The 44,376-nt window shown below is 37.5% G+C and carries 43 protein-coding genes (1 of these 43 cut by a window edge); 25 read left to right on the forward strand and 18 right to left on the reverse strand.

Translation table 11 applies throughout. The annotated features are described in order from the left end of the window. On the forward strand, positions 1-515 hold the 3' end of the coding sequence (locus tag B176_RS0106535) for an MBL fold metallo-hydrolase RNA specificity domain-containing protein (RefSeq protein ID WP_017257988.1). The gene continues 886 nt to the left of window position 1, outside the view; only the last 515 of its 1,401 coding nucleotides appear in the window; its start codon lies beyond the left edge, outside the window; it ends in the stop codon at positions 513-515. Between the two features lie 71 nt (positions 516-586). On the opposite strand, the gene B176_RS0106540 is transcribed toward B176_RS0106535, so the two are convergent. Then, positions 587-1,171: a 2,3-bisphosphoglycerate-dependent phosphoglycerate mutase gene (locus tag B176_RS0106540; RefSeq protein ID WP_026063196.1), complete on the reverse strand. Its 585-nt coding sequence runs from the start codon at positions 1,169-1,171 to the stop codon at positions 587-589. Positions 1,172-1,278: 107 nt separating this feature from the next. Between B176_RS0106540 and B176_RS0106545 the strand changes: the two genes are divergently transcribed. Together B176_RS0106545 and B176_RS0106550 are read left to right on the forward strand one after the other, a co-directional pair. Beyond that, positions 1,279-2,556 (forward strand): glycosyltransferase family 4 protein, encoded by a 1,278-nt coding sequence (locus B176_RS0106545; RefSeq protein WP_017257990.1) that lies wholly within the window; start codon positions 1,279-1,281, stop codon positions 2,554-2,556. After that, positions 2,543-3,301: a glycosyltransferase family 2 protein gene (locus tag B176_RS0106550; RefSeq protein WP_017257991.1), complete on the forward strand. Its 759-nt coding sequence runs from the start codon at positions 2,543-2,545 to the stop codon at positions 3,299-3,301. Before B176_RS0106545 ends, B176_RS0106550 begins: the two co-directional genes overlap by 14 nt. Before the next feature lie 78 nt (positions 3,302-3,379). Here B176_RS0106550 and B176_RS0106555 read toward each other — a convergent pair whose 3' ends face one another. Further along, a complete protein-coding gene (locus B176_RS0106555) occupies positions 3,380-5,842 on the reverse strand; it encodes a glycosyltransferase family protein (RefSeq protein WP_017257992.1) in 2,463 nt (820 codons plus the stop codon). A gap of 433 nt (positions 5,843-6,275) precedes the next feature. Here B176_RS0106555 and B176_RS0106560 point away from each other — a divergent pair, with 433 nt between their 5' ends. Both B176_RS0106560 and feoB read left to right on the forward strand, forming a co-directional pair. Then, positions 6,276-6,491 carry a FeoA family protein gene (locus tag B176_RS0106560; protein ID WP_017257993.1) on the forward strand — a complete coding sequence of 72 codons (216 nt, stop codon included), beginning with the start codon at positions 6,276-6,278 and terminating at the stop codon, positions 6,489-6,491. An 11-nt stretch (positions 6,492-6,502) separates the two neighbouring features. Beyond that, the gene (gene feoB, locus B176_RS0106565) at positions 6,503-8,617 is read left to right on the forward strand and encodes a ferrous iron transport protein B (RefSeq protein ID WP_017257994.1); all 2,115 of its coding nucleotides are present in this window, start codon (positions 6,503-6,505) and stop codon (positions 8,615-8,617) included. Between the two features lies 1 nt (position 8,618). Here feoB and B176_RS0106570 read toward each other — a convergent pair whose 3' ends face one another. The 6 genes from B176_RS0106570 to B176_RS0106595 form a co-directional block, all read right to left on the reverse strand. Then, a complete protein-coding gene (locus B176_RS0106570) occupies positions 8,619-9,932 on the reverse strand; it encodes an ammonium transporter (protein WP_017257995.1) in 1,314 nt (437 codons plus the stop codon). A gap of 232 nt (positions 9,933-10,164) precedes the next feature. Continuing rightward, positions 10,165-11,472: a sensor histidine kinase gene (locus B176_RS20185; protein WP_017257996.1), complete on the reverse strand. Its 1,308-nt coding sequence runs from the start codon at positions 11,470-11,472 to the stop codon at positions 10,165-10,167. Positions 11,473-11,483: 11 nt separating this feature from the next. Beyond that, positions 11,484-11,945 carry a MaoC family dehydratase gene (locus B176_RS0106580; RefSeq protein ID WP_017257997.1) on the reverse strand — a complete coding sequence of 154 codons (462 nt, stop codon included), beginning with the start codon at positions 11,943-11,945 and terminating at the stop codon, positions 11,484-11,486. A 4-nt stretch (positions 11,946-11,949) separates the two neighbouring features. Continuing rightward, positions 11,950-12,999, reverse strand: coding sequence for a thiamine-phosphate kinase (thiL, locus tag B176_RS0106585; protein ID WP_017257998.1), 1,050 nt, complete (start codon positions 12,997-12,999; stop codon positions 11,950-11,952). A gap of 189 nt (positions 13,000-13,188) precedes the next feature. Beyond that, positions 13,189-14,619: a pyruvate kinase gene (pyk, locus tag B176_RS0106590; protein WP_017257999.1), complete on the reverse strand. Its 1,431-nt coding sequence runs from the start codon at positions 14,617-14,619 to the stop codon at positions 13,189-13,191. A gap of 93 nt (positions 14,620-14,712) precedes the next feature. After that, positions 14,713-15,129: an IPExxxVDY family protein gene (locus tag B176_RS0106595; protein WP_017258000.1), complete on the reverse strand. Its 417-nt coding sequence runs from the start codon at positions 15,127-15,129 to the stop codon at positions 14,713-14,715. 143 nt (positions 15,130-15,272) lie between these two features. Here B176_RS0106595 and B176_RS0106600 point away from each other — a divergent pair, with 143 nt between their 5' ends. The 6 genes from B176_RS0106600 to B176_RS0106625 all read left to right on the forward strand — a co-directional run bounded on the left by B176_RS0106600 (position 15,273) and on the right by B176_RS0106625 (position 21,857). After that, on the forward strand, positions 15,273-15,509 hold the full coding sequence (locus B176_RS0106600) for an acyl carrier protein (protein WP_017258001.1): 237 nt from the start codon (positions 15,273-15,275) through the stop codon (positions 15,507-15,509). Positions 15,510-15,528: 19 nt separating this feature from the next. Continuing rightward, the gene (fabF, locus tag B176_RS0106605) at positions 15,529-16,782 is read left to right on the forward strand and encodes a beta-ketoacyl-ACP synthase II (protein WP_017258002.1); all 1,254 of its coding nucleotides are present in this window, start codon (positions 15,529-15,531) and stop codon (positions 16,780-16,782) included. 71 nt (positions 16,783-16,853) lie between these two features. Next, positions 16,854-17,582 carry a ribonuclease III gene (rnc, locus tag B176_RS0106610; RefSeq protein WP_017258003.1) on the forward strand — a complete coding sequence of 243 codons (729 nt, stop codon included), beginning with the start codon at positions 16,854-16,856 and terminating at the stop codon, positions 17,580-17,582. A gap of 138 nt (positions 17,583-17,720) precedes the next feature. After that, positions 17,721-18,830, forward strand: coding sequence for a DUF4407 domain-containing protein (locus tag B176_RS0106615; protein ID WP_017258004.1), 1,110 nt, complete (start codon positions 17,721-17,723; stop codon positions 18,828-18,830). Between the two features lie 248 nt (positions 18,831-19,078). Then, positions 19,079-19,363, forward strand: coding sequence for an ATP-dependent Clp protease adaptor ClpS (locus tag B176_RS0106620; protein WP_017258005.1), 285 nt, complete (start codon positions 19,079-19,081; stop codon positions 19,361-19,363). A 169-nt stretch (positions 19,364-19,532) separates the two neighbouring features. Beyond that, positions 19,533-21,857, forward strand: coding sequence for a TonB-dependent receptor domain-containing protein (locus B176_RS0106625; RefSeq protein WP_161603014.1), 2,325 nt, complete (start codon positions 19,533-19,535; stop codon positions 21,855-21,857). A 2-nt stretch (positions 21,858-21,859) separates the two neighbouring features. On the opposite strand, the gene B176_RS0106630 is transcribed toward B176_RS0106625, so the two are convergent. The 4 genes from B176_RS0106630 to B176_RS0106645 form a co-directional block, all read right to left on the reverse strand. Continuing rightward, positions 21,860-22,777 carry a PorP/SprF family type IX secretion system membrane protein gene (locus B176_RS0106630; RefSeq protein WP_026063197.1) on the reverse strand — a complete coding sequence of 306 codons (918 nt, stop codon included), beginning with the start codon at positions 22,775-22,777 and terminating at the stop codon, positions 21,860-21,862. 331 nt (positions 22,778-23,108) lie between these two features. Then, the gene (locus B176_RS0106635) at positions 23,109-24,971 is read right to left on the reverse strand and encodes a M1 family metallopeptidase (RefSeq protein WP_017258008.1); all 1,863 of its coding nucleotides are present in this window, start codon (positions 24,969-24,971) and stop codon (positions 23,109-23,111) included. Between the two features lie 9 nt (positions 24,972-24,980). Beyond that, on the reverse strand, positions 24,981-26,219 hold the full coding sequence (locus tag B176_RS0106640; RefSeq protein ID WP_017258009.1) for a carboxypeptidase-like regulatory domain-containing protein: 1,239 nt from the start codon (positions 26,217-26,219) through the stop codon (positions 24,981-24,983). After that, positions 26,212-26,778 carry an RNA polymerase sigma factor gene (locus tag B176_RS0106645; RefSeq protein WP_017258010.1) on the reverse strand — a complete coding sequence of 189 codons (567 nt, stop codon included), beginning with the start codon at positions 26,776-26,778 and terminating at the stop codon, positions 26,212-26,214. The genes B176_RS0106640 and B176_RS0106645 overlap by 8 nt, the downstream gene beginning before the upstream one ends. A 93-nt stretch (positions 26,779-26,871) precedes the next feature. Here B176_RS0106645 and B176_RS0106650 point away from each other — a divergent pair, with 93 nt between their 5' ends. Both B176_RS0106650 and B176_RS0106655 read left to right on the forward strand, forming a co-directional pair. Next, complete coding sequence (locus B176_RS0106650) at positions 26,872-28,749, forward strand: vWA domain-containing protein (protein ID WP_017258011.1); 1,878 nt, start codon at positions 26,872-26,874, stop codon at positions 28,747-28,749. Next, complete coding sequence (locus tag B176_RS0106655; protein ID WP_017258012.1) at positions 28,742-29,488, forward strand: DUF4197 domain-containing protein; 747 nt, start codon at positions 28,742-28,744, stop codon at positions 29,486-29,488. The genes B176_RS0106650 and B176_RS0106655 overlap by 8 nt, the downstream gene beginning before the upstream one ends. 49 nt (positions 29,489-29,537) lie before the next feature. On the opposite strand, the gene B176_RS0106660 is transcribed toward B176_RS0106655, so the two are convergent. Both B176_RS0106660 and B176_RS0106665 read right to left on the reverse strand, forming a co-directional pair. Continuing rightward, positions 29,538-30,038, reverse strand: a complete 501-nt coding sequence (locus B176_RS0106660; protein ID WP_017258013.1) for a DinB family protein — start codon at positions 30,036-30,038, stop codon at positions 29,538-29,540. A 78-nt stretch (positions 30,039-30,116) separates the two neighbouring features. Then, positions 30,117-30,806: a helix-turn-helix transcriptional regulator gene (locus B176_RS0106665; protein WP_017258014.1), complete on the reverse strand. Its 690-nt coding sequence runs from the start codon at positions 30,804-30,806 to the stop codon at positions 30,117-30,119. Positions 30,807-30,950: 144 nt separating this feature from the next. On the opposite strand from B176_RS0106665, the gene B176_RS0106670 reads away from it, so the two are divergent. The 4 genes from B176_RS0106670 to ypfJ all read left to right on the forward strand — a co-directional run bounded on the left by B176_RS0106670 (position 30,951) and on the right by ypfJ (position 34,906). Then, positions 30,951-31,691 carry a DUF4197 domain-containing protein gene (locus B176_RS0106670; protein WP_017258015.1) on the forward strand — a complete coding sequence of 247 codons (741 nt, stop codon included), beginning with the start codon at positions 30,951-30,953 and terminating at the stop codon, positions 31,689-31,691. Positions 31,692-32,005: 314 nt separating this feature from the next. Beyond that, a complete protein-coding gene (locus tag B176_RS19120; protein ID WP_017258016.1) occupies positions 32,006-32,188 on the forward strand; it encodes a hypothetical protein in 183 nt (60 codons plus the stop codon). A 108-nt stretch (positions 32,189-32,296) separates the two neighbouring features. Next, on the forward strand, positions 32,297-33,988 hold the full coding sequence (locus tag B176_RS0106680) for a sodium:solute symporter (protein WP_017258017.1): 1,692 nt from the start codon (positions 32,297-32,299) through the stop codon (positions 33,986-33,988). 72 nt (positions 33,989-34,060) lie between these two features. Continuing rightward, positions 34,061-34,906 carry a KPN_02809 family neutral zinc metallopeptidase gene (gene ypfJ, locus B176_RS0106685; RefSeq protein ID WP_017258018.1) on the forward strand — a complete coding sequence of 282 codons (846 nt, stop codon included), beginning with the start codon at positions 34,061-34,063 and terminating at the stop codon, positions 34,904-34,906. A gap of 351 nt (positions 34,907-35,257) precedes the next feature. Here the strand turns inward: ypfJ and B176_RS0106690 are convergent, their stop codons facing one another. From B176_RS0106690 to B176_RS0106705, 4 genes are read right to left on the reverse strand one after another with little or no spacing between them, the layout of a single operon-like run. Further along, positions 35,258-35,926 carry a phosphatidylserine decarboxylase family protein gene (locus B176_RS0106690; RefSeq protein WP_017258019.1) on the reverse strand — a complete coding sequence of 223 codons (669 nt, stop codon included), beginning with the start codon at positions 35,924-35,926 and terminating at the stop codon, positions 35,258-35,260. Positions 35,927-35,950: 24 nt separating this feature from the next. Next, a complete protein-coding gene (locus B176_RS0106695; protein WP_017258020.1) occupies positions 35,951-36,754 on the reverse strand; it encodes a phosphatidate cytidylyltransferase in 804 nt (267 codons plus the stop codon). After that, entirely contained in the window at positions 36,754-36,957 is a 204-nt protein-coding gene (locus B176_RS0106700; protein WP_017258021.1) for a putative signal transducing protein, read from the reverse strand. The genes B176_RS0106695 and B176_RS0106700 overlap by 1 nt, the downstream gene beginning before the upstream one ends. Further along, positions 36,950-37,873, reverse strand: coding sequence for a CPBP family intramembrane glutamic endopeptidase (locus B176_RS0106705; RefSeq protein WP_026063199.1), 924 nt, complete (start codon positions 37,871-37,873; stop codon positions 36,950-36,952). The genes B176_RS0106700 and B176_RS0106705 overlap by 8 nt, the downstream gene beginning before the upstream one ends. Before the next feature lie 52 nt (positions 37,874-37,925). On the opposite strand from B176_RS0106705, the gene dusB reads away from it, so the two are divergent. From dusB to B176_RS20905, 8 genes are all read left to right on the forward strand, one after another. Further along, on the forward strand, positions 37,926-38,918 hold the full coding sequence (dusB, locus tag B176_RS0106710; RefSeq protein WP_017258023.1) for a tRNA dihydrouridine synthase DusB: 993 nt from the start codon (positions 37,926-37,928) through the stop codon (positions 38,916-38,918). Positions 38,919-38,968: 50 nt separating this feature from the next. Continuing rightward, positions 38,969-39,355: a Co2+/Mg2+ efflux protein ApaG gene (gene apaG, locus B176_RS0106715; protein ID WP_017258024.1), complete on the forward strand. Its 387-nt coding sequence runs from the start codon at positions 38,969-38,971 to the stop codon at positions 39,353-39,355. A 123-nt stretch (positions 39,356-39,478) separates the two neighbouring features. Then, positions 39,479-40,600 carry a DegT/DnrJ/EryC1/StrS family aminotransferase gene (locus B176_RS0106720; protein WP_017258025.1) on the forward strand — a complete coding sequence of 374 codons (1,122 nt, stop codon included), beginning with the start codon at positions 39,479-39,481 and terminating at the stop codon, positions 40,598-40,600. Further along, positions 40,587-41,096, forward strand: a complete 510-nt coding sequence (locus tag B176_RS0106725) for an N-acetyltransferase (protein ID WP_017258026.1) — start codon at positions 40,587-40,589, stop codon at positions 41,094-41,096. The genes B176_RS0106720 and B176_RS0106725 overlap by 14 nt, the downstream gene beginning before the upstream one ends. Positions 41,097-41,135: 39 nt before the next feature. Beyond that, complete coding sequence (locus B176_RS0106730; RefSeq protein WP_017258027.1) at positions 41,136-41,723, forward strand: DUF3109 family protein; 588 nt, start codon at positions 41,136-41,138, stop codon at positions 41,721-41,723. Positions 41,724-41,777: 54 nt separating this feature from the next. Further along, complete coding sequence (gene rfbA, locus B176_RS0106735) at positions 41,778-42,650, forward strand: glucose-1-phosphate thymidylyltransferase RfbA (RefSeq protein ID WP_017258028.1); 873 nt, start codon at positions 41,778-41,780, stop codon at positions 42,648-42,650. Between the two features lie 373 nt (positions 42,651-43,023). Next, entirely contained in the window at positions 43,024-43,428 is a 405-nt protein-coding gene (locus B176_RS19125) for a four helix bundle protein (protein WP_083852687.1), read from the forward strand. Continuing rightward, positions 43,407-43,604, forward strand: coding sequence for a hypothetical protein (locus tag B176_RS20905; RefSeq protein ID WP_154647900.1), 198 nt, complete (start codon positions 43,407-43,409; stop codon positions 43,602-43,604). The genes B176_RS19125 and B176_RS20905 overlap by 22 nt, the downstream gene beginning before the upstream one ends. The last annotated feature ends 772 nt before the right edge of the window (positions 43,605-44,376 follow it).

Below are 44,376 nucleotides of genomic sequence, written 5' to 3' on the forward strand. Positions count from 1 at the left end.
ATTTTAACGAAAACGTACAGGAAGTTTTAAAAGTTGATGATGACCCATTTGACTTTAAAGGGCTACATTATGTGGAGGATGCTGAGGAGTCGAAGGCATTAAATACCGACGATACACCCATGGTTATTATTTCTTCTAGCGGTATGGCCGAAGCAGGGCGTGTAAAACACCATATCAGAAATAACATTGAAAATCCTAATTGTACAATTTTAATGGTAGGTTATTCAGAACCTTCTTCTTTGGCAGGAAGACTAAAAAATGGCGTGAATCCAGTTGCTATTTTTGGCGAGTATTATCAGGTAAATGCTACAATTGCTTCTTTACAATCGATGAGTGCGCATGGAGATCAGTCAGATTTGATACATTTTTTAAACGGTCAAGATAAAACGATACTCAAAAAGATATTTTTAGTACACGGCGAGTTCGATACCCAAAATAACTTTAAGTCAGAACTTAATAAGAGAGGCTATGAGAATGTTGAGATACCAAAAAGACATCAAAGTTTTCAGCTCTAAAGTATAAGAAGAGAGAAGCATGCTTCTCTCTCGAAGGACTATTATTCGTTCGTTTAATTGATTAAAACGACTTATAGATTTAACGGCCAGCGATAAGTTATTGGAGTTCCGGTGGCAATTTCCCGGTTTACTATCTCTTTCGGTGAAAGCTTTTCTAGATACATAATTAAAGCCCTCAAACTGTTGCCATGCGCAACAATAAGAACGGCTAGTCCTTTGTCTAAGTCTTTTTTTATGTATTTTTCAAAATAAGGAATTACCCTGTCATAAGTGTTTTTTAAGCTCTCTCCGCCAGGAGGAGGAGTGTCGAAAGACCTCCGCCAGATGTCTACCTGTGTTTCTCCAAATTTCTGAACGGTGTCACTTTTATTTAAACCTTCTAAATCTCCATAACGGCGTTCATTTAAAGCATCGCTCTCCACAACAGATATGTCTTTGAAACCAGCGCTATCACTTATAATTTGATAGGTATGCTTTGCCCTCAACAAAACCGACGTATAAACCCTATCAATCGTTACATATTTTAGTCTCTCTCCAACCTTTTTAGCCTCTTCTACACCACGAGCACTTAAGTCCACATCTCTACAACCTGTGAACCTGTTTTCGAGATTATAGACCGACTGCCCATGCCGAACAAGTATCAATTCGTTTCTCATTTTTTGTTGCTTAATAGTTGTATTGGTTTCACAGGCATTAAACATGCCATTATTTCCTTCCAAATTTCAGTTCGGCTAATCAATCAAAGAATCGTATTTTTACAGCAATGAGAGTAATTCATCTAAACACATACGATGGAAATGGGGGAGCCGGCCGAGCAAGCTATAGACTAAACAATGCTTTAAAAAAAGCAGGCGTAGATAGTGATTTGTACACCTATATCAAATTGGGGAAGCGGGATGATATTAAAGCACTGTATCCAGGGGTTGTAGATCGTTTTTTTGCCACACTTAGAATTCTAGCAGAGCGATACCTTCCTCGATTTTATGAAAAAGATTTAAAATTGCCGTTTTCTCTTTCTTTTTTTGGGAAGGATATTCATCAACATCCAGCCTTGCTACAAGCAGATATTATCCATTTACACTGGATTAATCACGGGTTTTTAAATCCAACGGATTTGGCAAAACTAGCTTTACTAAAAAAGCCCATTGTTTGGACCATGCATGATAGTAATACCTTTACAGGCGGTTGTCACGTACGTTTTGATTGCCAGAACTACATCACCGATTGTGGATTTTGTCCGCTGTTAAAAGACCCCGAGGCAGATGATATTTCTCATAAAACTTGGAAGCGTAAAATGCTTGCCTATCAAAAAATGAATGCGCAGTTCATCAGCCCCAGTAAATGGTTAACAGAATCCGCCAAGGAGAGCGGCCTGTTAAAAGATAAGCCAGTACATCATATTCCAAATACCTTAGAAACCGATATTTTTAAGCCTTTAGATAAGCAAGTAGCCCGAGCAAATTTGGGCTTAAAGCCTGATGATTTCATTCTGTTAAGCGGTTTTATGCCCTCTAAAAAAGATGCGCATAAAGGCACTCCTTACTTAATTGATGCTATTAATCTGTGGTTGGCTAAAAATCCAGAATTGGCAAAAAAGGTAACCTTGGTTGTCTTCGGAAATAGAAATACGCAATTGCCACCCCCGTTTGAGATTCCTGTAAAATTTTTAGGTACCATCAATAATGATGAAACTTTAGTAGAAGCATATGCCGCTGCGGATGCTTTTTTAACGACTTCTTTAGAAGATAATTTACCGAATACGGTAATGGAAAGCTTAGCCTGTGGAACTCCTGTGATCGCTTTTGAAACCGGTGGAATACCCGACATGGTGGATCATCAGGAAAACGGTTATTTGGCAAAGTATAAAAATGCGGAGGATTTTATGGAAGGTTTGAACTGGATTTATAATCACCAAAATAGAACTGTTTTAAACGCGAATGCTCGAGCCAAAGTAATGACTCGGTTTAGCGAGGCAAAGATTGCCGAGAAACACATCAACCTATACAAATCTTTATTGAACAATCTCGATGGAGAATTTTAAGCCTATTTTATCTGTTATAACGGTTGTTTATAACAACGTAATTGATATTGAAAGAACCATCAAATCTGTAGTTAATCAAAGTTATAGCAATATCGAGTACATTATTATTGATGGTGCAAGTAACGACGGTACTTTGGCAATAGTTGAAAGTTACCAGTCCAAAATTTCCAGAGTGGTAAGTGAAAAAGATAATGGAATTTACGATGCGATGAACAAAGGTTTGGCTTTAGCTACTGGCGATTATGTGTTGTTTATGAATTCTGGCGACGAAATTTATGAAAGTGATACCGTCGAGAAGATTTTCGCCAGCAAGGCACATGCTGATATTTATTATGGCGAAACAGAAATGTTGAATGCCAACTTACAGAGCGAAGGAACCAGACGCCACAAAACCCCAAAAGAGTTAACGCTGGCTAGTTTTAAATATGGTATGTGCGTAAGTCACCAGGCTATTTATATCAAAAAATCAATTACTGAACTTTATAATCCAAACTATCAGCTTAGTGCCGATATAGACTGGATTTTAAATGCGCTTACCAAAGCCAAAATGGTGGTAAACGTTGATTTTTATGTTGCCAAGTATTTGATGGGCGGCATGTCAAAACAAAAGCACTTGCAAAGTTTAAAAGAGCGCTTTAAAATATTCAGCCGTTATTTTGGTATTCTACCAAATATTTTCAATCATGGCGTAATTTCGTTACGTCTCCTTTTTTACTATTTGAGATACAATAAAACGAACGACTAAAACGTTTGATTACAAAAGCCTATAAAGGCAGAAAATCCCGATCTTTTTGAATCGGGATTTTCTCTTATACTGGTTAGTTTAAGCTGGTTGCTTACGGGCGATCTCGCGGTAGATCGCTATTGCTAGAATTAAAGATAGGAGAATAGATCCAAATAATGAAATGTTTTCTCCTAAAAAATATGAGGCTGGCTCAAATTTCCATTCAATTTTATGATTTCCAGCTGGCAAAACTGCAGCTCTTAAAAGGTAGTTAGCTCTAAAATATGGCTTTTCTTCGCCGTCAATGTACATTTTCCATCCTTTAGGATACCAAATTTCAGAAAAAACAGCTACTACATTTTTATCTACAGAATATTCATATTTTAATAGATCTGGGTGATAACTAGTTAGCTTTATTTGTCCGTTTTCCGGAATTCCAATTTTTTGGGCTTCAACTTGGCTTTTGAATTCTTTATTTACAATCGCCTCTTTTTGAGGGTCAAAAGAACTGATTGCCTGCATTTCCTGATCATTGTTTTCCGCATATTGCACACTTTGTACAAACCAAGCATGGCCACATGCTGTACTGTTTGCTTGCATACTTGCAGTTTTACCATCCTTACCCGTGGTGATAAAATATTTGGTGTTTAGCATATCCAATACATCCTGATTCAGGCCACCAGTAAACTGTTTATCAATCACCTCCTGAAAACGCTTTAATTTAGCAGCATGGTAGCCACCAATTGTTTTGTGGAATGCGGTAGCGTCTGCACTCTGAAAAGTTGGAATCGTTAAATCCAAAACCCTAAAATCAGGATCACGATCTCTCAATATAAACTCATCAACCTCACGTGGTTGTGCTTGCTGGTTCATGACCGCTTTCGCCACAAATTTATCATCATTCAGATAGCGTTTATCTAATGACCATAAATCGGTTAATACAATTAAACCGATAATAATAAGCCCTAAGGGTTGTGCGATCTTTTTATTGATTAAAGCCCAAAGAACGCCGATTCCTACCACAATAAACAGTAAAGACCGAATCGCATCTGCTCTAAAAAGTGAGATTCTATCATCCACTAAAGCACCAGCTATACTTGCTCCAAAACTGTTATCGCCACCTGCCATTTGGTTAAGTTGCGAAAGGAAATCTTGGTGATTATCAGCTTTAAAGCTAAATAGTAAAGTAGGCACAGCTAACAAAACCACCAAAATACCTAATACAATATATGCACTGGTTTTTAGTTTTTTGATGATTTCCTTTACATCGGCGGTTGGCTTGGTTGCTTCGAAAATGGCCAAACAAGCTAATATTGGTACGCATAAACTTGCAATAACCAGGTTAAACTCTACCGATCGGAACTTGTTATAAAGCGGGAAGTAGTGGAAAAACAGGTCGGAAATTAAGCTGAAGTTTTTACCGAATGCGAGCAGAATACTTAATAAGGTAGCGCTTAGTAACCACCATTTAAATCTTCCTTTAACTACAAATAATCCGAAGATAAATAGAAACAATACAAACGCACCAAAATACCACGGACCAGACGTAAATGGCTTTGGCCCCCAGTACACTGGCATTTGTTGTGCAAAACCAGCTGCTTGGTTAATATCGGCACCTTTACCCAATAAGGCCTTCGCAACGTTTGACTTATCATCAAGCATGGGCATTGAAGCACCACCGTATGCATTAGGAACTAATAAGGTAATGGTTTCGCCAACGCCTTGGCTCCATTGGTAAGCGTAATCTTTATCTAAACCATTGTTTGGTTGCGAACTGTCTGTGGTAATATTTGATTTGCCACGGGTAGAAAACTTGCTGTACTCGTAGGTTGTCCATAACGTTCCAGCGTTCACTAAAACTCCTAAAATCACCGTTAAAGTTAGTACACCAACTGATTTGCCAAAAGGTTTGAGTGTTTTGTTTTTATAAGCATGAAAGAATTCGATCCCCATTAATACTAATAGGGCAATAAACAAATAGTAAGTCATTTGAATATGGTTTGCCCTAATTTCTAAAGAGATAAATAGCGCCGAAACTGCTGCGCCCAACAGATACCTGCCTCTTAAAGTTAGCATTACACCCGCCAAAATTGCCGGAAAAAAGGCAATTGCCATAGCCTGGTTGCTGTGGCCAGCCTCTATAAAAATAAAATTATACGAAGAAAAGCCAAAGGCTATGGCACCCACGGCTGCCAGCCAAGGACTTAAGCCCAGCACAATTAATAGAAAATAAGTTCCGATAAGGTATAACAAAACGATATCAACGGGATTTGGCGAAGAAGCCTTGATAAAGTCAATGATGTGCGTAGTTATGTTTTTAGGATATTTTAACCAGATTTGGTAACTAGGCATCCCACCGAACATGCTATTTGTCCAAAGTGGAGCTTTGCCATCAAGTTTATTGTATTTCATGATCTCGCTTTGTGTAGCACCCGCTTTTTGAACATCGCTTTGCATCAATACCTTACCCTGAAAAGCGGGGGTGAAATAAACAAAACATAAGATTACAAAAAACAGGATGATACCGATATGGATACCATTTCTTTTAAACCAATTCGCCATTTTAAATTAAATTATTGAGCATCAAAAATAGGAATATACTCGGGCAAATGAAATCTATTATTTTTTGTGGGATTTGCGTTCAAAAAAACAGTTTTTGAGGCGGATGGACTGGAGTTTATGGAATATTGAACCTTAACTACATTGTAACGATAGCTTTAAGTTCTAAGAATGATAGTCAATAATTATAATAACGTTGTTGTGGTACAATTGTAAATGTTCACAGGCAAAAAACCTTGTTCTTTTACCAAAAGTAAAACCAATACGTACACACCATCAGCTCATGTATCAGTCCTGTAAAAGCGATTCTGTGTTAAACTTCATTCAGTTTAAGGACCGTTTTTATCAAAAAGCAAATTAAATTATTCTTTATGAATCCCTTATTTGGATTTAATATAAATAAGCCTTATTTTCGTGGCAACTCATTTATACTAGCATGAAGTTATCGCAACTAAAAATAGGACAGGTAGGAATTATTAAAGAATTTACAGATTTAGAAATGTCTGTTAAGTTAATGGAGATGGGATGTTTGCCTGGCGAATGTGTTAAATTAGAACGTATAGCCCCAATGGGCGATCCCATAGCAGTTTCTGTAGCTGGCTATCAATTATCGTTAAGAAAACTAGAAGCTTCTACGATAGAATTGATTTAATCTGATAAGGATTGAAAAATATTAAAAAAGTAGCTCTTGTTGGTAATCCAAATACAGGGAAATCGACCATTTTTAACATATTAACAGGTTTAAATCAGCGAATAGGTAATTTTCCAGGCGTTACGGTTGATAAAAAGTCGGGCTTTACCAAGCTGGCCGATGGAACCAGTGTAGAGGTTATAGATTTACCGGGTACTTACAGCCTGTACCCTAAAAGCGCAGATGAAACCATTGTTTTTGAAGTACTGTCTGATAAGCAGAATTCAGCCCATCCAGATATTGTTTTAGTAGTTGCAGATGCAACTAGTTTAAAGCGAAACTTATTACTTTATACCCAGATTGCGGATTTAGGTTTGCCTGTTATTTTGGTTTTAAACATGATGGATTTGGCTAAAAAAGGCAATATCGAGATAGATATTGATGCTTTAGCCAAAAGATTGAATATCCAAGTTGTAACGCTGGCCGCTCGCAAATCGCAAGGTATTGAGGAGCTAAAAAAAGCAATACAGTTTCAGGATAAGGTTGGCTTGCAACTGGAGACCATTTCGGTCGAAGCGATTGCTCCGGAGTTGATACAGGATATTTCTGTAGCATTAAAAACTGAGAACCCCTACGTTGCGCTTCAGATTGCGCATCAGCATAAAAATTTAAGATACTTAAGCAAAGCAGAAAGACAACAGGTTGAAGAATTTGTAAGTTCAAGAGATTTTCATTCCCAAAAATCGCAGGCAGCAGAAACGATTGCCCGTTACAATTATATTAATGATGTTCTTTTAGATTCTGTTAAGTACACAACTGTTGCAGTAGAAGAAACCATCAGCAATAAAATAGATCATTATTTAACCCATAAGGTTTGGGGTTTTGTGATTTTTATTGGGATACTGTTCGCTATTTTCCAATCTATTTTTGCTTGGTCGGAGTACCCGATGACGCTAATAGAAACGTTATTTGTTTGGTTAGAGCAAGCGGGGCATCAGTTTTTACCGAGCGGAGTTTTAACAGATTTATTGGTTGACGGGGTACTAGCAGGCTTAAGCGGTGTAATGGTTTTTATCCCTCAAATAGCCCTGTTGTTTGCTTTTATCTCCATTTTAGAAGATACGGGTTACATGGCTCGTGTTACGTTTATGATGGACCGATTAATGCGAAAAGTGGGCTTGAACGGAAAATCTGTTGTACCGATGATTGGAGGATTGGCTTGCGCCGTTCCTGCTATTATGAGTGCCAGAACAATTGAAAACTGGAAAGAACGGATGATTACCATTATGGTAACACCCTTGGTAAGCTGTTCTGCAAGGTTGCCTATTTATACCTTATTGATATCTTTAGTTGTGCCTAACAAAATGGTATTCGGCTTTATACAGTTACAAGGTTTGGCGCTAATGTCATTGTATTTAATGAGTATTGTGTCGGCTATTTTAGTGGCTTGGGCAATGAAGTTTATTTTAAAAAGTAAGGCAAAAGGCTATTTTATTATGGAGTTGCCGGTTTACAGAATGCCACGCTGGAGCAATGTTGGTTTAACCATGTACGAGAGTGTTAAAACCTTTGTTACCGAAGCTGGTAAGGTTATTATAGCGGTGTCTATTCTGCTTTGGGTGCTGGCGAGCTATGGTCCTGGAGATAAGTTTGAGAAAATAGATGCTAAATACAAGGCTGAAACCTATACCTCAAAATATAGTGAGCATGAGATTGAAAGGCTAAAATCTTCAGAAAAGCTGGAAAATTCTTACGCTGGCGTGTTAGGGAAAAGTATTGAACCTTCCATTAAGCCTTTAGGTTTCGATTGGAAGATAGGGATTGCTTTAATTACATCATTTGCTGCCAGAGAAGTTTTTGTAGGCACAATGGCTACATTGTATTCTGTTGATGGCGATGCGGATCAAATGGATTCTGTACGGGATAAAATGGCAAATGCTAAAAACACGGAAACTGGTCTGCCGGTTTTTACAGTGGCTACCGCATTTTCTTTAATGATGTTTTATGCTTTTGCCATGCAGTGCATGAGTACCATGGCGGTGGTTTACCGCGAAACCAAACACATTAAATGGCCAGTTATCCAATTTGTTTATATGTTGGTACTGGCTTATGTGGCCAGTTATGTTACCTATGTAATTTTAAAATAAATTAAAGTCTTTCGCCATGTTGCGAAATATCTAAACCCACTTCTTCTTCTTCTTTAGAAACTCTTAAGGGCGTAATCATATCTGTTACTTTCAATAATAGTAAGGATCCAAAAAAAGAAAAAGCAGAAACACAGATCATCGCTACCAAATGCACCAGAAACAAATGTGTTTCTCCAAAAATCAGGCCGTTGCCTGTGGTGTTTGCTGGGTTAATTGACTGGTGGGCAAACACGCCAGTTAACAACATGCCAACCATACCTCCAACTCCGTGGCAGGGAAAAACATCTAAAGTATCATCTATCGAAGTCCGTGTTCTCCAGTCTACTACCAGGTTGCTTATCACCGCTGCAACAACACCGATAATTAGTGAATGTGAAATACTTACAAACCCAGCGGCGGGCGTAATTGCCACAAGTCCTACAACAGCGCCAATACATGTTCCCATTGCAGACGGTTTTTTCCCTTTGTAAGAATCAAAGAAGATCCAAGCCAATGCCGCGGCTGCAGAAGCAGTCATTGTGTTTGCCAGTGCAATTGCGGCTAAAGTGCCCGCACTGTAGGCAGAGCCACCATTAAATCCAATCCAACCGAACCATAAAAGTCCTGTTCCTAAAAGCACATAGGTTACTCGGGCTGGATTATGGTTGGGCTCACTTCTCTTTTTTAGGTAAAGTGCAGACGCCAGTGCAGCCCATCCAGCAGACATGTGTACAACGGTGCCACCTGCAAAATCTAAAACCCCAAACTTAAACAGCAAGCCATCTGGATGCCATGCAGAATGCGCTAGCGGGGCATAAATAACAATAAAAAATAAACAGATAAACAAACAGTATGAAATAAAGCGAATGCGTTCAGCAAATGCTCCGGTAATTAAAGCTGGCGTAATAATGGCGAATTTCAATTGATAGATAGCAAACAGAATAAAAGGTATGGTAGGAGCTAAAGGCCATGGTTTTCCTTCTATTACATGGTTCATCATAAAGTAAGTGGTTGGGTTGCCAATAATACCACCTATGGAGTCTCCAAATGCTAAACTAAACCCAAAAACTACCCAAAGCACTGTAATAATAGCCATACATATAAAGGTTTGTAGCATGGTTGATATCACATTTTTCTTGTTTACCATTCCTCCATAAAAGAAAGCTAAACCTGGAGTCATGATCAAAACCAAAGCAACAGCGCTAAGCATCCAAGCAACATCGGCATTGTTATAAGTGTTTTTGTATAATCCGCTAGGTAAACTAGGATGAATAATTGTTAGTAAAGCAATAATTACCAGAAATACGAATGGAAACTTGGAAAGTTTTTTAGACATCTTCTTTTTTGCACATTTTTATGAGACAAAAGTATGTAAAAACTATAGTTTATTTGCAAATCTGATATTTTGTATCGATTTTTATTATGTTTATATTGTAAAAAGCTTTATAGCATAAATATTTTCAATATAAGTAGGCTATTTTGTTGTTAAATTTTAATTTTCGTAAAATAGAAATGAAATTGATAGCTGTAAAAGGTGCCAAATATAAAATATCGTAATTTTTATAGAGCTAAATTGTTTTTTTTGAGATAAAAGGGAGCGAAACATAGAAAGTGCTTCCATGTCCAACTTCGGTTTCGAACCAGATTTCTCCGTTTTGTAAATGAGTATATTCTTTACAAAGTACCAAGCCTAGTCCTGTGCCTTTCTCTTTCTTTGTTCCTATGGTTGTTTGTACGTTAAGCGAAAATATGTTTTTCTGGTTTTCTTCAGAGATACCCACGCCATTATCTTCCACCTTAAAAATCACTTGATCTTGCTCTTTAAACACACTGAAGATGACTTTTTCGTTGGTATCAGAAAACTTTACAGCGTTAAATAACAAATTACGAATAACAAGTTTTAACATGTTTTCATCGGCTTTTACTACTATATCTTTTTCAATATCTTCAATAATTAAAACACCTTTGTGTTCTGCGTAATTTTTAGCTTGGTTAAGCTCATGATATAAAGTCTGTTTTACGTCTAATTGTTTTTCGAAGGGTTTGGCGCCTCCCATTTGGCTTTTTGCCCAAATCAATAAATTATCTAGTAAATCATAGGCTTCATTTATCGATTTCATCAACCCATTTTCGATAATGTCTTTTTCTTCCTCGTTTAAGTCGTTTTCTTTTAAAAAATCTAAATATTGTTTTACGGTACCTATTGGGGCTTTTAAGTCATGTGAAATGATGGAAAATAGCTTGTTCTTTTCGGAGTTGAGCTGTTCTAATGCTATCGCCTTTGCTTGTAATGTTCTTTTCTGTTTCTCATAAGCTCGTCTAGTGTAAAAAATGCCTGCCGTCATCAAAAAAACCACGAATAGGTAAGTAATATATACATCATTGACCAATAAAAGTTTATTGCTATAACCCACTAAAATAGCCTGAGGATAAAAATACTCAACACTAATAAGTACAGCAAGTAAACAGAGATTTAGAACGAGCCAAAACCAGGTAGCTTTCTGGCTTGCAACGGTTGCGATGATATAGATAGTTGCTAAAAACAGAATAGGGGTAGGACCGATGATCCCGCCATTTATGAAATAGTTAATGCCCAATAATATGTGCATTTCAAAACCTGTGAGTGTTACCGCCAGGTTGAATTTTTTCTCGACTCGACTGATGTATAGAATAATCGCTTGTACCAAACAGATCGCCATAGATACAACCGACGATTCATATAAGCCTAACCCGAGGTTGAGAAATAAGCTTACGAACGCACCAATACATGTAAAAAACGAAAGTAGATTAAATACGCGATGCTCTAAAGAAAATCTATCAATGTCGCCAATAAAAATGAAGCGTATTTTTCGGTAAATTTTCGACAGTAAACTCATCGCTATCCGGTTTATCCGTTAAAATGATACAAAAACACAGCTTCGCCGGTAAAAGCGGGTTTCTTTTCGTCTTTAATCTCTAGCTCTATAGCAATGTTTGCTTTTGTAACGCCTCTTAAATTTACAATTCCGGCTAGACTAACCTTTAAACGTACTTCACTGTTGACTTTAACAGCTTGTGCAAAACGCAGTTTCTCTATGCCGTAGTTGATCTCCATTTTTAGATTTTGGATGCTCACTACTTGTTTCCATAAATTCGGGATTAAAGAAAGTGTTAAATAGCCATGGGCGATGGTAGTTCCAAAAGGACTATCTATAGCCGCTTTCTTTTCGTCGATATGTATCCACTGGTGGTCTAAAGTTGCATCGGCAAAAAGGTTGATCTGTGGTTGGTCTATTTTGTGCCATTCAGAAACACCCATTTCTTTTCCTAAATAACTTTCAAAAGTCTCGTAATTATTAATTGTAATCATATTCTTAGCTTTTTGTAGATGTAAATGCGTTCCAGCCTTGGGCTTTAATTTCGTGAATATTTCCGGATTTTGTAATCAAATAATTTCCGGCACTTTCTTCTGTAATGTAACCAATTATTGAAATGTCAACATCATGTTTCATTTTATCATAATCTGCTTGTTTGATCGTGAAAAGCAATTCATAATCTTCACCACCATTTAATGCGCAAACCGTTGGGTCTAGGCCAAATTCACGGGCAGTATCTGCAGTCATGGGGTCAAGCGGGATTTTTTCTTCGTAAATTTTACAGCCTTTTTTTGATTGGCGGGTAATGTGTAAAATTTCGGAGGCTAAACCATCAGATACATCAATCATAGCTGTTGGTTTAATTTTCATTTTAGCCAATAGATCAACAATATCAATCCTAGCTTCGGGCTTCAGCTGTCTTTCAACAATGTAATCTTTACCTTCTAAATCAGGTTGGATTTTTGGGTTCGTTAAAAACACCTGCTTCTCTCTTTCTAAAAGCTGCAAACCAACATAAGCGCCACCTAAATCACCCGATACACAAATTAAATCACCTTCTTCTGCCCCGTTTCTGTAGCAAATGTCTTTTTCATCGGCGTAGCCAATACTTGTGATAGAAATTACCAATCCTTGGCGGGATGATGTGGTATCACCTCCAATTAAGTCAACATTGAATTTCTCACAGGCCAACAACATCCCTGCGTATAACTCCTCAATAGCTTCTAAAGGAAACTTGCTAGAGAAACCTAACGAAACAGTTACTTGGCTGGCAATGCCGTTCATTGCATAGATATCACTTAAGTTAACCTGAATTGCTTTGTAGCCGAGGTGTTTAAGTGGCGTAAAAGCGAGGTCAAAATGTATGCCTTCTAAAAGCATATCGGTAGATATCAGAGTCTTTTTATTTTTAAAATCCAGAACAGCAGCGTCATCGCCAACACCTTTTAAAGTACTTTTGTTTTTGATGTTGATATGCTGTGTTAAATGATGGATCAATCCAAACTCACCTAGGTTTGCTATTTCTGTTTTTTCTGTTTGCTCAAACATGTTTAATACGCTATACTATTTGCAAAATCTAATTGATCAGCAAAGGTAAAAATTTTAATTAGGTCTTTTTTTTGTTGTTTCTTTGATTGTTATTTAAATCAAGTAGCCAATTTTAAAAGATCAGTTTAGTTAAAAAAAAAGCGTTCTCAAAAAATTGAGAACGCTCTATACATTTTTAACGATTGATAATTAATCAATCACACTAACCTTAATCATATTGGTTTTCCCTTTTTTCTCGATTGGAATCGCTGCTGTATTAATTACAATATCGCCAGCTTCGATAATTTTCTCCGCTTTTAATATCTTATTAACCTCACTTATGGTTTGGTCGGTACTGTCAAACTTATCGTAATAAAAACCTCTAACACCCCATAGTAAACTTAAAGTGTTTAATAAATTGTGGTTAGATGTAAAAATGAATGTACCTGCTTTTGGCCTGTGAGAACAGATTTGGAATGCGGTATAACCTGAAGATGTCATCGCTACTATACCAACTGCTTTGGTTTTATCAGCTAAAATAACTGCTGAACTACAAACAGCATCTGCGGTGTAAGTGGTAGATGTTTCGTCCAATTCTTTTTCTCTATAATAAGGATAAGAAGTGTCTTCAACGTGACGAACAATTTTACTCATTGTTTCAATAACAATCAGTGGAAACTCACCTACAGAAGTTTCTCCGCTTAGCATTACAGCATCAGCACCGTCTAAAACAGAATTAGCTACGTCGTTAACCTCAGCTCTGGTTGGGCGTGGCGTAGTAATCATGCTTTCCAACATTTGCGTAGCAACAATACATGGCTTAGATGCCTTGTTACATTTTTTCGCAATCATTTTCTGTAAAACCGGAACTTCTTCCAATGGCATCTCCACACCTAAATCTCCACGGGCAACCATAACACCATCTGTAACTTCAATAATGGCATCAATATTATCAATAGCTTCTGGTTTTTCAATTTTGGCAATTACCCTAGATGTTTTTCCGCTACGGCTAATGATGCGCTTTAAATCAATAATATCTTCTGCAGTACGTACAAAAGATAAACCGATCCATTCAACATCATTTGCTAAGGCAAAATCTAAATTAACTAAATCTTCTTCTGTTAATGATGGGATAGAAACTTTGGTATTTGGTAAATTAACACCTTTACGACTAGTTAAAACGCCACCGTGTATTACCTCGCAAATTACAGTGTCTTTTCTGTTAGTCTCCACTACTTTTAATTGTAGTTTACCATCATCTAACAATATAATTTCACCAGCCTTAACATCCTGAGGGAATGCTTCATAAGTAATGTAGATTTGGTTATCATCACCAATACATTCCTGCGTGGTAATTTTTACCTGCGTACCATTAATAAGGTTAATTCCGCCATCTTTTACCATGCCAATTCTAATTTTTGGCCCTTGTAAATCAGCTAAAATACCAATATTAGTTTTGTACTTTCTGTTGATTTCTCTGATGGTATTGATTGCTTCTTGGTGATCTTCTGCTTTTCCATGCGAGAAGTTCAAACGGCAAACGTCAACTCCAGCTTTAATCATGGATAATAAAACATCTTTATTTGATGATGCAGGACCAAGCGTGGCAACAATCTTGGTTTTCTTTTGTATAATTTTCATATTATTTTTGAAATTCTTTGTCTTAATTCTGTTAAAATCATCCGATTTTAACACTCAAAAGTAGTGTATTTTTCACACTAACTCAAATTGTCACTAAAAAATCAGATTCTCTTTCGATTTTATTTTCTCAGGATCTAGCTCAACAACAGCCTGTATTTCGTTCAGCTGTTTTAGTTGTGATAAAAACAGTTCTAAATCCTCTTCGTCAATAAATTCTTTGATCAAAATGAAGTAATCTACCGCTTTCATCTCCGGAATGAGGAAGCCTTCATTGCCTTTATTGGCTAAAAAAATAAATTCGCATTCAATGTTTTCTGGATAATAAACATACCTCGAAAAAAACTTTTTAGGAGCATTTTTGAGTGATATTTCCAAATCTTCCGTTTTTCTGAAATCGGATTCTGTAAATTTATTGATGGCAAAACATAGGCGGTAGTCCTTCGAGGGCGACGTCAACGCAATAAGTTTGAAGTCAAAATCAAGTTCGACGTGTAATAATTTTTTATTCAAAATATAAAGATTAATTTCGGTGATTATTTAGCCGTTTTATCAATGATTATTTGTCCAAAAATAGGTCAAAAATAAAAAGGTTTGATATTTGATAGAATTTATTTTTCTTTGCACAGAATTTTTAACCCTTAATTTTAAGTATTATGTCTGATATCGCTTCAAGAGTAAAAGCAATTATCGTTGAGAAACTAGGTGTAGACGAAGGTGAAGTAACACCAGAAGCGTCTTTCACAAACGATTTAGGTGCTGACTCATTAGACACCGTTGAATTGATCATGGAATTCGAAAAAGAGTTTAACGTAGCTATTCCAGATGATCAAGCTGAAACCATCAGTACTGTTGGCCAAGCTATCACTTACTTGGAAAAAAACGTAAAGTAATTATTGCTTAATTGATTAAATGGAGCTTAAAAGAGTTGTTGTTACAGGATTAGGGGCGCTTACTCCAATTGGGAAAACTGTTCCTGAATATTGGGAAGGTTTAGTGAATGGGGTAAGCGGTGCCGCTCCAATGACACGTTTTGATACTGAAAAATTCAAAACGAAGTTTGCCTGCGAGGTGAAGAACTTCGTCGCTGAAGATTATTTAGAGAAAAAGGAAGCTCGGAAATTAGATCCATTTGTTCAATATGCATTAGTTTCTACAGAAGAAGCCGTTAAAGATGCAGGTTTAGACTTTACCAAATTAAACACCAATAGAATTGGTGTAATTTGGGGAGCTGGAATCGGCGGCTTAAAAACATTTTTGGATGAGATTATGACTTTTGCCAAAGGCGATGGAACGCCAAGGCTTAATCCATTTTTTATTCCGAAAATGATTATTGACATTGCTCCAGGTCATATTTCTATGAAATATGGATTGCGTGGACCAAACTTTTCTTGCGTTTCTGCATGTGCTTCATCAACCAATGCTTTGATAGATGCTTACACCTATATTAAGTTGGGTAGGGCAGATATGATCGTGTCTGGTGGTTCAGAAGCCATTTTGAATGAAGCAGGAATTGGTGGTTTTAACGCAATGCATGCGCTGTCTACCAGAAATGATGATCCTAAAACAGCTTCTCGTCCGTTTGATAAAGACCGTGATGGTTTTGTTGCCGGCGAAGGTGCAGGAACCATTATTTTGGAAGAGTTGGAACATGCAAAAGCTCGTGGCGCAAAAATTTATGCAGAAATTGTAGGCGGAGGCATGAGTGCCGATGCAAATCACATTACGGCTCCTCACCCAGAAGGTTTAGGCGCTAAGTTGGTGATGCAATCTGCTTTAGATGATGCAGGTATGAAAACTACCGACATTGACTATATTAATGTTCATGGTACTTCTACGCCATTGGGAGACATTAGCGAAACTACAGCAATTGTTAATTTGTTTGGAGAACATGCTTACAAATTAAACATTAGCTCAACAAAATCTATGACGGGTCACTTATTGGGGGCTGCGGGTGCAATTGAGTCTATTGCTTGTATTTTAGCTATACAGAACGGAATTATACCGCCAACCATCAACCATTTTACAGATGACCCAGCTATTGATCAGAAATTGAACCTGACTTTTAATAAGGCTCAAAAAAGAGATATCAAAGTTGCATTATCAAATACATTTGGTTTTGGTGGACATAACGCTTCTGTTATTTTTAAAAAGTACGAGGACTAATTGATGCCTTTAAGTCGTCATTTTCTTTACAATTCTTTTTAATGGCAATGCCGACTTATCTCAATTATTGAATGCCGTTAGCTAAAATTTATAAGCTGCACCTTTCTCCAGACCGTAAATACGTAAAGAGGATGAAAAATTTACTGGGCTTTGTTCCGGGAAATTTAGCGCTTTATAAAATGGCTTTTCGACATCGGTCTATGGCCTTAGTTTTAAAAAACGGATCTAGAAGCAGTAACGAACGTTTGGAGTTTTTGGGCGATGCAGTTTTAGGATCTGTTATCGCAGAAGTGCTTTTTAAGCTGTATCCCTATAAGGATGAAGGCTTTCTGACAGAGTTACGATCAAAAATTGTGAGGAGAGATAATCTTAACCAGCTCGGTAGAAAACTCGGTTTTCAGGAGCTTATCGATTTCGATTCGAAAACAATTAATGTAACCACTAAACAAAGCTCTTTATTGGGCGATGCTTTTGAGGCTTTAATTGGAGCTGTTTACTTAGATAAAGGATACGATTTTACTAAAAGCTTTATATCCGATCGAATTATAAAGCCCCATGTTGATATTCACACTTTAGAACTTACCGAAACCAATTTTAAAAGCAAGCTGATTGAATGGTGTCAAAGCCAGTCAAAAGAGATTTCTTTTGAACCAACTGCAAACGCGGAGGGTGATAGTAATAAGCTTTTTTCAGTGCAAGTGCTGATCAATGGTGAAGCAATGGCAAGCGCAACTGACTACAGTAAAAAAAACGCAGAAAAGCTTGCCGCAGAAAAAACTTGCGAAATGTTGAGTATTTAACGTCCGTTAAGTCAAAAAACCTTATTTATCTCCATTTTTCTTTGTAACAACTGAACTACTTCTGAGTTTAATTCATAGAGAAGTATGAAAGCTTGGTTTCGAGCGTTTTTATGGAATAAGATTTGACTGTTACTATAAATGAAAAATATAACCGATTTTTTTTGGTTTTGCTCTGGTGCGCATATCCAGACATTAAAAAAGTACCCAACAGAACATAATAAATATGTAGGCATAGGCGCTACCATATTTTTTACTGCGCTATTCGCATCCCTTTCTGGTGGCTACGCCATGTACTTTGTTTTCTCGGGGAGTAATTTTGCCGTGTTTTTTTCAATTCTTTTTGGAATAATCTGGGGCTTAGCCATTTTTAATATGGATAGGTATATTGTTGCGAGCATTAAAAAAACCGGAGACACAAACACACAAATATTGCAGGCATTGCCCAGAATTTTGTTAGCCATAATGATTGGTATTATTATTTCCAGGCCCTTAGAGCTAAAGATTTTTGATAAAGAGATTCGTCAAAAGTTAAAAACAAGCTACTTAAATGGACAACGTTCAAAAATTGATACCTTAAACAAAGCATTTACCAACAAGTACAATATTGAGCTAACAAAGACGCAGGATCTTAAGGCCGAAAAAGACTCTTTAGAAAAAGACATCAATAAATCAAGATATATACTTAATCAAGAGGTATTTGGAGATAAAACGAACCAAACCAGTGGTATAAATGGCTATGGAACTTATGCAAAACAAAAGGAAGCTGTAGTAACCCAAAAGGAGCAAAGACTTTTGCAGGTACGTAGTGATTTATCGCAAATGGATAAAATTATTAATACCCGAAAAGAAATTGAAGGTTTAAATAGTACAAAATTATTTAACGAAACACAGTTGGACAGTTTGTCTAACGTCGCCGGTTTTGCCGATAGAAATTATGCATTAGGTCAGCTTTCTTATAACCCAGATGGTAGCAGAGATGTTGACACTTATTTGGCAATCTCTTTTATTTCGTTTTTGTTTATTCTGTTGGAGTGTTTGCCCGTTTTTGTAAAGCTGATTAGCGATAAAGGACCTTATGATGTGGCTGTTCAAAATGCGGAAGAGGTAGCTTTACACCAGAGTGAAAAAGAAAAAGAACATCTGATTAAGGTTACAGACAATGTGCAAGACACCAAAAACGGTGAAGAAACTGAGAAAGAGAAAATATTTGTAAGGAGAAAAGTGAAGCGGGATCTGGATGAAAACTGATAGTTACAAAAATTAGATAATAGTTTTTAGGGCTGAGTAGCAAAGAACAAGCCCCTTTATTCGTAAGCTGGGGTGTAGCGACAGCCCACAGCTCTGTTTTTTTTAAGGAGCGAGGACTATAGCGGAAAACCAGACTGCAGAACTTGATGCGTGTTGCCGTTCTCTTTCAAATTAATTTGCTAAATTTCTATGTATATTTTGTAATTTGAGCCATTCAAATTTTATACTAGTCCCCGAGTTCAATTTAAATGGCTGATACCCAAACGCAGGAAGAAACCTTCACTTTAGACGAGATTTTAACGTCGTTAAAAGTTATACACCGTTTAATTTTATGGAATGATGATGTTAATTCTTTTGACCATGTTATTCATTGTTTGATGAAATATTTGGATTACTCAGAGAGCCAGGCCGAAAAGATTGCTTGGGCAGTACATAACGACGGAAAATGTGCGGTTTTGGAAGGCTCCTACACAGAAATGGAGATTTACCGTAAAATATTAAAACAAGAACGCCTGACCGTTACGGTTGACTAGGCTCTTTTAAAAACCTTAATTCTTCTATATTTTTTCTTAGCCTTTAAACTATTTCTTATTTTCAGAGTCTATGCAATTTAACCGTAACCAATTCTGCACTAATTTGAATTTCAAATACCTTTATATTTCGATCATAAGCTGTTTTTTGATTTTTTGTAAAATTAGCGTTTTGGCACAGGAAGTAGGGACTTTAAATGGGGAGGTAACCGACCTTGGAACTAAGGAAACTATACCTTTCTTGAATATCCTGCTGTTTAATAGTGCTGATAGTTTAACGGGGAAGTCTTACCAGTCTGATGTTAATGGTGCATTTTTGATTAAAAACTTGACCTTTGGTACCTATACGATAAAGTTTTCCTTTGTTGGCTACCAAACTAAAACAGTAAAAAATATTTTATTAAGTGCTGATAGGCCCGATGTGGATGTGGGTGTGGTTGCGCTTAGCTCGGATTTGACAATGCTTAACGAAGTTGTTGTTGAATACATAAGGCCTACTGTGGAAGTGCAGGATGATAAAATTGTTTACAATGTAGATCAAAGTATTTTTTCTGAAGGGAGCGTTGCAACCGATATTTTAAAAAATGTGCCCTTGGTTACTGTAGATATTGACGGAAAGGCCACCATTGCTGGTAAAAGAAATACCAGGATTTTTATTGATGGAAAACCATCTGACTATAGCGCTTCTAGCATTGGGGAGTTGCTAAGTGTGTTGCCATCTGACGCTTTGGAAAGCATTGAAGTGATTACAGATCCCTCAGCAAAATTTGATGCGGATGGTGACGGAATTATTAATATTGTGATGAAGAAGGGTAAAAAAGTGGGTCTCAGCGGAAATGTTACTTCACGGGTAGGTACCCGTGGAGACTATAATTCTGGAATTTTTTTATCGAAAAAGGACAAAAAATATGCGTTTACGGGTAACATAGGATATAATCACAGCAACACTTTAAATAGGGGAAATTCTAATAGAAGTAATTTTTTTACAGACACCACTTACAATAACCAAACAAACAATAATGAACGTTTTAACGATGGTTTAACTGCAAGATTTGGCGGTAATTTGGATATCGACTCTGCACAAAGTATCAAGTTTTCGGCCCGGGGTGGCTTTAGCGATGGCCAAACGGTTTCATTATCTGATAATTTTTACCTGGATAATGAGAGCGCACTAAGATATAACCGACAACAGAAGAATAAAAGCGGGAATAGCTACCTAAACTATAATTTTGATTTTGATTATTACCTAAAGTTAAAAAACAAATCATCATACAATTTAGGTCTGGTATATGCCAGAAATTCGTCTGAAAGCGATAGGGATTTTTCCAGATATCTTTATAATCCGGATGGTTCTTTGCGCTCAGATCCATCTTTACAATTAAACGATAACCAAGCTTTAGGTAATAATTTGGATATTAATTTGGATTATAATAGGTCGTTTAACTTTTTACGTACAAAGTTAGAGGCGGGTGTTAAAAGCGCATTTAATAGTTCTGATGAAGACCAGCGAGCGCAGCTATTTGATTATAATAGTGGAATTTATGAGATTAACCCATCGTTGACAAACAGCTTTAACTTTAGTCAAAATGTATATTCTGCTTATGTTTCTGCTAGGTTTAAAATTAATAAGTGGAGTTTAAGAGCAGGTAACCGGGCAGAGATTACGGATGTTAGTTTCAAGGAAGAAAGTGGATCAAGCTTTTCGATAAAACCGTACACAAATTTTTTCCCGAGTCTGTCTGTAAATCGCTCTATAAATAATAAGTACAGTCTAGGTCTGAGCTATAATAAGCGAATTGCCAGACCCCGACAAAACGCACTAAACCCAATTATAGACGATTCTGATCCCCAGAATCTACGCTTTGGAAATCCGAATTTAAGCGCATCCATCACAGATCAGTACGAATTGCGATTTAGTGTTTTTAATAATACCTGGTCAGTTTCTCCACGATTAAGTTATGCAGAATCTAGCAAAATTATTGAACGTATTAAAACCGTTGATGCTGATGGTAGCAGTGTAACCACTTATCAGAATTTAGCAAATAGCTCGTCCTTTAGCTTTAATGTGTTTGCAAATTATAAAGCTTCAAAAAACCAGAATTTTAATGGGAGTTTTACAGTAAGTAAAATTGAGTATAATTCTGCGGTGAATGCAGCTTATAATAGAAATGGCTACAACATTAAAACCAACGTGGGCGGAAATTATTCGTTTGGTAAAAAAACATTTGCGGAGTTAAATGTTTATTACCTTAAAAGTACAGCGGCGCAGGGAGTTTCTAGCGGAACGGTACAAACGCAGTTTGGTGTAAAAAGAAATATGCTGAAAAACAAGATTGCTGTGAGGGTTACTGCGGTGGACCCGTTTACAGAAAGAGGTTTAAAAACCATTACTGATGGTCCAAATTTTTACCAAGAAAGTTTAAATATACGCAGAACCCGAAATTTTCTTTTGTCTTTAAGTTACAGGTTTACCAAGATTGAAGGTAAGGCTAAATAAAGCTAAAAATAACAAGCCGTATGGTCTCTGCCTCGTACAGGCAATCTGAATTTTATCGCAATTTCGTGTGATCCTTTTTCTGCTTTCGCTAATGCGGTATTCGTAAAATCATACGAATAGCCTACCTGTAAATCTGGTGTAAGAAATACCGAAAGTAAGGCGTCAAAAGAATCTAAGGTGCGATAGGATGCACCTAGCCAAACTTTTTCGTTTAACAGGAAATTGGCATTAATATCAAACTGTGTTGGCGAGCCGTTTACGTATTTAATTAATAAGTTGGGTTTAAATTTTAAGTTTTCGTTAAGATCTATTAAATAGCCTGCTTGTAAAATGTAATGCGGACGATAAGCTGTTTTATTTGCAGATTTTGCAAGTGAGCCCAAATCGCGGTAGAAGAAATGAGGAGCAGAAATACCTACGTAATATTTGTCTGAAAATAGCATAGCACCCCATCCGAAATTAACACGCATGCCATTTAAATCTTCAAAAACCGGGTCGCCAGGTGATGCTGGACTTTGTTTGAAATTTTCTGAATAGTTTGCACCTAGGTTGCTAGAGCCAGCGTTAACACCAACAGAAAAATACGAGTCGGTACCAATAGGTACCCGTTGCGCTAAACTAATATCGCCACCAGTTTCTCTAATTACCTCGCCAATTTGGTCGTTAACTAAAATACCGCCTATAAAGGTATTGCTCTCCCCAATGGGACTGTGTACTGATAAGGTTTGTGTATTTGGCGCACCTTTAAAACCTACCCATTGGTGTCTGCTTAAAGCAGTTATGGTCAAAGATTCGTCGAGCGTAGAATATGCCGGATTTATAGCTAGGGTGTTAAACATATATTGTGTATACATGGCTTTTTGCTGCGCAAAACAATTTAGCGCTACAATCAAAACCATGAATGTAAATACATATTTCATTTATTATTTTCCTATTAACCTCGATGCTGGTATGCACTGGGAGTTTATACGAAAAGTGAGGAAAAAAGGTTTCTAAGTGGGGCGAAAAATCCCTACATTTTTTTGATTAAACTATGGGTTAATCGTTTGATAGCTTGTGATATAAAAAAGGCAGATTGTTGTAATTGAAGGGAGTTGCCGGTGAGAATTTTGCTTTAGGCTATCGAATCTTTCGGGAGTAGAATTCAGAAAAACCGTCTCTATTAAGTGATATGATGTTAAAACTACTTAATAGAGACAGTTATAATAAAAAATAGATCTGGCGAACAGTGCTAAGGATTATTTAGAAAAGCTATTTAAGCAAGCCATCTAAACTGTTATAAGCTACAGAATGATAGTTAGGTCGGGCGGTTTTATAAATGTCCTGTGCCAATTTTTTGCCTTCTGGGGTTTTTATCATTTCTTTATAAAGAGGCATCAAAAACTTTCTGCGACCCACGGTAACTAAAAACTTGCGCATAGCAGGGTAGGCCACAGCATATTTGGTTTTTATGGCCATTACATACCAGGCACATTGCACTTCTGCATTTGTAGAATTGGTAAAATTAAATTCGGTGTCCAGCGAAACCATTAATTCTGGGTCTAAATTATCGGGTAACTTGTTAATAAAATAAAGTTTTTCATTTGTTGATTTCAGCACTTTACTTAAGCCAAGGGTGTTTTTTGTGGTCAATAGGTTTTGAACCAGCGTATCAATTTTTGAGAAAACGGGGCTTAATGGTGCAATAAACTCTTTTGGCAAACCGGGCTGGTAAACCCAGGCGTAAGAGTCAATCTGCTTTTTAACTTTATCATCGCCTTTAATTAAAAGCACATTAAGTTCGTCTAAAAAAGTGTCGTTATCTATACTTTTAAAAGCATGGCGGTTAAAATAATCTTTTAAAAAGGCATCAAACTTCTCCCTACCAACTGCATTTTCTATCGTTTTTAAAAAGAAATAACCTTTTTCGTAAGCGATGTCAGAAACACCATCATCTGGGTCTCTGCCTGTAAAATCTACTTTTAGGCGAGTGTCTGGGTTTTTGTTCCCAAGCTCTTTAATGTTTTCCATTAAGCTGTGGTAACCTAATACTTCCTGCATTTTAGCTTCTTCTTTTCCGTAAAGCGTTTCAATAATTCTTCGTTCAAAATAAACGGTAAAACCTTCGTTCAGCCAGAAATCATTCCAAGTGGCATTGGTAACTAAGTTTCCGCTCCAGCTGTGCGCCAGTTCATGCGCTACTAAGCTTACCAAAGATCTATCGCCAGCAATTACGGTTGGCGTGGCAAAAGTTAACATAGGATTTTCCATCCCTCCAAAAGGAAAGCTAGGAGGCAAAACCAGAACATCATACCTTCCCCAACGGTAATCGCCGTAAATTTTCTCTGCTGCGTTCACCATTTTGCCCATATCGGCAAACTCATAAGCTACCTTATCTAGCATTTCGGGTTCTGCGTAAACACCAGTTCTTTTATCAATTGCCTTAAAGGTGATATCACCAACAGCTAAAGCCATCAAATAAGATGGAATTGCATTTTTTTGCTCAAAATGATATTTTCCTTCCGCATTTTTATTTGTAGGGTTTTCTGCACTCATTAAGGCCATTAAGTCTTTAGGTACAGTTACAGTTGCGTTGTAGGTAAAGCGGATGCCCGGACTGTCTTGCGTTGGGATCCAGCTACGGGCTAAAATAGCTTCGGACTGTGTGAGTAAAAAAGGCTGTTTTTTACCAGCTGTTTGTTGGGCATTTAACCATTGCAGCGCTTTGGCATTTTTACTGGTGCTGTAGTAAATATTTACCTTTTTAGTTTCGGGTTTAATAGGAATACTCAAAGCTTGCCCTAAAATTTTTACTTGGTCACCTAAAGCAAAGAAAACCTCAGCTGTATCGGTGTCTAAAGTTACTTTTTCAATGGTTAACCCTTGGGTATCAAAAATAATTTCGTCTGATTTTGTAACATGTTTTATAGTCCAAACGGCGAGTCCGTTAAGCTGTTGCTTAGTAAAATCCACGGCTAAGGTTAAGTCTAAATGCGTAACCACGTTTTCTTTTGGGTTAGCAAAAGAATGCGGATCTGAACCGGTAGAAGTTTCGTCCTGATTATCGTCGGCAGTTTTTATGTTCTGCGTACAAGAAAGTAGCATAAAGGGAATAAGAAATAGTAAGTTTTTCATGCCGATTGTTTATTTAAACTTGATGGTAATATTTGCAAGGTGCGGAATTTTCTCTGTAGAGCCCGCCCAGCCACTGTTGTAGTTTTTGATGATGTTAATTGCGGCCACGCTAGCTTTTTCCGAAAAGGTAGCGATAATTTTGAAATCAGATAGTTCGCCGTTGGTGTTTATTACAAACTGGAGTTGTACTTTACCTCTTCCTATATTTGCTAACTGTGCCTGTTCATCCACATAGTTTTTAAAGTTTCGCCAACCTACCTTTGGGCCAATTTTATTATTTGCAATGGCGTTCGGGCTTCCATAGCCAACTACCACAACTTGGTTTAGGGCCGCTAAATCTGGCTTAAGGCTAATTAAAATCGAATCTTGCTTTTGAACAACAATTTTTTTGGTTTCGTACCCTAAATAGTTAAAAACCAATCCGTCTCCATTTGTTGCATCTATGCTGAATACGCCGTTTACATCAGCCTGTTTTGCTACGCCAGTTTCCAGATTTTTAACGGAGGCACCAGGTATCACCGTTCCATCTGTTCCGTCAACTATTTTTCCGCTTAATTTGACAGTCTGTTCAGCTTTATCTACTCGCATCATCCGGGAAGCCATTAAATTTTCGGCGACCATACCAGCTACTGCTCCTGCTAGTTCTTGTTTTTTAAGGGTGGGCGCAGAAGTAGCTATCGTAACTTCTTCCAAAGCTGTTGAAGAATCTGCGTGTGCTGATACATTGGCTAAGGGTTCTACCACAATATCCTGATCAGTGCTGTAAATATCTTCTTCTTTGGTTCTCAACGCTGTGCTTTTTGCAATTTCTGCGGGCAAACTTATCGTCGATAAGCTATTTAAATCACCAGAATCTGTGTGTTCTGGTGGAGCGATTTTTAACTTCTCAGCCTTTGGAATATCTTCTTTTTGCTGTATATCATTTAACGCAATCGTTTGGTCATTAGGGTTTTGGTTAAAATAAATACTGCCCAACGCGATGCATAAAAGTATAGAGGCCGCAATGCCCCATTGCTTAACTCCCCAAACTGGCGTAATAATCTTTGCAGGCGCAATCCTATCGGCCAAGTTTTTATAAAGGATTTTGATTTCTTCGTCTTTAACACCCAACTCTTCATATCCGTCTAGCGCATCCTGTAAAAAAACATCATCCAAAGCTCTAGCTTCCAACTTGTTTTTTTCGGTTGGGCTTAAAGTTCCGTTATGATATTTACGGATCAGGGCTATATCGTCTTTTGGGTTATTCACTACTTTTTTCGATGCAGATTTTTAGATTTCTTTTTCCGTTTTGGATATAACTTTTTACCTTCTTAAGCTCATAGCCGGTTCTATCGGCAACTTCGGTATAACATCTTTGTTCCAGGTAAAAAAGTTTTAGTGTTTGCTGTTGCTCTTCAACAAGTGTTTCCAAGCAAGCTTCCATCAGCAACAAGCGGTTTTCTTTTGTATCGCTATCATCATGATGCAGTAATGCATCGGATTCCACAAAAGTATCCTCAATATTTACGATAGTCACTTTTTTGCTTTTGCGTAACTCCATCAAACAAAAGTTTCTGGTTAAAACGTAAAGCCAGCTCTTGAAATTTTTTACCTCGTGATTTCTTAATTTATGAATCAGCTGTTCAAAAATCTGCATTACCGCATCTTGGCTTTGTTCTGGGTTTTTAAAATACTTTAAACAAACCCCATAAACCAAAGGCATGTAATTTTTATAAAGGTTGCCCAAAACCTGTAAATCACCCGAATCTTTAAAAACGGTAACAAAATGTTCGTCCGGAAAATTGGCTTCTTTACGTTTAGGGTCCATTACCATCTAATACCAATAATAAAAAAAATAATTGGGCTGTTTATGGAAAACGGTTCTAAATAGCATCATGTTATCAAATTTAGAAATAACATTATGAAAAATTTACTTTCCCTCCTTATTGTTACCCTTATTTTAAGTGGCTTTAAAACCGATGACAGCAAAGTAGTTAGTGGCTATGTTTTTGATAGTCAGCAACTCGCAATCTCAGGCGCAGTAGTAGCTGCTAAAACAAATCAAAAAATTAAAGTGGTAACGGATTTAAACGGACATTTTAAGATCAGTGTTTCGCAGAAAGAAAAGATGCTGATTGTTTCTGCTATAGGTTTTCACACACAGGAAGTGAAGATTCGAAATATGGAGCTGAAAGTGGTTTTAAAACCTGATACGGAAAAACTAAATGAAACTGTAGTTATCGGTTATGCTACACAAAAAAGAAGTGAAATGGTGGGCTCGGTTGCGACTATGGGAAATAGCAAAATGATGGCAGTAAGAGGCTATACCGCAAGTCCGATGTATATCCAGCAGGATTTTAATACCGAAAATTATAACGCCATCAGTGAAAACGGATTTAAAAACCCAAACACCGATCCGCTTTCTACTTTTTCTGCGGATGTGGATGCAGCATCGTATAGCAATACGCGTAGGTTTATACAACGCGGACAATTGCCTCCAAAAGATGCAGTGAGAGTAGAAGAGCTGATTAATTATTTTAGTTACAACTATCCCGAACCAAAAGGAGCAGATCCGGTTAGCATTACAACCGATGTTGCCGATGCGCCTTGGAATAAAAACCATAGGTTGGTACGTATCGGTTTAAAAGCAAAATCAATTAAAACAGAGAGTTTGCCAGCTTCTAATCTGGTTTTTTTGATTGATGTGTCTGGATCTATGCAAGGACCCGATAGACTGGAGTTATTAAAAACATCCATGAAGTTGTTAACTGATCAGTTACGCCCCAACGACAAAGTTGCCATTGTAGTTTATGCAGGTGCGGCAGGTTTGGTATTGCCCAGCACAAACGGAAACGATAAACAGAAAATTAAAGATGCTTTAACCAATTTGTCTGCTGGAGGCTCAACCGCTGGCGGTGCCGGGATTAAACTAGCCTATGAAACTGCAAAAAGTAATTTTATTAAGGGTGGAAACAATCGCGTGATCTTAGCAACCGATGGAGACTTTAACGTAGGCGCAAGCAGTGATTCGGAAATGCAAAGAATGATTGAAGGTTACCGGAGTGATGGTGTTTTCTTAAGCGTTTTGGGTTTCGGAAGCGGGAATTTAAAAGACAGTAAAATGGAAACAATCGCCGATAAGGGAAATGGAAACTACGCGTATATTGATGGAATTAATGAAGCCAAAAAAGTATTGATCAATGAGTTTGGCGGAACGCTATTTACCGTAGCTAAGGATGTAAAACTACAGGTAGAATTTAATCCGGCTAAAGTAGAAGCTTATCGCTTGGTAGGTTACGAAAACCGTTTACTAAACAATGAGGATTTTAAAGACGATAAAAAAGATGCGGGTGAAATGGGCGCCGGGCATACCGTAACTGCATTGTACGAAATCATCCCGAAAGGGTATAAAGATGAGTTTGTAAAGAAAGCCGATGAGATGAAATACCAGAAACCTGCCGGTGTTAAATCGTCTAACGAATTATTGACCGTAAAAATGCGTTACAAACAACCCGATGGAAACCAAAGTAAAGAACTGAGTGTTTCATTGTTGGATAATAACCCGAAAATAGAAGATGCAAATATAGATTTCAGGTTTGTTGCTGCTGTTGCGGAGTTTGGACTGTTGATTAGAGATTCGGAATTTAAACAAAATGCTACCTTTGAGCAGGTTATTGCTATGGCAAAAAAAGCGAGAGGCCAAGATGATAACGGGTACAGAGCAGAGTTTGTTCAGCTTGTTGAAAATGCTAAACTACTTTCTAAAAGTATAAAAACCTCAAAAAACGAAGATGAGTAACGCGAAATTTAAAATAGTTTTATCGGCAATGTTGGTGCTTGCAAGCACAGGTGCATTTGCACAATTGGGTAAGTTGCTTGATAAAGCAAAAGCCGTTGCAAATACAAGTACAGGAACCATGGGATTAAACCCCACAGACATTGCAACAGCACTTAAACAAGCGTTAGAGCTTGGAACAACTAAAAGTGCCGACTTACTTTCGGCGCAGAATGGTTTTTTTGGAGACCAAGCAGTTAAAATTTTATTTCCGCCAGAAGCGCTTAAAGCCGAAGCAACACTGCGGAAATTAGGTTTAAACAAAATGTGCGATGATGCCATTTTAAGTTTTAACCGGGCAGCAGAAGATGCCGCGAAAACTGCAAAGCCCATTTTTGTGAGCGCTATTAAAAAAATGACCATTAAAGACGCAACTGATATTTTAATGGGTAGTAATGATGCGGCAACAAATTATTTTAAAAAGACAACCACAGATTCTTTAACCAAAGTTTTTAACCCAATTGTGCAACGAAGTATTGAAAAAGTTGGCGCAACCAAGTATTACGCTGATGTTGCAGAACGCTACAACAAAGTGCCTTTTGCTGCCAAAATAAATCCGGATCTAAAAGCTTACATTACGCAAATGGCAATTGACGGCATGTTTAAAAAAGTTGCCGCAGAGGAACTTAAGATAAGAGAAAATAGTGCTTTTAGAACTACCGATTTGATGAAAAAGGTTTTTGCCCAAGCAGATAAAAAGTAAATAATAAACATATTAAAGGAAGGAACGTAAACGAATCCTTCCTTTAAATTTAAAAATTTTGGTCATCTGCACTCGGACCATAGCTGCCCGGGATTGGGATGTTCAGTAATCTCAAATATACACCCAACTGTGCTCTATGATGGATTTGCTGTGCAATGCTCATCCTAATTACTTCATACTTGGTGTCCTCGCTAAAAATTTGATCACCACTTCTTAAAACCCACATTTCATCCAACGTTTCTAGCTTTGCATTTTGTAAAGCTGTTAATGATTTATCAACAGAGCGGTCAAAAAATTGAATTAGAGAAATGGTATTGTCCACATCATCAATATGATGCGTGTTATTTGCAAAATCCAGTTCTTTTGTTTTCAAAACCATCTCTGGCCACGATGGCAAATCGGCAATGTGCGTTGCCAAACTTTTAATGTTCATGCTTTTTTCATGAGGTTTCCAGCTGTATTTGTCGTTTGGGACAATTGAGAGCATTTTTCTGGTGGTGGCAGCTTCCTGCTCAAGTTCTTTAGCCAATAAATTAGTGATTGTTTCCATTGTATTTAAGGTTGTTTATACAAAGAAACTGAGGCGTACTGACAGCCCTATGTCAGTGGAGGAAATAAAAATTTCAAATTAAAAATCAACGGGCAATAACTTCATGTAATCTTCTAAGGCAATATGGTTTTCTTTTGTAAAAGGTTCGTTTAAAATCTTGATGCTGATTATCCTGGAAACCTTAAAATCCCGATAATCATTTCTAAGGTGGCACCAAGCTATTAAATGCCAGCTAAAAGCATAAAAAATCAAACCAACAGGTTCTGTTTTTCTATCGCTCAACTCCTCCTTTGCATTTTGATAGTCGAACCGCAACATGCACTTATCTGATATTGCATTTTGTAAACAGGAAAGGTTTTGGTAATCGTTCGTTAGTCTTTGAGGAATTTGAAACTTAATATTCTTCGCTAAAAACTCGATTTTTTCTTTCTGTGCTGGTTTAAGTACCGTTTTTACTTTTGCTAAAGCAGATTGATAATGGTTTTGAATAGATTGATCGCTGAACGCGTTCAACAAATGTTCTACCAGCATTAATGCATTTGCTTCCTCTAAGCTAAAACTAACTGGCGGCAAAAAATATCCATTTACCAAATAGTAGCCTTTTTGTGGTTCAAAACAAATTGGAATTCCCTGTTCATTCAGTGATTTTAAATCGCGGTAAACGGTACGAATGCTGATGTTGAATTTTTCGGAAATTTTTTCGGCAGCTGTAAATCTATTTGATTGTAGCATGGTTGAAATTCCAAAAAGCCGATCAATCCTATTCATAATATGAAACTATTAATTTTTATCGAGTCAAAAAGAATATTTTACAAGTATTCTTTCTTTTTGTCTGTAAATTGCGCCCTTTGGAGACCGTAAAATCTCCAGTTCTTGTTTGGCAACGTTGTTGTCAACTAATAAAAATAGCGAATGAAAAAATTAACCCTTATTACCATACTTTCTTTCACAATATTATTGTCAAGTTGTGATACTTTAAACCAATATGCCGGCCAATACGGAGGTGTACTTAATCAGGCTTTAGGTACTCCATCAACCACAGAAATGAGTTTGGGTTTAAAGCAAGCTTTAGAGTTTGGTACAAACTATAGCACCGAACGCCTATCTGCAAAAGATGGTTATCTAGGTAATTTGGCGGTAAAAATATTTTTTCCGGAAGAGGCGAAAAAAGTGGAGAATGCGCTAAGAGCAATAGGCTTAAACAGTTTGTGTGATAATGTAATTACCAGTTTAAACCGAGCTGCCGAAGACGCGGCACAACAGGCAAAACCTATTTTTGTAAATGCCATTAAACAAATGACCTTTCAGGATGTAACCAATATTTTGTTGGGACAGCAAGATGTGGCAACGCTTTATTTTAAAAGAACCACAAGCGCCACACTAGCTTCTAAATTTAGCCCTATAATTAGTAACAGTTTAAGCAAGGTTGGCGCTACCAAATATTGGGGCGATGCAACCAGCGCATACAACAGACTGCCACTGGTTAAACCGATAAATACCAATTTAACGAGTTATGTAACAGACCAAGCTATAGACGGTATGTTTATAGAAGTTGCGAAAGAAGAACTAAAAATAAGACAAAATTTGGGTGCCAGAAGTACTTCCTTATTACAAAAAGTTTTTGCTTACGCCGATCAGCAGAAAGGAAATTAACCGACTACAGCCATTATAGTTGATGTTCAGACTTTCCGCTGAGGTGTAGCGAGCGGAAAGCATTTATAATGAGATTTCTCATTACACACCGTAACTTGTCCCGGTCTGCCTATCGTATAAAAGGAAGCGGGGACAGTGTTTTGAAGTGAGTGCGACAAACCGATATTTCCGAAGAGTTTGTTTGGAACGAAGTAATGTAGCGTGAAAAAGAGAAAAAATGGAGGTCATTCACCTCCGTTTTTTATTTAAAACGTTTTTTAACTTTTATCTTAACACATAAAGCCCTATTTTTGAAATCAAATATCAAAAACACAATGGAAGAAAATTTTGACTATCAAAAATACAACTGGTTATACTATGTAATTGGTTTGGTATGTGGTGCTTTAACTGGTTTAGCTGTAGAAGGTCATATCCTTATTGGTGCAATTTTAGGTGTGTTAACCGGCGGGCTGTTTCAGTTCTTGATTAACAAAAGCCGTGGAAAACAACAAGCCTAAGCAAGAGCTTCCCCCCTTTATAAAAAATTGGAACCAGTTTTACGCAATTGTTTTGTGTTGGCTGGTTTTTTTGATTTTAATATTTAACCTCATTACTTTTTACTTTTCATGAGTTGGATAGACTGGCTGGTGCTTTCTGTTACCATTTTGTTTATTGTAATTTATGGGATTTACAAAAGCAGGGGTAGCAAAAATATTGACGGTTACCTGCTTGGCGACCGTTCTCTGCCTTGGTATAACGTAGGTTTATCGGTAATGGCTACCCAAGCTAGCGCCATTACTTTTCTTTCTGCTCCGGGTTTGGCATATTCAGACGGAATGCGGTTTGTGCAGTTTTATTTCGGGCTTCCGATAGCCATGATTATCCTCTGCATCACCTTTGTGCCCATTTATCACAAGCTTAAAGTTTATACCGCTTACGAGTTTTTAGAACAGCGCTTCGATTTAAAAACCAGGGCTTTTACTGCATTTCTTTTTTTGATTCAACGAGGTTTATCTACCGGGATTACCATTTATGCGCCCTCCATTATTTTATCAACGATACTCAATATCAATACCACCTATACCACGCTTTTTATTGGGAGCGTAGTGGTTTTATACACCGTTTACGGAGGAACAAAAGCAGTTTCTTACACGCAAATGTTGCAGATGAGCATTATTTTTTGTGGGATGTTTTTAGCCGGATTTATGGTAGTACAGCTTTTACCCGGCGATGTAGGTTTTGTAAAAGCTTTAAAAATTGCCGGTAAAATGGATCGTATGAATGTGATTGATTGGAATTTTGATTTAAATAATCGATACACCGTTTGGACGGGGATTATTGGTGGTTTATTTCTCCAACTTTCTTACTTCGGGACAGATCAATCGCAAGTAGGGCGTTACTTAACAGGCAGTTCTGTTGGGCAAAGCAGGATGGGTTTATTGATGAACGGGATGTTAAAAATCCCGATGCAGTTTTTGATTTTGCTCATAGGAATTTTAGTTTTCACCTTTTATCAGTATCAAAAGCCACCGGTTTTCTTTAACAGTTACGAGGTTAACAAAATAGAGAACTCCAGCTATAAAGCCGAGTTTAAAGAACGCGAGCAAGATTTTAATTTAGCTTTTGCGGATAAAAACACGAAAGTGTTAGCGCTTGACAAAGCTTTGAACACTAATCAAAATGTGGAGCAAGCTAGCGCCGAAGTTAAAGAAGCCAACGAAAACCTAGAGCAGAAAAGATTGGATGCTTTAGCGGTGATGAAAAAGAACAATCCGGATGCGGACTTGGACGATACCAACTATGTGTTCTTAACCTTCGTAACCCAGCATCTGCCGAAAGGCTTAATCGGATTATTGATTGCTATTGTTTGCATGGCATCTATGGGTTCAACTGCGAGTGCTTTAAACTCGTTGGCATCTACTACTTCTGTAGATATTTATAAACGATTAATCAATAAAACTGGGAGCGATTTAAAATACCTCAACATCAGTAAAATCACTACTTTTTTCTGGGGAGTCATTAGTATTGCGATGGCGCTTTTTGCCAGCAAACTGGGTAATTTGCTAGAAGCGGTCAACATTTTAGGTTCGCTGTTTTACGGAACCATTTTAGGGATTTTCTTAGTGGCTTTTTATTTTAAGTCCGTGGGTGGAAAAGCAGTGTTCTACGGCGCAATTATCACCGAGGTTTTCGTATTTATCGCATTTAAATACGATTGGATGGCTTATTTGTGGCTCAACCTTTTCGGTTGTATTTTGGTGATCGTCTTTGGATTGCTACTACAATCAATTTTCAAAGAGAAGAAAACTGCACAATAGCAATAGATTCTCTTTTCTCACACTCAATATTGCTGGCACATTTTGTGTTATTTCGACTAAAAATATAAAGCTATGAAATGGTTAGGAAGACGCAGTAGCAGCAATGTAGAGGACCGCAGAGGTTTATCAGGCGGAAAAATTGCAGCAGGAGGCGGAATTATAGGCGTCATTTTTTTGATTGCCCAAATGTTTTTAGGTGGCGATAGCGCTCAGGTTTTAAACCAGATTCAAAACCAAGTAGTACAGCATAGTGGCGGAGGCGAGCAAAGAGAATTAACTGAAGAGGAAAAAAAGCAAGGTGAATTTGCTTCCGTTGTTTTTGCAGATACCGAAGATGTTTGGGGTAAGCTTTTTTCTGAAGAAGGCAGTAACTACCAGCAACCTAAAATGGTTTTATTTACTGATGGTGTGCAAACAGAATGTGGTGGCGCCTCTTCTGCGGTTGGTCCTTTCTACTGTCCAGCAGACCAAAAAGTATATATTGATCTTTCCTTTATGGAGGAGCTAAAAAATAAATTTGGTGCAAAAGGGGGCGATTTTGCAACGGCTTATGTTATCGCTCATGAAGTTGGTCACCATGTGCAAACCTTGTTAGGCACTTCTGCAAAAGTTAACCGAGCACAACGTGGCTTAAGCGAAAAAGAATCGAATAAATTATCTGTCGCTTTAGAATTACAGGCCGATTTTTATGCAGGTATTTTTGCGCATTACAATAAACAGTATTTAGAAGAAGGGGATATTGAAGAAGCTATGAGTGCCGCACAAGCCGTTGGCGACGATGCCATTCAACAAAAATCGCAAGGGCGCATTGTTCCTGATGCTTTTACGCATGGAACCTCAAAACAAAGAATGTATTGGTTTATGAAAGGTTACAATTCCGGAAATATGAATGAGGGAGATACTTTTTCTGAAATGTAGAGATTGTTCCCAAAGAACGCAGGGTCGTCTGCGACAGACCCTGCTAGTACAGAATGTTTGATTTCTAATTTCCAAAAGACGCACAGCAAGAGCTTCCCCAAGAAAGGCTAAAAGCACAACGTTTTGTACAGCTTTAATTCGACCTTGGCCTTTGCGGTACAGCTGAAAGAAGTTTAACCACTAACTTTGTAGCAAAGGGCGCAGTCGAGAGTTTTTTGGTAACTTTTTTGCGGAAAAAAAGTGACTAGCCCTCCGGCGGCAATGAGCCGGGGGAGATTTTATTAGAGACGAATCCTGATTAACATCGTCCAAGCAGGGTCTTTCGCAGAAGACCCTGCGCTGTTTGATTTTTTAAACGTTGTTTGGTAGAGTAGCTAAAACAGTAACACCACCTTTAACCACCTCATTCAAATTTACATTTACTTTGGTTCCTAGCGGTAAAAAAACATCTACTCTAGAGCCGAATTTGATGAAGCCAAATTCCGCTGCTTGTTCAACTTCGTCACCCTCCTTTAAGTACCAAACAATTCTACGAGCTAAAGCACCAGCAATCTGTCGGTATAAAATTTCAAAACCTTTTTTATGGGCTACAACCGTAGTGGTTCTTTCATTTTCTGTTGATGATTTAGGATCCCAAGCCACCAAGTATTTGCCGGGATGGTATTTAAAATACTTTACAACCCCGCTAATTGGGTTTCTGTTGATATGCACATTTACAGGCGACATAAACACAGATAACTGCAGTCTTCTATCTTTGAAATATTCTCCCTCCTCGGTTTCTTCAATAACAACCACCTTACCATCGGCCGGGCAAATAATATGCCTTTCGTCGATAGTTAAAGTACGTGTTGGGCTTCTAAAAAACTGGACGATGGTTATAAATAAGAATAAAGAAACCGCATACCACAGCCATACAAACCAAGTAAGATCTGGCAAATAATAATGAATAACAGCATTGGTTATGGCTATAAATAAAACGCAAAGCGCTAATGAGGTATATCCTTCTTTATGAAAAGTCATTTTTTAAAAATTTTAGCGAAATTACTAATAAGTAATCAAATAGAGGTAAACGAAAATTACTGGGGCAGAAAGAAGCAAACCATCAAAGCGATCTAACACACCGCCATGCCCTGGAAGTATCTTGCCCGAATCCTTAACATCTATGCTCCTTTTAAACATCGATTCCACCAAATCGCCTAAAGTGCCGAAGCAGGAGATAATTAATCCCATGGCCATCCAGTGATAAAAAGCGTAATCGGTGTAAAACATGGAAATAATATAGGCAACCAAAACACTGGTGAAAATCCCACCAATAAAGCCTTCCCATGATTTTTTTGGCGAGTGTCTTTCAAACAAACGGTGCTTCCCAAACTTTACTCCAAACAGATAGGCACCCGTATCATTTGCCCAAAGCATCAGAAAAAAAGCTAGTGCCAAATGAGAGTTATAGGTACCTGAAATAAATGCAATACTTACGTAAAAAACAAAGGGTATTACGGCGTAAATCAATCCTAAAAAAGTGTAGGCTATATTGCTGAACGGGAGTGTAGATTTTTTATAAAGCTCGCGGATAAAAATCCCAAAAAGTAATGGGATATTAATGAGCAACCATTTACTTTCAAAATTGATAAAGAAACGACCAGCCACAGATATAAAAATAACAAGCGCTGCAATGTAGCCCATGTTTTTATGCGGACGTAATCCGGTGGTGTTCACCAATGAGAAAAACTCCACCAAACACATCAAGCTTAAAAATAGGTAAAAGGCAACAAACACATAAGGTCCTCCCAGTAAAGAAGCCAACATCACTAAAACAAAAATGAAACCCGTTATAGCTCTTGTTTTCATTATAAATCGTTTTGTAAAATAATTTCTAAAGCTTGTTGAAAGTGTTGGTTGGGTACATTGATATGCACTTCGCCAAACTTATAAGAAGTATCTTGTTTGTTCATCAGCACAGCCTCAATATCATGGTCTATTAAAACCTGACGTACAATTTCGGCTTTGTAGAAATCTGTAGAAGTATAAATTTTAACCCAATCTTTATCCATATATGCGTGTGGTTTTCTTGGTTTGTTTAAAAAAAAGAAAGAGTAAAGCTAAAGTAATTATCGCACTAATAAGGTAGCCATAAGTATTAAAAGAACTAGTCTGGTCTAAATTATCTAAGCCTTTACCCTGTTTCTGCATCACAAAAGCCACCAGCACAGCACTTCCATTGTTTAAAAAATGCCCCAGAATTGGTAAATATATGCTTTGCCCATACACCAATAAGTAGCCAAAGAGGGCACCTAAAATCATCCGCGGAAAAAAACCATAAAACTGCATATGTATGGCGCTAAAAATAATAGCAGTTACCCAAATTGCGGTGTGATGGTTTTTAAACCATTGCCCTAAAATGTTCTGCAATCCGCCTCTAAAAAACAGTTCTTCGCCAATTGCTGGGATCACTGCCACCATTAAAAGCGTAATTGCCAAGTCGCCATAATCTTTCATTACCAATAGCTTTTTGGTTATTTCACCAGCTTCCAGTTCTTTGGCTTTCATCCAAATTTCCAGCTCTTTTAAAAAGGCAGGTAAATTCATTTTTTGATTTACCAAAGCAACCCACTCAAAAATAGGAATGGCAAAAAGCATCAATAAAAAAACGGTTAATAGTAAAGCCGGGTTTAACTTATTGTCGAAATAATAATAGTGCTTCGGGTTAACCTCGTTAATATATGCGAAAGCAATTGGTCCGGCAATAAACATTCCAGAAGAACTGCTGATTTGTATAGCCCTAAGTAGGTTTATATCCATGTCTAGCGGATTCCCCGTAAGCATAGCAATGTTTGTGTTACCGCTGATTAAAAACCAAATCAGTAAGCCGATAATGGTGAATACCACAGCACCTACCAAGGTGCATAAAATCAAAAACATGATCTGCAACCAAGGGTGGTAGACATTTGCTTTCTGCAAGTGAGGCATAATAGATACTTTTTTGGTAAATTTGCGGTTAAATTAATGATTTGATTCCTGAATGTCTGTTAAAATAGGAAATATCGATTTGGGAAATTTCCCGCTTTTGCTTGCGCCGATGGAGGATGTGAGCGATCCACCGTTCCGTTTTGTTTGTAAACAAAGTGGCGTGGATATGATGTATACTGAGTTTATTTCTTCGGAGGGTTTGATTAGGGATGCCGCTAAAAGTAGGCAGAAACTGGATATTTTTGAATATGAAAGACCAATCGGAATCCAGATTTTCGGTTCAGAGATTGATCACATGCGTCAGGCAACAGAAATATCTTCCTTAGCTAATCCCGATTTGATTGATATCAATTACGGTTGCCCGGTAAAAAATGTAGCCTGTCGTGGAGCAGGAGCAAGTTTGTTGCAGGATATTGATAAAATGGTAGCCATGACGGCTGCCGTTGTTAAAGCCACCCATTTACCAGTAACTGTTAAAACCCGTTTAGGTTGGGATGATCATACCAAAAACGTTTACGAGGTTGCCGAAAGATTGCAGGATGTAGGTATCCAGGCATTAACAATTCACGGTAGAACGCGTTCGCAGATGTATAAAGGCAGTGCAGACTGGAGTTTGATCAGAGAAATTAAACGTAACCCACGGATAAAAATTCCGATTTTCGGGAATGGAGATATAGATTCACCGGAGAAAGCTGCTGATTGGCGGTTGGAATATGAGGTAGATGGGATCATGATTGGCAGAGCGGCAATTGGTTATCCCTGGATTTTTAGAGAGGTAAAACACTTTTTTGAAACCGGCGAACATTTAGCACCGCCAACGTTAAAAGAACGTGTGGATACTTGTAAAACCCATCTGCAAAAATCGGTTGAATGGAAAGGTCCAAAAACCGGTATTTTTGAAATGCGTCGTCATTATGCCAATTACTTTAAAGGAATTGCTAATTTTAAAGATTGGCGGATGAAATTGGTTTCGCTAGAGCATATTGCGGAGATAGAAGATGTTTTAAATGATATTGAAAATAAATTTAGTTTAGAATTGGTTTAAATTTTGCGATTTTAAAATAATTCTGATAAATTGAGTAAAAGAATAAAAATATGGTAGCCCAAATTACTGAACGCGTTAAAGTTTCTGTGGAAACCACCTATCAGCCGGAGTATTCAAATCCGGCTAACGAGCATTTTATGTTTGCTTATCAAATTAAGATTGAAAACTTGGGCGATTATAGCATCCAGTTGTTACGTCGCCATTGGTTAATTTTTGATTCAAACGGTACAAAAAGAGAGGTTGAAGGAGAAGGAGTGGTGGGTTTACAGCCTATTATTGAGCCTGGGCAATACCACGAATATGTTTCTGGTTGCAATTTAAAAACAGATATGGGAACCATGGGAGGTTCTTTTCAAGTAAAAAGATTGGTAGATGAAGAAGTTTTTGAGGTAAAAATCCCAGAATTTTCTTTAATTGCACCATATAAGCTGAACTAAGCTACACATCAACATACCTAACTTTTAACGGTCTAAAATCGTTTGCTTCCGCTTACACATTCCAAAACGTTAATCCGAAAAACAAAAACAAAATTTACGAAAGAATTTAAGGATAGTACGTTTATGAGTATCAGAATGATTGATTTAGAGGCCGAATATGTTTTATTGGCAGAAGAGGTATTGCCGGTGATTACCAAGGTTTTAAAAAGTGGCTCATACATTCAGGGCAAGATTGTCCGTGATTTCGAACAGGATTTGGCTCAGTATCTTAATGTAAAACATGTTATTTCCTGTGGCAACGGAACCGATGCCTTGCAGATTTCCCTGATGGCTTTGGGGATCCAAGCAGGAGACGAGGTGATTATTCCAGCTTTTTCTTATATCGCAGTAGCAGAAGTGGTATGCTTGCTGGGTGCAACACCCGTTTTTGTTGATGTGGACGAAACCTATTTTCAGTTGGCTATCGCCTCGGTACAAAAAGCGATCAACCTAAAAACCAAAGCCATTATCCCCGTTCATCTTTTTGGCCAATCCGCTCATTTTGAAGCACTGTGTGAGCTGGCGCAACGCAATAAAATTAAGATTATCGAAGATTGTGCGCAAGCATTAGGTGGAAAATATTCAATCGATGGTAAAGAAAAGTTTTTGGGTAGCATCGGCGATTTTGGATGTACCTCATTTTTCCCTACCAAAAATCTATCCTGTTTTGGCGATGGTGGAGCCTTGTTTACCAACGACGATGAGCTAGCTGCAAGAGCGAGAATGATTGCCAATCACGGGCAAAAGAAGAGATACGACCACCATTTGGTTGGAGTGAACTCAAGGTTAGATAGTTTACAGGCAGGTATTCTTAAAGTGAAGCTCACGAAGCTAAATCAGGTTATAGAAAGAAAATCAGCCATTGCAGAACGGTATAAGGATAGATTAAAAAATCTTAAGCTTGTTGAATTGCCAGATAATTGTTTGGCCGGTCAAAATTCCTGGCATCAGTTTACCATAAAAGTGGCAAATGGTTTAAGAAACCCGCTTAAAGAACACTTAACAGCTAAAGGTATCGACAGTATGATTTATTACCCAATGCCAATTACCGACCAGATTGCTTATCAAAGTTACGGTGCCGAGTTTCCTGTTGCCCAGAAACTGAGCTACGAAGTTTTGTCTTTACCCGTCCATCAGTTATTGACACTGAAAGATATAGATTATATTTGCGCTCAGATAATAGCTTTTTTTGATGCAAGATCCTAATTTTTTTGTGCACCCAACATCCATAATTGATGAAAATGTAAGCATTGGAGGCGGGTCTTCCGTATGGCATTTTTCGCACATTTCCGAAGGAACTACTATTGGAGCGAATTGTAATATCGGGCAAAATGTGTTTATCGGTAAAAATGTAAAAGTGGGGAATGGCGTTAAAATTCAAAACAATGTCTCCGTTTATGAAGGTGTAACGCTGGAAGACGATGTTTTTATAGGACCATCTGTAGTGTTTACCAATATTTTGAACCCTAGGGCGTTTATTAATCGCAAAGCCGAATTTAAAACAACAATAGTTAAAAAAGGAGCAACCTTGGGCGCCAATAGCACCATAGTTTGTGGCAATAATATAGGCGAATTTTCATTGTTGGGCGCAGGCTCTGTATTAACGAAAAGCACTGCTAATTTTGAACTTTGGTACGGAAACCCGGCGGTAAAAAGAGGAATGGTGGATAAAGAGGGGAATATTATAGATCATAGTTTATAGTCCATAGACCATGGACAATCGACTATTAGCAAGAAAACTATGCGTGAAAAAGTAATGTTAGAAATAGGGGGGCATTTAGTTTCGGAAGAGTTGATCAAAGAAAACTTTATCTGCAACCTCGAAAAATGTAAGGGAGCTTGTTGCATAGAGGGAGATTCTGGAGCGCCTTTAAACGAGGATGAACTGGCGATTTTGGAGGAAATTTATCCGAAGGTAAAACCCTATATGACGCAAAAAGGAATTGAAGCTATTGAGCAACAAGGGACATCGGTAAAGGATTTTGAGGGCGATTATACCACGACTTGTGTGGATGTTAATAAAGAATGTGCTTATGTAACCTGGGAAAATGGAATTACCAAATGTGCGATTGAAAAAGCTTATGAAGATAAGGTGATTGATTGGAAAAAGCCTATTTCCTGCCACCTTTACCCAATTCGTTTAACCCAATATCCGGAGTTCGATATGTTGCATTACGATCGGTGGAGCATTTGTAGTTCGGCTTGCACTTTGGGCAACGAGCATAAAGTTAAAGTCTATCAGTTTTTAAAAGAGCCTTTAATAAGAAAGTATGGGGAAGATTGGTATGATGAACTAGAAGAAAATATAAATGTTTTAAATAAGGGTTAAATTTTTACCTTTGCATTTCTAACAGAAAAACATAATAATTTAAATTATACCACCTTGAAAGGAATAATTTTAGCAGGAGGAACAGGTTCTCGTTTACATCCACTTACGCTTGCAGTAAGCAAGCAAATGATGCCGGTTTATGATAAACCGATGATTTATTATCCTTTAGCCACGTTGATGTTAGCTGGGATTAATGAAGTTTTAATCATCTCAACCCCTCAAGACTTACCAGGATTTCAGAAATTATTGGGTGACGGAGAAAGCATGGGATGCAAATTCTCCTATGCCGAACAACCCTCTCCAGATGGTTTAGCACAGGCTTTTATTATTGGAGAAGAATTTATCGGTAATGATGCGGTAGCTTTAGTTTTAGGAGATAATATTTTCTTTGGCGACGGAATGGCTAAACTGATGCAGGCAAACAATGACCCAAAAGGAGGCGTAGTTTTCGCTTATCCAGTCCATGATCCTGAAAGATATGGTGTAGTGGAATTTGATGCCGATAAAAAAGCTATTTCTATTGAAGAAAAGCCTGAAAACCCAAAATCAAATTACGCAGTACCAGGGTTGTATTTTTATGATAACAGTGTGGTTGAAGTTGCGAAAAACATCAAGCCTTCGCCAAGGGGAGAATTGGAGATTACCGACATCAATAAGTATTATTTGAAAAAAGGGTTACTTAAAGTAGGTTTGTTGAGCAGAGGAACGGCTTGGTTAGACACCGGAACATTCGAGTCCCTAATGCAAGCTGGTACATTTGTACAAGTGATTGAAGACCGTCAGGGATTAAAAATCGGTTGTATCGAAGAAATAGCCTACCGTATGAATTTTATAGATAAAGAAGCGCTACGTAAATTGGGAGAGCCTTTGGTGAAAAGTGGTTACGGAAAGTATTTGATAGATATTGCAGACGGAAAGATTTTGTAGGGGAGGACTTGCAGGGTGGTTAGTTTGGAGTGACGGAAGGACTTGAATGGTGGTAAGTTTGGAAGAATGGAGTATTGGAATACTGGAAAGTAATCGTTTAACATTCCACCATTCCAAAAATGATTTACAACAGCAAAGAGCACTACAAAACAAAAGAGAATTGTGGTAACAAAGAGAAACCTTCCAACCCTCCAAAGTTCCCATTCCAAAAATGATTTACAACAGCAAAGAGGATTACAAAACAAAAGAGAATAGCGGTAACAAAGAGGAACCTTCCAATCCTCCAAAGTTCCATTATTCCAAAAAAGAATATCAATAGAAAGAGCATTAAAAAATAAAGAGAATAACGAAAGAGACGAGAAACTACTTAAAAATGGAACGAAAGAACGTCAATCGGGGTTTTAAAAAGCTGAGAGTCTGGAGCGATGCCATTGATTTGTATGTTCTTTGTTGTCCTGTTCTGATGAATTTTCCGTTCGAATTAAAAAAGACGGCTGGAAACTGTTTGGATAGTGCGCATAGCATTAGCAGAAATATTGCAGAGGGGTATTGTAGGAGAGGAATTAAAGAATATTTGAATTTTCTGAATATTGCATTAGCTTCGAGTGGCGAGTTTCATTCAAGTTTAATTAGTTTTTTAAAAGCGGGTCAAATCAGTGAGCAGACTTTTGAAAAGTTAGATAGCTTACATTTTAAAACAGAAAATGCGTTGATTAACCTAATTAAGTCCTTACAGGTTAAATTGAAAGACGGAAGTTGGGAAGATTCGTTCAGGTAAGGAGGATTTGCAAGACGAAGAATTGGAGTGATGGAGGAGCTTGTGGCGTGGCAAGTTTGGAGTATTGGGGACTTTCATGGTGGTTAGTTTGGAATAATGGAGTATTGGAATACTGGAAAGCAACCGTTCAACATTCCACCATTCCAAAAGCGATTTACAACAGCAAAGAGCGTTAAAAAATAAAAGAGAATAGTGGTAAGTTTGGAATAGTGGAATAATGGAGTATTGGAATACTGGAAAGCAACCGTTCAACATTCCACCATTCCAAAAGCGATTTACAACAGCAAAGAGCGTTAAAAAATAAAAGAGAATAGTGGTAACAAAGAGGAATCTTCCAATCCTCCAAAGTTCCACCATTCCAAAACAAAATATTAAAAGAAAAGAGGATTACAAAACAAAAGAGAATAGTGGTAACAAAGAGGAATCTTCCAATCCTCCAAAGTTCCACCATTCCAAAACAAAATATTAAAAGAAAAGAGGATTACAAAACAAAAGAGAATAGTGGTAACAAAGAGGAATCTTCCAATCCTCCAAAGTTCCACCATTCCAAAACAAAATATTAAAAGAAAAGAGGATTACAAAACAAAAGAGAATAGTGGTAACAAAGAGGAATCTTCCAATCCTCCAAAGTTCCACCATTCCAAAACAAAATATTAAAAGAAAAGAGGATTACAAAACAAAAGAGAATAGTGGTAACAAAGAGGAATCTTCCAATCCTCCAAAGTTCCACCATTCCAAAACAAAATATTAAAAGAAAAGAGGATTACAAAACAAAAGAGAATAGTGGTAACAAAGAGGAATCTTCCAATCCTCCAAAGTTCCACCATTCCAAAACAAAATATTAAAAGAAAAGAGGATTACAAAACAAAAGAGAATAGTGGTAACAAAGAGGAATCTTCCAATCCTCCAAAGTTCCACCATTCCAAAACAAAATATTAAAAGAAAAGA

It is taken from the genome of Pedobacter arcticus A12 (genome assembly GCF_000302595.1).
Lineage (GTDB): Bacteria > Bacteroidota > Bacteroidia > Sphingobacteriales > Sphingobacteriaceae > Pseudopedobacter > Pseudopedobacter arcticus.

Coding starts and splice junctions, on each gene's coding strand:
- B176_RS0106540 (WP_026063196.1), bottom strand. CDS start 1,171: ATGAGAAACGAATTGATACTTGTTCGGCATGGGCAGTCGGTCTATAAT.
- B176_RS0106545 (WP_017257990.1), top strand. CDS start 1,279: ATGAGAGTAATTCATCTAAACACATACGATGGAAATGGGGGAGCCGGC.
- B176_RS0106550 (WP_017257991.1), top strand. CDS start 2,543: ATGGAGAATTTTAAGCCTATTTTATCTGTTATAACGGTTGTTTATAAC.
- B176_RS0106555 (WP_017257992.1), bottom strand. CDS start 5,842: ATGGCGAATTGGTTTAAAAGAAATGGTATCCATATCGGTATCATCCTG.
- B176_RS0106560 (WP_017257993.1), top strand. CDS start 6,276: ATGAAGTTATCGCAACTAAAAATAGGACAGGTAGGAATTATTAAAGAA.
- B176_RS0106570 (WP_017257995.1), bottom strand. CDS start 9,932: ATGTCTAAAAAACTTTCCAAGTTTCCATTCGTATTTCTGGTAATTATT.
- B176_RS20185 (WP_017257996.1), bottom strand. CDS start 11,472: ATGAGTTTACTGTCGAAAATTTACCGAAAAATACGCTTCATTTTTATT.
- B176_RS0106580 (WP_017257997.1), bottom strand. CDS start 11,945: ATGATTACAATTAATAATTACGAGACTTTTGAAAGTTATTTAGGAAAA.
- thiL (WP_017257998.1), bottom strand. CDS start 12,999: ATGTTTGAGCAAACAGAAAAAACAGAAATAGCAAACCTAGGTGAGTTT.
- pyk (WP_017257999.1), bottom strand. CDS start 14,619: ATGAAAATTATACAAAAGAAAACCAAGATTGTTGCCACGCTTGGTCCT.
- B176_RS0106600 (WP_017258001.1), top strand. CDS start 15,273: ATGTCTGATATCGCTTCAAGAGTAAAAGCAATTATCGTTGAGAAACTA.
- fabF (WP_017258002.1), top strand. CDS start 15,529: ATGGAGCTTAAAAGAGTTGTTGTTACAGGATTAGGGGCGCTTACTCCA.
- rnc (WP_017258003.1), top strand. CDS start 16,854: ATGCCGTTAGCTAAAATTTATAAGCTGCACCTTTCTCCAGACCGTAAA.
- B176_RS0106615 (WP_017258004.1), top strand. CDS start 17,721: ATGAAAAATATAACCGATTTTTTTTGGTTTTGCTCTGGTGCGCATATC.
- B176_RS0106620 (WP_017258005.1), top strand. CDS start 19,079: ATGGCTGATACCCAAACGCAGGAAGAAACCTTCACTTTAGACGAGATT.
- B176_RS0106630 (WP_026063197.1), bottom strand. CDS start 22,777: ATGAAATATGTATTTACATTCATGGTTTTGATTGTAGCGCTAAATTGT.
- B176_RS0106635 (WP_017258008.1), bottom strand. CDS start 24,971: ATGAAAAACTTACTATTTCTTATTCCCTTTATGCTACTTTCTTGTACG.
- B176_RS0106645 (WP_017258010.1), bottom strand. CDS start 26,778: ATGGACCCTAAACGTAAAGAAGCCAATTTTCCGGACGAACATTTTGTT.
- B176_RS0106650 (WP_017258011.1), top strand. CDS start 26,872: ATGAAAAATTTACTTTCCCTCCTTATTGTTACCCTTATTTTAAGTGGC.
- B176_RS0106655 (WP_017258012.1), top strand. CDS start 28,742: ATGAGTAACGCGAAATTTAAAATAGTTTTATCGGCAATGTTGGTGCTT.
- B176_RS0106660 (WP_017258013.1), bottom strand. CDS start 30,038: ATGGAAACAATCACTAATTTATTGGCTAAAGAACTTGAGCAGGAAGCT.
- B176_RS0106665 (WP_017258014.1), bottom strand. CDS start 30,806: ATGAATAGGATTGATCGGCTTTTTGGAATTTCAACCATGCTACAATCA.
- B176_RS0106670 (WP_017258015.1), top strand. CDS start 30,951: ATGAAAAAATTAACCCTTATTACCATACTTTCTTTCACAATATTATTG.
- B176_RS19120 (WP_017258016.1), top strand. CDS start 32,006: ATGGAAGAAAATTTTGACTATCAAAAATACAACTGGTTATACTATGTA.
- B176_RS0106680 (WP_017258017.1), top strand. CDS start 32,297: ATGAGTTGGATAGACTGGCTGGTGCTTTCTGTTACCATTTTGTTTATT.
- ypfJ (WP_017258018.1), top strand. CDS start 34,061: ATGAAATGGTTAGGAAGACGCAGTAGCAGCAATGTAGAGGACCGCAGA.
- B176_RS0106690 (WP_017258019.1), bottom strand. CDS start 35,926: ATGACTTTTCATAAAGAAGGATATACCTCATTAGCGCTTTGCGTTTTA.
- B176_RS0106695 (WP_017258020.1), bottom strand. CDS start 36,754: ATGAAAACAAGAGCTATAACGGGTTTCATTTTTGTTTTAGTGATGTTG.
- B176_RS0106700 (WP_017258021.1), bottom strand. CDS start 36,957: ATGGATAAAGATTGGGTTAAAATTTATACTTCTACAGATTTCTACAAA.
- B176_RS0106705 (WP_026063199.1), bottom strand. CDS start 37,873: ATGCCTCACTTGCAGAAAGCAAATGTCTACCACCCTTGGTTGCAGATC.
- dusB (WP_017258023.1), top strand. CDS start 37,926: ATGTCTGTTAAAATAGGAAATATCGATTTGGGAAATTTCCCGCTTTTG.
- apaG (WP_017258024.1), top strand. CDS start 38,969: ATGGTAGCCCAAATTACTGAACGCGTTAAAGTTTCTGTGGAAACCACC.
- B176_RS0106720 (WP_017258025.1), top strand. CDS start 39,479: ATGAGTATCAGAATGATTGATTTAGAGGCCGAATATGTTTTATTGGCA.
- B176_RS0106725 (WP_017258026.1), top strand. CDS start 40,587: ATGCAAGATCCTAATTTTTTTGTGCACCCAACATCCATAATTGATGAA.
- B176_RS0106730 (WP_017258027.1), top strand. CDS start 41,136: ATGCGTGAAAAAGTAATGTTAGAAATAGGGGGGCATTTAGTTTCGGAA.
- B176_RS19125 (WP_083852687.1), top strand. CDS start 43,024: ATGGAACGAAAGAACGTCAATCGGGGTTTTAAAAAGCTGAGAGTCTGG.